The following is a 43,817-nucleotide window of genomic DNA, read 5'->3' as shown; positions in this document are numbered from 1 at the left end:
TCACTGGTACATGGCAACAGTGGCAATGGTTAAGCACTCCCCAATCTCACATACGTTAAAACAAAAATAAAAAAAGGAAACACAATGTCAGTATCTGGAAGTTTTGATATCAACCTAGAACCGCAACAAGATGCTCAGGCACCTGCTGGACGAATGTTAATCGATAAAAAATACAGCGGTGAATTGGAAGGCACTGGTGTTGGTCAAATGATCAGTAAACGTACTGAAGGTGGCGCTTCTGTTTACTCTGCGATTGAAGAGTTTTCTGGCACATTAGAAGGCAAAAAAGGCTCTTTCACTTTGTTTCATATTGGCACTATGTCAGCTTCAACACATGAGCTAAAAGTTAGTGTTGTCGAAGGCTCAGGAAGTGGCGAGTTAGAAGGCATAACAGGCGACTTATCAATTACCCAACAAGATGGCGGTCATTTTTATACGTTCAATTACCAACTGGACTAACAGGAATTTTGACTAATAAATAAACTCAAGTATGTTAGTAAGTTAAGAACTGAAAAAGGAATTCTTATGAAACAATTGATACTTCTTTCACTTGCCTTGTTTTTTGCCTCTACGGCAATGGCGAACGACAAAAAAATTGACCTAAAAGCCTTTGCGCAACTCTACTTTGACAAAATGACCGCGACTCAACAGCCAGGTGCAACGGAAAAAGAACTAGAAGAATATCTATCTCTGTTAACTGACGATATTGGCCACTCTCACCTTCCTTGGGTTACTGACGACTCACGTGTTCCGACTGGCAAAGCCGACATGAGAGAAGGCATGACCTTTTATCTTGGAGCGCACGACAAATATGAAGCAGAATTATTGGATGTTTTTGCATTTAATCACTCGGCCGTGGCGATTCGATATAAAAACTACGCGAAAGGAATTCATCCGCAAAGCAAACAAGAAATCGAGTACGCCAATACCATGATGGAAGTGCTTGAAATGGAAGGCGGTAAAGTCGCCGTTATTCGAAAGTACCACGAATAGCCCTGGCTACTTAGCTTTTGGAACGAATTATGACAGATAATAAGCACCCTCAACTTGATGAACTCCTTGCTGAACTTCATGCTGACAACATCAAAATGGGTGACATCAAAAAACGTGCAGCGTTGATAAAAAAAGATCATTCACTAGCACAATCCCTTTGGGCCTCTGGCTCTTATTATCCTCGCCTTTTAGCCGTGCTTATTTTTGATAAAAAACAATTAACCTCTGCCGACATTGACCGTATCGCTAACGACATAAACGAACATGATGAAGCAGAGGCAAATCAACTAGCTGACTGGCTGTTAGCTAATCAACTGATGAAAGATAAAACCCTCACCGCGCTTATATCGACCTGGCAACAACACAGCGCTCCCGTGCTTCAACGTTTGTTTTGGTACCATCAGGCTCGGCTTCGCTGGACAGGTAAAACGCCTCCGAATAATAGTGTGGATCTATTACAGTATTTGGAAAAACACATGGAGAATGCTGAGCCTAAAATTCAATGGGCGATGAACTTTTGTGCAGGTCAAATTGGTATCAACGAGCCCGAGTTTCGTCAGCAGTGCATAGATTTAGGCCAGAGGCTTGGGTTGTATAAAGACGAAGTCGTTCCAAAAAACTGTACTCCTTCCTATTTACCAGAATTTATTCGAATTGAAGTCGCGAAGCGATAAAGGAGTAAGTAGATGACAAGGTTAGTAATATTTGGCAACTCAGGATCAGGTAAATCTACTTTAGCCAAGTATCAAGCAGAACAGCTCCAGCTCGCCCACCTAGACCTAGATACAATTGCCTGGTTACCCACCTCACCACCGACCCGAAAAAGCTTGGCCGATTCTAAACAGATTCTTGATGAGTTTATTAACTGCAATGACAATTGGGTTATTGAGGGTTGTTATTCTGATTTAATTGAGTTGGTATTGCCCATTACGAGTCAGCTTGTATTTCTAGATTTATCAGTTAATCAATGTGTTCAAAACGCTCAAAACCGGAAATGGGAGCCACATAAATACGAGACTCCAGAGGCGCAAGATGCCAATTTGGCCATGCTTATTGATTGGATTAAGCAATACGATTCTCGTACCGACACCTTTTCCAAACAAGCACATACACGATTATTCGACCAGTTTTCTGGATCAAAACAACGCTTTACACAAAACCCACCACTTTCCCGATAAAGTAGCAAAGGTTAAATTTAAAAACGTATTCCCAGCACTTTTACTATCGGTATATAATCCCGTTTATAATAATTAAGCAAAACGGATTGTCACTTTGACTTTTATCAGTAAAGCATCATGGATAGACCCGACAGTAAAGCTTGGCGAGCCAGTTCGGACATGGGGAAGTGTGACCATTAAAAAGGGCTCGAGTGTCGGCCGATTTTCCTTTTTAAATTCTGGCACAATGGTATTTCCCGATACTCAAATCGGTAAATTTTGTTCGATTGGCCGAAAGTGCGAGATTGGTGCATTTTCACACCCCGTTGACTGGATAAGCTCAAGTCCCGTTTTTTATAACTGTAAACATCACTTCCCTGGTTATGAAGACCGCATTACCCAAGAAGCATTTGAGCGCCCTTCTAAAACCATCATTGGCCACGACGTGTGGATAGGCTCACTATCAATTATCTTAAAAGGTGTGAAGATTGGTAATGGCGCTATTGTCGCAGGAGGTTCAGTAGTCACTAAAGACGTTGAGCCTTACACAATAGTTGGTGGTGTACCTGCTAAAGTTATTCGCAAACGCTTTAGTGATGAACAAATTGCTAATTTGAAAAAATCGAAATGGTGGCACCGTCCACTCGAAGAAATCAACGCTGAGAGTTGGAGTGACATTGATAAGGTCATCGAGGGGCTATTACCTGAAGAAGAGCGACTGAATATGGAAAGTGGCTCTGAATCAAAAACCAAGCGTTCCCTCAGGTCCAGACTTGGCGCAGCCTGGCGTAGTTTTATTAAATAAAATTTTTAGTGTTGGAGTTTTTCAATGAGTTTACCTGATTGCCCTTCTTGTCAGTCTAGCTACGTTTATGAAGATCAAACAATGTTGATCTGCCCAGAGTGTGGCTACGAGTGGAATCCAGCAGAAGTGGATGAAGACCAACTTAAAGTAAAAGACGCAAACGGAACTTTACTCGCTGAGGGTGACAAAGTAACGGTTGCTAAAGACCTTAAAGTAAAAGGTAGCTCTATGGTCATTAAAATTGGTACTAAAGCAGTTATCCGTCGCATAAAAGACTGTAAAGATCACCAACTAGACTGCAAAGTAGACGGCATTGGTGAAATGATGGTTACCGCTCAATTTGTTAAAAAGGCATAGTAATTACTTAGGTTTTAAGTCGCGCTTAAATGGCCTTTATATAACCGCGACATCCAAAACATCAGCTAACTCAATTCTCAAGCGGTGTAACTCGCCATATGGCGCAAGGTTCGCTATCAAAGCTCTGAGTAATGTAGAGTTAGGTGTTTCGCTATTTAACTCTTGTTCGATTAATTGACAGGTTGAATCTACTTCACTTTTTTGGGTTGCTGAAAGTGATTCAGCTTTTAATTGAATGTGAGTCAGCAGTCTTAATGCTTTGTGTTGTCGAGATTGAGTTTGATCAGTCTCAATCATGCCAATACTAATCTCGGTCAGTGCCGGCTGTAAGTTGGCTTTTTGAAATGCCGTTAAACTTGCTTTTAGGCTCGTTGCGATAATTTTGGCGCAGTTATCGACATCAATATCGGCGTTGTCGAGAGTCATGAACAAGCCGTATTCATGAAAGGCTCCATTTAGAATCGTCAACAAGTCCATTTGCCAAGGGGTAACGTCCTTACCAAACACGATTTGCAAGAGTTGTAGCTGCCTTTGGTAATATTCTTGCCGATAAGATTGAATGAGCTGAACCATATCCTCATTCATCATCAAAGAGTCATCCATTGCAATTGCTTGATTTAAGGCTCGTTCTTGTGTCATTAACGTCAGTTCTTGACGAATGTAATCTTCGATTAGCGCCTCGTTATTATCACCCGATGTGCTAATTAAGTTTTCAAGCTGTTGTTGACCTCGCTCAATCAATTGATTCATCAGCGCAATCACAATGTCCTGCTTGGATTTGAAGTAAGAGTATACCGAACCTTTTGCTATACCAGCTTGTTTAGCGATTTCGGCAATGGTCGTGCCATTGATACCTAATTCTATAAACAGTGATTTTGCGACGGCTAAAATCTTTTCTCTTTTATCGCTCATTCTTACTCTCAAATTCATTTTTTAATGTTTGACCAGTCGGTCAAATTATTTGCAAAGATTGCAGGTGAAATCACGAATCATTGATGCGTGTTGCAGCCTTCCCTACTCGTTTTTACTCTTTTTTAATCGCTTTAGAAGTAACAGAAAACGAGTGATTAGGATGTTAGCACAGAATAACCACTTTTGACCACGCGGTCATTTTATTGACCAAAAATATTGACAATGACCGGAATGCCAACTAAATTGACCATGTGGTCAACACTTTGACCAACCAGTCACCAATTGGCATTTATCGAAAATCCGCTGTCGTATAGGAGAAACTATGAGTACGCAAAGTCAAATAGTGCAGCCCTCGCAAGAGGAATCTGTCGCAACAAATCCAAAGGAAAGCTCGGCCCAGCCAGGCCTAATGTCGTTATTAAAACCACACCGTCCATCACAAAAGCAGTTTGCGTTGATGGCCTTATTGGTTCTTGTTGCTACTGGGCTCGAATTATTCATACCTCTATTTAGCAAATACATGATTGATACTATTAGCACAACAGGTGTTGATTACACATTGGTCGCAACATTAGTCATTATCGTATTGGCGGCTGCCATTGCTGAAGGCTTATTAGCTTGGTATGGCAGTTATTTAGGTGAAAAGACCAATTTTAGATTGCGCTTTTCTGTCTTTAGGCATTTATTACACAGCCGTCAAACTGATCTAAACCAGGAACACAGTGCCGAGTTAAGTGCCCGAGTGGTCAATGACTCGATGGCGGTAAAATCAATTTTGGCAGAGGACTTAATTGGTTTTGTGACAGGCTTAGTCAGTATTGTTTCGGTTGTTGCCATCATGTTTTATTTGGACTGGCGCCTAACCTTAGTTCTGGTTAGTTGTATTTTAATCGGTGTCCTTTTGATCACGCCACTGGCTGTCTCCATGCGTGGAATCGGTATGGCAATGCAGGAAGCAGAGGCACAACTTATCGCCAATGTGACCGAATGGTTGCGAAGCTCAACCACGATAAAGGTCCACAATGCCAGTGATGAAGTGTTAGAAAACGGTAAAACACTACTCGACAATGCCTACTTTCATGCCATGCGCCAGGCAAGAGTAATGGCGCTCATTGGCCCTATTTCTAACCTGATATTAATGGTCAGTATGATTGCTATTTTGGCCAGTTCAGCGGTTTGGTTGGCGGAAGGGTCTTTGACTTTAGGCACAGTCACCGCGTTTATGATTTATTTGTTTGGATTGGCCTTTCCTATCATGGCCATTGGTATGTTTTTGAGTAATTTACATCGGGCGTCTGGCGCAGCGACGCGATTAAACGAGTTATTACAATTGCGTATTGAGCAACTTGAAACCGGCGAACCTTTACAAAGTATTGATGAGCTTGAAGTCTCAAACCTGCATTATAAAGTCGATGAAAAATCGATTTTAAAAGACATCAATTGGACCTTTAAACCAAATAAATTAACGGTATTGAGCGGTGAAAGTGGCAGCGGCAAATCATCATTGATCCAGCAACTGGTAGGTTTATACAGTGATACGTTTGAATCCATTTTAATTAATGGCAAGCCACTATCTAGCGTTAGCCTATCTTCTTTGAGACACCACGTTGCTTGGTTAGAACAATCTCCGAGTTTGTTCTTAGGTAGTGTCAGAGACAACTTAACGCTCGGTTTAGAAACAGAGAAGTGTGAGACGACAGATAAGTTAAAGCTGAACGAAGAGACAGGTTCAGATGGAAATTCTGTTGCGTCTATTTCTGGAACCTTCACTGACTCTGTAAAGGTTGACGACGAAACACTAAAACAGGCATTAATACGTGTCGGCCTTGGTAAGTGGCTAGAAAAAAACGACTTTAACCTTGATATGCAAATAAATGAAAATACCCAGCAGTTTTCAGGTGGTGAAAAACAGCGTTTTGCATTGGCTAGAGCCATTATTCGCAAGCCGCAAGTGTTGATTTTGGACGAACCAACCTCCGCCCTAGACAAACAAACAGAAGCGGAATTGATGGGTTATATTCGTGAACTGACTAATGAAATGCGGGTCATCATGGTGACTCACAACAAATCACTTATCCAGGTAGAAGATGATGTGATTGAGTTGGAAGAAGGGAGCATTAAAGCTCCTCTGTAATATTCTAAATAAAAAGGCCTATTTAAACGATAGGCCTGTCTGAGTAAAGAATAACTAAGCTTTTAAAGATTACAGCTCTAAATGTTTATCCAAGAAATTAAGAATTTGGTTAAACTGTTTTACGCGATTATCTGCTTTGTAAAAGTTATGACCTTCATTCTCCAATAGCTCATAAGTGTAAGGGTGATTTTCCTTTTTCAAAGCTTTGATCAATGACTCAGCCTGCTCGATTGGGGCGCGCTGATCGTCACCACCATGCACAATAAGAACAGGTGCTTTTAACTTGTCGATATTGTAAGACGGAGAATAAGCTTTTAGCATTTCGTCGTCTTTACCAATTACCGTGCTTAAGTAACGCTGACCACTGCGACGTCCTGCGACATCACCTTCACTGTATAACAATGGCAAGTCATAAACCCCAACAATACCGATGGCACACTTAAACATATCCGGTTCCAATATTGCACTTTGTAATGCAGAATAGCCACCGAAACTCGCGCCCATGATGCACATGTTTTTACTATCAGCGATGCCTTGCTCAACGACGTGTTTTACACCGTCAATGATGTCGTATTGAATTTTGCGGCCCCACTCTAAATAACCCGCTTCTTCAAAGTCTTTACCAAAGCCACCAGAACCTCGGAAGTTTACAGTCAGTACCGCTATTCCACGACTCGCTAATACCTGTGTGTTAGTGTCATAACCCCAATAATCGCGTGGACCATGAGGACCACCGTGTGGCATAACCACAAGTGGCAAATCTTTGGCTTCTTTGCCCTTTGGAACGGTTAGGTAACCAGTGATCTTTAAGCCATCTCGTGCTTCAAACTCGATAGGCTTCATTGGCGACATCAGTTCAGGTTTAATAGCTTGAATGCCATTAAACAAGAAGACAACGTTATTGTCCTCCGCGCGGTATAAGTAATAAGTGCCTGGATTAGTATCACTGAACGCACGAACAATAGACATGCTGTTGTCACGAGTTGTACTGACTAACTGCACTTGTTGGCCGCCAAGTGCTTGGATAAGCGACTTAAGACGAAGCGCTAAACTGTGGTTTGGTTGAATGAAAGCATAAGTTGGGTAGCCGTCTTCAATTTCAACCGCATATAGATCACGAGAGTTGCTATCTACCCAAAATTGAGTTGGCGAAACTCTAGGATCTTTAAAAATTTCTTTTGTTTCCTTAGTTTCTAAATTGTGCAGATAAATACCTTCTGGCTCACCTGATTTACTTGCTAACAAATATAGCTCGTTTGGTGAGTCTCCAAACGCAAGAGGTGACGCACTTTTAAATATATCTGTCAGCGGAGATTTTTCCCACTCAATACTATCGGGAGCACGCGTATACATTTGTAAGTTAATTGAATCTTTAGAGGAAACTGTGACGCGAACGTTGCCTTGTTTGTCCGCTAAAAATCCTGCTTGACCGATAGGAGAAGCGGCAACTTTACGACGGAGTCCTGTTAAAACGTGCATCTTGTACACAACCGTCGTGGCATCTTTTGCTCCAACCCATGGTTGAGTTCTAACTAAGATATAGTTCGGATCATCAGGCAGAAGGTCTAATACGCTAGAAAAGCCTCTTAAATCCTTTTGTTTCCTTATTCTTGTATGTTTTGCCTCGCCACTTAAATAACCAGCAAGGTATTTACCTTTAGAGCCGTCCGCGTTAATTGCATATAGTTCACCCATGGAGGTAGGTACCTCAGTCCAAGGCTTGCGGTAAATTTTGCTCAATACAATTCGTTCATCGTTCACCCAGTAATAGTTGCCGACTTCAGCACCTTCTGGAAAACGAAGCATATTGATAATTTTGTAGTCCGATAAAGTTAGAACGAAGAGGTTTCGCTGCCCTTCGACTTCTTTTACGACACTTAAATACTTTCCAGATGGCGATATTTTTACTTGACCAAAATCGACACCACCAGCAAAGGCCTCAATTGGAGTGAGGTCTTTCGCTGATTTACTAAATGCGGAAAATGAGATGGAAAAGAGTAAAATAGAAATGACATAGCAAAATTTAGACAATTTCATTTTAAGTCCTTTTAATACGTGAATGTTGTTTAATTTGACAGCAGTATAACGAGGTTAAAAAAAGATTACCGCTCAATTTTTGTTATAAACGAATAATATATCAATTGTTTGTAACAAAGTTTGTAAACCTACGTACGATACGTTACAAAAATAAGGTAAGTTACTAACCCAAACCTGACAAATAAAAAGAAGACTATGCGCCTAAATAACCTAACCAACTTGTTTTCTCCTAAGTTAATTCATTTGTTGAGCGGTTCGATATTAATGAGTAGCTGTTTAGCCTTTGCTCATAGCGATACGCCGGACCCAAAAGTTTTAGACCTAAAAAAAGCGTCAACTGAAATGGCTCACAGCCAAACTTGGCAAGATTTCTTGATGCTGGCCGATTACATAGAAGATAAAGGCAAGCGCACCGCAGGTGCCCCTCAAGAAAAGCAGATGGCTGACTGGATTGTTGAACAGTGGCAAGCGCAAGGGTTAGAAGTAACGCGCATTCCTTTTGATTTTGAGCTAAAGAACCAGGCTCTAAGCTCTGAGAACTTGCAGGTCACTTTTAAAGGCGCGTCAGACAAAACGATCGTCATCGGTGCCCACTACGACTCGGTTGGGGATAAAAATGGCTCATTGGGATTAATTGATAACGGTTCAGGTGTGTCTGCACTTTTAACCTTAGCCAAAAAGCTATCAACACAAGACTTACCTTATACCGTAAAACTCGTCGCCTTTGGAGCGGAAGAACGCGGACTTAAAGGCTCTAAGGCCTATGTTCAACAAGCTCTTAAAGATCCAAAACAACCCGCGCTTGATAAGTCAATTCATCAAAAAATCGCCTTTGACAATACCATTGCCATGATCAATCTAGACACGATCATAGGTGGCGATTATTTGTATGTGCACAGTGCCCATTCGGTCCCATATGACTGTAAGTTTTTGACTAACTCCAATTACAATAATGACAGCCATGTTCGCGAGGCAATCCGCAGCGTATCGATCGATTTATACAACGATGATGCACATCGATTACACAAACCTTTTAAAGGTTATCCAGAGGGCGAAACCGGCTCTTGGTCTGATCACTCTCCGTTTGCCTGCGCCGGTATTCCTATTGCTTATATTGAAGCGACTAACTTTACGATTAAAGGAAAACGCGGCAACGACGGTTATTCGCAAGTCGCTGACAAAGCCTATTGGACTTGTTTAAATGAAGAAAAATTAACGGCCTGTAATCAGTTCAAGGAAAGATACTGGGGTGAAATTTGGCACACTAAATTTGATCGCGCCGATGCACTGTTTCCGGTCATGAAAGAGCGACTACAAAGCCAGCTAGAACAAAACATCGACGTTTTATATCAGTTTTTGTTAAAGCCGGGAATATAAATACGGCCCGGCCTAGCCCTTTTATACATTAATATTTAATACTTACGGCAAGCCCAAATGGCTTGCCGCCTTTATTTTTATAGCTGCTATTTGTAGCATTTAATGTCAGGAACTTTCCTTTGTCATACAAAAAACCCAGTTAGTGACTTTTAATAGTAACGCAAAGGCTCTGACTTACCTGAGAATATCCGATAAACCATCACGGTATAGGCCAAAATACATGGCACAACAAAGATAACTCCGACTAATAAAAATCGCAGCGACTCTGGCGCACTCAATGACTCATAAATGGTTAGTTGGCCAGGGACCGCAAACGGAAAATAGCTCATCGCTAAGGCCGCAAAACTCAAGACAAATACACAAACGGCAATAAGCATTGGTAGCCACTCACCTTGTTTGACATTATCAGTTTGAACATCGCTGCTTTCCTGCTGTTCTTCCGAGCTTGTTTGGCTTGCCTGGCTTGTCGAGGGGCTTTTTATCTCTTTCGACATACGCTTGAGCACAACGCCGCAAATTAATAACAGCGCAAAACAAAGCAATGGAATCATTCCTAATACATAACCCAAAGGGGCAGATAGCCATAATTTATTGACAAAGTCATGCAAGCCTAAATTAGCGATACTCACCGCAATAATCCCACCAGCTAACACCCAAATAAGCGTTCTTGCCCATTTTATTGCGCGCTGTTGCAATTCACCTTCTGCCTTCACTATCAACCAACAAGCACCGATAAACGCATAAGCAGCAGTCACGCCAAATGCTGATAAAACTGCAAATAAATGTGCCCACCAGTCGGTTTGTAGGCCCGTCACATACAAACCCAACATATAACCCTGCGCCAATGTCGTAATGAATGAACCTACTTTAAAAGACACATCCCACCTGGCTTTTTGGCCTTGTTTTACCTTGGCTCTAAAATCAAACGACACACCACGTAATATCAGTCCAATCAACATGATGGTGGCAGGAATATACAAGGCTTGTAAGATCACACTGTGTGCGCTTGGAAAAGCAATCAACATGAGGCCAACCGCAAGTACTAGCCAGGTCTCATTGGCATCCCAATAAGGACCAATGGAAGAAATCATTTGATCACGCTGATCTTGGTTGTCACTCGGTAACAGCACGCCGACACCTAAATCATAGCCATCCAAAATCGCGTACAGGAGCACAGCCAAACCAAGTAGGCCAATGTAAATCACTGCCAATGTAGACTCAGATATTGTTTCTAATCCCATGATTTACTCCTTTTACGCCGACGCTACGCGCGCTTTGTATTTTCGTGCTTGCTCTCGCTCTTCTTCGCTGATCTCTTCTATTTCAACAGAGCGCTGACACATCAAAAATAGTGTTTTTATGTAGGCGACTAACAAGACCACATAAACAATGGCATACAGCGTAAGTGAAAAGCCAACATTACTAGCCGGTAACTGGGTCACAGCGTCCGACGTTTTTAATACACCAGAAACTAAATATGGTTGTCGGCCGACTTCAGTTACATACCACCCTGCTAAGGTCGCAACCCAACCACTAAATGTCATGGCTAATAGACCCTTTTGCATCCACGTTGTGGTATTGCCATTTTTGGCCAATTGAATACTACTCACCCAAGCAAAGATAAGCATTAACAAGCCTAATCCCACCATAATGCGAAAGCTGTAAAATACAGGACCTACGGGAGGGTGTTCTCCAACAAACTCATTTAAGCCTTTGATTTCACCATCCAGATCATGGGTCAAAATTAAACTCGCTCCTTTAGGAATACCAATTTCAAAGTGATTGGTCCGAGCCTCTTCATCCACCAGAGCGAACAGTAACAATGGCGCGCCTTTTTCCGTTTCCCATACGCCTTCCATCGCAGCGACTTTTTGAGGCTGGTGCTTTAAGGTATTAAGCCCGTGTAAATCGCCTGCAAATATTTGTAATGGCACTAATATAGCAGCCGTATACATCGCCGTTTTTAGGGCTAATTTTGGCGCCAATTTGTCATCACCTTTGAGCAGTCGATAGGCTGATAGACCGGCAATTAGGAAACAAGCGGTTAACCCTGAAGCTAACAACATGTGGGCTAATCGGTAAGGAAAAGACGGATTAAAAATTATCGCAGACCAATCGACCGCATGGACAATACCATCAATAATCTCATGGCCTTGTGGTGTGTGCATCCAACTGTTTAATGACAAAATCCAAAATGCTGAAATGGTGGTGCCGATGGCGACAATCAATGCCGATACCGTGTGGAGCCAAGCGGGAACTCGGTTTATACCAAATAGCATGATGCCCAAAAAAGTCGCCTCTAAAAAGAACGCAGTTAAGACTTCATAACCTAATAACGGTCCCGCGACGTTTCCTACTTTCTCCATAAAACCTGGCCAATTAGTGCCAAATTGAAATGACATAGTGACACCACTGACAACACCTAATGCAAAAGTCAATGCGAACACTTTTACCCAAAATCGATAGATTCGCATCCACACAGGATGACCACTTAAGTCATGACGTAATTTGAAATAAAACAAAAACCAGCCAAGCGCGATGGTGATCGTCGGGAACAAAATATGAAAACTGATGTTCAATGCGAATTGAATACGAGAGAGAATAAAAACGTCCATACAAACCTCTTTTTAAAGTTCGGCTTTCTTTTTAGCTGGAGTAAGTTTGTCTTTTAAGTCGAGGACCTTGCCGACACCTGAACCGAGTTTCATTAACGTATTGAGTTTATCCGGCCCTAGATTCTGCAATTCTTGTGACCAAGTCGTAACGTTTTCAAGTAGGTCATGAATTTCGGTGAGAGTTTGTTGTGCTTTGATTTCTTGTTGGTTGTCCGCCTTATCGAGTAATAAGTCTCGTAATAGGCTCATCGTTGGGTCAATTTCACGCTTGCGACGTTCTTCAAACACGCGATTGGCTAACTGCCAAATCGTTCCAGCCGGCACAAAGAACTCTTTTCGCTCTCCAACAATGGTATGTAATCGAATCAAACGCCAAGATTGAAGCTCTTTCAAGCCCATACTGACATTGCCTCGAGAGATATTTAACGCATCGGCAATATCTTGTGCCGACACAGGCTCATCATGTAAAACAATAAGTGCCAACATTTGACCGACAGTTCTATTGAACCCCCATCGAGAGCCCATTTCACCAAAATGCATAACCGCTGAAGTAACCATTGAAGACATTTGCATCGCTTTACCTTTCAAACTTTCAGTATTTTCTGAAAGTTTAGACCTGAATTAAAACAAAGACAATCACTTTCGTATTTTCTTACAAAAATAAGGTGGTAAGTTCGAAGCCATCAAAGTAACATCAGGCTCGGTTATTTAAATCTAAGGATGGATTATGAAAAAACTAACCCTCTCATTTGTATGTCTTTCTTGTGTGAATCTTACAGCTTGTAATATTACTCCTTCTAGCGAACACAACGCTTTGCAAGGCCTTGCTCAACACAGTGTCAAATCTTACATAAACGAAAACAATGGATGTTCTCAAGTTGAACACTCTAAATTAATAAAGCTTCTTCCCGCCAAAGGCGATGCCGATGAGGCGCTAACACCGAGCACTCAACACAGAGAGCACTGGCGCGTAAATGCCTGCGGTAAGACCCATGAACTCGAGCTATCCATCGACCAGACCTTAAATAAAGTATCAATACAAACCATGTAATTTGGCAAACAGTCGACTTCTTATCCAACTGCTGTCTCTTGGTTAAACAAAACAGTTGCATATGTACAACACAACCGTTTTCAACTGCATATTTTGGTATAAATTAGTTAATTAGGATCTTTTAGCTAGACTGAATCGTTAGGTAATATCCGCGCCCTAATTTTTTGGAAAAGCTAAAAGGTCAATTGAATGCTAACACTTCGTCCTTCATCTATATTCAGTTCAAAGCCACTTTTGGTCACGACTGCGGTTATGGCCGCATTAGGTTTCTCGGTACCAAGTTTGGCAGCCGAGCAGGACAACACTGCTGACAACGCTAAGCTAGAGAATGTTGAGGTTATTTCGATTACAGGTACTCGTCGTAGCTTACGCACCGTTGCAGAAAGCACTGTGCCAGTCGATGTCATCACCAGCGAAAACATGACCAGTACAGGCCAACTCGAGATCAGTCAGGTCCTTAACGCCTTAGTACCAAGTTTCAATTATCCGAGTGCAACCCTTGCAGATGGCACGGATCACGCACGTCCAGCAGTACTTAGAGGTCTAGCACCAGATCACACACTAGTTTTAATTAACGGTAAGCGCCGTCATTCAGGTGCCCTTTTAAACTTAGGCGGTACCGTTGGGCGTGGCTCATCGGCTGTTGACTTAAACATGATCCCAGCATCAGCAATTAAGCGTGTCGAAGTCCTTCGCGACGGTGCCGCTGCACAGTATGGTTCTGATGCTATTGCCGGCGTGATCAATATTGTTCTTAAAGATACAAGTGATGGCGGAAGTATCAATGTGACCTATGGTCAATACGACACCCAAATGGCAGGTTCTGCCCAGCTACTTAACACGTCAATCGAAAACGACGGTAACTTAGCCTTTGACAAAGGCAGTGATCGCACGTTAACAGACGGTCAAACACGTACTATTAGTGCTAACTCTGGGTTTAACCTTTCGGACCGTGGTTTTGTTAATGTCTCTTTAGAAATGCGTAACAACGAACCAACCAACCGTTCTGGTATTGATGAGCGTGAACAGTTTGAACGTGACGAGAACGGCAATTTAGACCCGAGAGAACTCACGTTTGACCGCTATAACCACAGATTTGGTAAAGCGGACATAGAAGACTTCGCCTTGTTTTATAACCTGGGTTACGAGCTTGAAAACAATATGCAATTGTACTCGTTTGGTAGCTATTCTGAGCGTGAAGGCAATTCTGGCGGTTTTTACCGTCGTGCGAAAGACTCTCGTAACGTTCCGAGTATTTATCCAAATGGCTTTTTGCCACAAATTGCTACTGACGTAAAAGATTACTCTTTTGCTATTGGTGTAGAAGGTGAAATCGACACTTGGGCATTTGATGTAAGTACTAACTATGGCCAAAACGACTTTGGTTTTGGCGTTGTAAATAGTCTTAACACGTCATTAGGTGCAAACAGTCCGACAGAGTTCGACAATGGAGCCTTAGTTTACGAGCAATGGCTTTTTAATGCCGATGCCAGCAACGTCTTCGACTTTGGTTTACCTGAAGATGTTTATGTAACGATTGGTCTAGAATACCGTTCAGAAAATTACCAAATTAAAGCAGGTGAAGAAGCGTCTTACATTACGGTACTTGATGACACAGGCAATCCTATAGCCGCCGGTGGAGCCCAAGTTTTATCCGGTTTTTCACCTGACAGTGCAACTGATCAATCGCGTCACAATACGGCTCTTTTTGCCGAGTTTGATACTTACTTAACGGACGAGTGGAATGTTGTGCTGGCCGGACGCTTTGAAGATTACAGTGACTTTGGAAGCACCTTTACCAGCAAACTTGCCACGCGTTACATCATCAATGATGACTTTAGTTTACGCGGCGCAATCAGCACTGGCTTTAGAGCACCATCATTAGCGCAGACCTCTTACAAATCGATCAGCACCGTATTTGAAAATGGTATTCCGAGTGAAGTTGGCCTGTTCCCAGTAAGTGAGCCGGCTGCACAAGCACTTGGCGCACGCCAATTAGAGGCAGAAGAGTCGGTTAATATGACCGCTGGTTTTATCTATACGTCGGGTGATTTCAGTTTAACGTTTGACGCTTATCAAATTGAAATCGACGATCGCATCGTATTATCAGAAAACTTGAGCGGTGATGCCGTTGAAGCGATTCTACAACAAGCTGGAGAGTTTAATACTCAACGCGTTCGCTACTTTACCAATGCCATTGACTCTGAAACCAAAGGCATGGATATCGTCGCGACATATCGCTTAGACCTTGCCGACTTTGGTGAAATGAACTTAAGCGCCGCGGCCAATATTAATGAAACGAAAGTAACGCACGTTAAAGAAAATCCAGCTGAATTAGCGGTCTTAGGTGAAAGCTATCAATATTTTGCCCGTCGTGAAATTGCTCGATTTGAAGAAGGTACACCTGACAACAAGCTAAACTTATCTGCGACTTGGCGCTTGGACGAGTGGACTACAACACTTAGAGCGACACGCTACGGTGATGTGGTTGACGTTTCGAGTAACCCAGACAATGACGAAGTCATTGCCGCTAAATGGATTACTGACGTTGAAGTTGCTTATCAGCTTAATGAAAGTTGGAAGTTTGCATTAGGTGCAAACAATATCTTTGACCAATATCCACAAGATACTGTAAGCAATATTGGTTTTAGTAACTTTAATCAAATCTTCACTTACAGTGCATTTACGCCATACAGCTTAGATGGCCGATTCATCTATGCAAATGCGCGCTACCAGTTCTGATCACTAACTCATCAGATTTATAATTTTCATTAAATCTGTCGTTAATATCACAACCAAAACTTCGAGGCCTGGCATCTGCTAGGCCTTTTAATTGTTATAATTTGTAACTTCACCTTTTGCCATTCAAAAAACATTGATAGATTAGATTCAACTCACTTTTGAATTCTAATTTATGTTCCGTTATTTTATATTAATCATTGGCTTAGCTTTGGTTTTTACAAGTCATTTTGCCACTAGCCAAACGACTCAAATAACCAATAAGGACCTAGAACAAAAAGAAACGCCTCTTTCAGATAAGTTGTCTGAATACATCGCCGTTGGTGATTGGCAAATTTCTTTATCTTTAGGTTTTGGTAAACGAACAAGTACGTTAACCGGAAGCCAAGACCAAACCTTGTTACTTGTACCAACATTCAGCTTTTATGGCGAACGCTTCTACTTTGACAATGGCAGCTTGGGCTACACATTCTTGGACACCGACAACCACTCTTTTAGTGCCGTAACCGAAATCCACCCAATTGCTGGCCAGTATTTTGATTTGCACCCTGCCAATCTAATTTTGGGTACCGAAGAGTTCGACAACAAACTGGACACACCTAGCCCACAAGATGATGAAGATGGGATTCGTTTACCACCGAATATCACTATCCAAGATGTGATAAAACGATATGATCTTAATAATCAGGACATGGTTCTTCCAAAGCCCGACTGGTCTTTTGACGCAGGTATTCGTTGGAATTGGTTCATCAACCCTGATCAACTTTTAACAATCGAAGCCTTCACCGATGTGACGAATGTGCATAACGGTCAACGTATTGAAATTGAATGGTCTCGCTCCATGCTGGACCAAAAAAGCAAAGGGGTGCTAAGCTCAGAAAAATGGAAGGGCCAGCTCAACTTGGGTTTGACATATTACGACCAAGAAACAACCCAATACTTTTTTGGCGTTGATGAAAGACACAACTCCAACCCGGTTTTTTATTATGATACCTCCCATAGCATAAACCCTCACGCATCTGTATATCTAACTCGCCCTGCTTTTGAAGACTGGCGTATGGTGCTGTTTTTGAAAACGGAGCGATTGGCTAATCCAATTTACTTTAGCCCGAGAACGGAACACCGATATGCGGTCACTTTTTTCATGGGACTAACCTATGATTTTTAGTCGAGTGTTCGTACAAGGATTTCATTACTCTCTCGAGAGTAAAGCAGCAAGGATGTTGGCACTCAAGCCAAGCTTTTTTCGTGTTTGGCTTTTGGCTTCTTTTATTGCCTTCTCGCCGTTATCTTTTGCCGACCACTCAAAGGTGGAGGACGAGGTTGCCATTATCGACCCCAATGCATCTTCTATTACACCGACTCATTGCATCACGACTTACCCGGATCAGCCCTGCGACTTAATTGTGACCATTACCTGGCCGGACGATTTATCAAATAAGCTTTGTTTGTATCAAGGTAATGAACGACTTGATTGCTGGAATAGCGATAATTACGCTTTTTATGTAACGAATATCACGTTGGCGTCGCCAACACCGTTCACCCTAAAAACCGACACCAACCAAACGTTGGTGTCTACTGAAATCCGAGTCAGCGCCGTCAAAAACAAACGTCGAAGACTACGTCCAAGGTGGAGTATTTTCTAATGAAAAAAATTGTATTAGTAGAAGATGATGCAAGACTTGCACATTTAGTGAAAAGCTTTTTACAACAACACGGCTTCGACGTCACCTTATTACAGTCAGGTGAAATGGCCGTGCAGACCATTAAAAGTGTGAACCCTGACTTGGTTATATTAGATATAATGCTGCCAAACAAAGACGGTTACACGATATGCCGTGAAATCAAGTCATTTTACAATAACCCTATTATGTTTTTAACGGCGAAAGACAGTCCAATCGACCACGTAATGGGACTCGAAATTGGTGCCGATGACTACATCATTAAGCCGGTTGATCCTCATGTACTATTAGCCCGCATCCATGCAGTACAACGCCGCACAGCAGAAGCAAATGCCGCCAATATTGAGGCTAACTCAGCACTTGAATTTGGCTTGTTTAGTATTGACCATCAAAGTCGTGTCGTCGTCATTGACGATGAAAGTATAGAGTTAACCTCACACGAATTTGAATTACTGTGGTTACTCGCAAGCAATGCTGGTCAACCATTAAGTCGCGAACACATTCATCAAGTGATGATTGGGCGTGAATACGATGGCTTAGATCGCACTGTTGATGTTCGTGTTTCTCGCTTGCGCAAAAAGCTGCTGGATGACACAAAAAACCCAGCGCGCATCGTGACGGTCTGGGGTAAAGGCTATATGCTCAGCCCAACGGCTTGGCAGCAAAAATACGTCACCCCAAAAGCGAGTTAGTATCAGTGACCCGATTATTTATTAGTTTGTATTTCGCAATCACATTTGGCTTGGTTATCATCAATTTAAGTGGCGAATGGTTGTGGCAACTCTTGAGTGAATCGGAGTCACAAGCACCTTCAAAAGTTGAGCAGTCCATCACCAATATGGTCAGCGTTTACCAACATGTATATAAGTCCACATATCAAGCTCAAGGTGTCACACAAGCTCAGCAAACCTTACGTGAATTGTTAGAGGCTCAACCCCTGACTTATTCAATCGAGCCGAGTGTCAACTTTGCGTTTCTTACCGAGCAGCAAATCGCACTCAACGCAATGCAGCCTTTATTTTTGTATGTCTCCGAAACGACTGCGGAAGTATATATTCCCCTTGATGAACAACAGATATTAGTCCTCGGACCCATTGCGATTGCAGAACCAATTGCTCAGGCTTCTTGGTTAGCTATGACCCTCAAGCTTCTTGCCTATGGCTTGTTGGCACTTCTAATATTAGCGTGGAGTTATCCTTTGTGGCGTGACCTAAACACGTTGAAGGGTTATACCCATCGTATTTCTTCTGGTGACTTAGACATAAAAAATAAGCTCAAACCACATTCTATTGTCTTTCCACTTGGCCTTGCTTTTGAGAATATGGCTAGGCGAATTAGGGAGTTATTAGACTTTCAAAAACAAATGATGCAAGCCGTCAGTCATGACATTAGAACGCCACTGGCAAGACTCAAGTTTTCTTTGGCTATTGATGCACACTCTGAAAGCTCTAAGGCAAATATGCTTACGGACATTTCTGAAATAGAACAACTCGTAGAGGGAATGCTGACTTACGGTCGATTGGAAAGTGCGGAGCCTGACCTAAATATCGAGCGAGTCAATATGTACGAACTCGCGTCCAACCTAATCGAAAAGCTCAATCGAAACACTCACAAAATTTACGACGATAATTTAGCCGATAATGAAGTCATCAAAATCAACTTAAATTGCCCCGAATCACTCACTTGGGAATGCGATGGCTATTTAATTGAACGAGCATTACAAAACTTACTGACCAATGCTCAACGTCATGCCACTTCCACAGTCTTACTCACCTTGGAAGTTAAGAATAAGTCACTCGTTATGACCGTTGCAGATGACGGCTGTGGTATTCCAGAAGATCAAATGGAAAGAATATTTACTCCTTTTGCTCGTATCGATTCGAGTCGAAATAAAAACAGTGGCGGCTTTGGGTTGGGGCTTGCCATCGTTAATAAAATCACTCACTGGCACGATGGCCATATTACCGTCAAAAACAGTACCTGTTTTGAGTCGGGAGAAAGTAAAACCACTGGCGCAACGTTTATTATTTCATTATAGTTCCTTGATAAGGAAAAATATTCATCAAGGAAGTGCTAAGATGTTTGAGCAACTCAATGAATGGCAGTCGACCCTGATTGTGTTATTGCTAGTATTTATACTTTTAAATATCTGGTTTGAGCGCCACCGTCGTGCTAACAAGCCAGAGTACGCATTTACTGACAAAGGTGCGTTCGTTAAATTAAAATTCTCACCTAGCTATCAAGTTTTTACGACTCACGTCACAAAAATCCCCAAAAACAAAGTCAGTAAAATTCAACGAAATAGTGACTCGCTGTCACTGTGTTACGAGAGCGGCCATTCAGTTGACCTGTGGGTTACGGGAACGTGGCTACAAGACTTGTTTGATGAGGCATGTTTTTTGTTTCCAGAAGCGGATATTGAAGAGCATCAACGCCGGACTCCAAATCAGAATCTAAAGCCCGGTAGCCAGGTTGTGGTGAATTCTTAACTATCACTCACAAGCGCAATAACGAAGTCGATGTCATTTTGAACGGATGCCGTTACAAAATGAGCAGACGCCAACGCCTGTGTTATTCGACTTCAATGCCTATGTTACTCGCGCCATCTTCGAAGGCTTTTTCCAAGGCTTGTCGCTTAACCTCTGATGCAGACAGTTTTTTAAAGTTAATTGTCTCTACGTAATCGATATAGTCAGTTAAAAGAGCAACCTCACGTTGCATGAGTTCATGCTCACGTATTGCTGTATTATCAAGTTCTTGTTCACCCGCTTGATATTCAATCAAATGAACAATGCTACCTTGTGACACTTTAGCAATCGCAACGGCGTCGTATTCTTCTTCGTTTTGCTCACCAGCAATGTAAGTAAGTAACCCGGTACAAAAATAAATAGCTGGATAAACACCATACATGTCGTAAGCGTTTTCATCTGGGGTCAGGGTTTCGACTTTTTCTTCCAGTGCAGCAAAGTTAAGTTTGGCACCATGTACAAGTAATCGCTCCCACAAGTTACTCATAATGTTGTCAATTTGATATGGCTGTGGAAACTCAGTTACGGCCACAAATAATTGGTAGTTAGGAAGCATTCTATGAAGCAGCATTAAAGACAATACTGCTTGTTGTTTTTTGGATAATGCGCGAATTCGTTGAAAGTTGTTAGCCTTAGTTTGGCTCATATCACACCGCTTTTTCTTGAATTAAATCGTTAAAATCTGACTTTAGCAGTGTAGTACAACTTGCTGAATTAGTTTTGTTGTTCTGCCAGCTGCTGTTGGGCAAAATTGAATTTTAACCGATACTCAGTGACCTGGCTCTCTAATTCTGAAACTTTTTCATCTAAATCAGCTTTTAATTGATTATTTTCCATTCTCAATTGCTGAATCACGGTTCGGGCATGGTTAATTTCGGCTTCAGCCACCAGCTCAGTCTCTTCAATATGACCTTGTTTAAAGCCTTCCAATTCATCCCGGAACTGCTCTTCCATTTCTTTAGTCAGGTTGAGTTCGTGAGTCAGCTGCGCATTTTCATCTTTGAGCTTACGAAGCTCGTCTTGCGTGACATGTAAGTTTTGTTGGCATTCTACCAAGTCTTCATCAACCGCATTAAGTTGCTCAGACGTATCTTTCAATCGAACCTTCATTTGTTCGTATTCGACTCTAAATGACGCTGTTTGAAGCTGAATTTCTTCAATTCGCTCGGTCAGCTCTCGGTTTGTCTGATAGAGCTGATCGTTTTGCTCGCTACCCGATTGTTGCGCGGCACTGAGTTGTTCCTGCAGTGACTCAGCTTTGTGCTCCGCATACATCAAACGCTCTTCTAAATCGGCTTTTTGAGTGCGCAATACTTTGAGCTCGGCGTTAATTCGCTCGATCTGTCCTTCTACAGCAGAACTTTCTGATTGTTCTTTTTGCTTTTTAGCGAGTTGAGCAGCAAGCTTTTCTATCTCTTGTTGCGCCAACGTCAACTCAGACTGTGATTTTTCCAGTAGTTGTTGTGCCTCGACTTCTGTTACTTCGCTTAGTTTTACTTGTTCTTTTAAGTGCTCATTTGTCTTTTGTAGACTTTGCTCTTGCTCTTTGACCCCTTCTAACTGCGCAGTTAAATTATTAATACTTAGTAATAATTCACTATTTTCGTTAGATTGTTGCTCCAAGTCGGCAAGTAATTTTTCGACCTGCTCTGATTCAGTTTTCGACTGTCGTTCAATCGATGCTTCGAGCGCTCGAACCTGCGTTTCGTGCTGTGACTTAGCCTCAGCCAATTGCTGTTCCAATGATTGAACTTGTGTATCGTGCTGCGACTTAGCCTCAGCCAATTGCTGTTCTAGCTCTGACTGAGTGGACTCTAATTGGCGGTTTAGGTTTTCATTTTGTTTGGTTAAAGAGGCATTAACGTCATTAACATCTTGAAGCTGACTCTTAACTCTCTCAATTTCAGCGCTTGAGGCCTTAGATGTCGCCTGATTATTAGACCGACTTTCTTCTAATTCTCGCGACATCGTTTCATTTTCAGCAGTTAAGGATGCTAGGCGTTCTTCTAGTTTTGCAATTACGTTCGCTTGTTGCTCTTTATCTGATAGTAAAGAAGCGTTGCTCGAAGTTAGTGTAGCGTTTGCTTGTTCAAGCGTGTCAACCTTAGAGGTTAACTCTGTGTTAGTTTGTGTTAACTGCTCAACGTTAGACGATAGCTCAGCAGTTACTTGCTCGAGCGTGTCGACCTTTGAGGTTAACTCTGAGTTAGTTTGTGTTAACTGCTCGACGTTAGAGGATAGCTCCGTGTTTTCCTGTTCGAGTTTCTTAATGTTTGAAACTAGTTCTGTGTTAGCTTCTTCTTGTGTTTCCACCTTGAAAGCTAGTTCTGAATTAGTACTTTCCTGCGCAGACACTTGCGCTTCTAATTCAGCTTTGCGGCCTTCAAGCATTTCTACTTTTGATGCAAACCCAGAGTTAGATTGTTCGAGCACTTCTAGCTTTTTAGTTAGCTCATTATTTTCTTTCTCTTTTCGCTCTAATTCTTCCGTATGTTTTGCTTCGGCTTCTTCTAACTTTTGTTCATGCTCAACGATCAATTGCTTAACTTGCTCAGATTGAGAAGCTTTGCCTTGTTCCAATTTTGCTTCTAACGATTCAACTCTCTGTTGTTGCTCTTCAAGAGAGTCGGTAAGCGACGCTATTTGGGCTTCGGCTTCTTCTCGTAGGTTAACCTGTTGAGAAAGTTCGCTTTTGTTTTTCTCTAACTCATCATTGAGTCTGTTCAATTCGTCAGAATGCTGCTCTTGAAGTTGAGACTGTTTTTCATCAGCGGCTTGTTGGTTATCCTGTATCTCTTGCTCTAACTCACTTATTCTAACTTTTGTTGCTTTTAACTCTAAACGGCTTGCATCTAATAAATCTGAGAATTGTTGGCGCTGTTCTGACGCTGCTTCATAATGCTCTTGAATTTCTTTTAATGAGTCATTTAGCGCTGAGGTTTCTTGTTGGTGCGATTCTATTTGTTGATCAATTGTTTGGTTTAATGAAGAGATCTGTTGTTCAAATTCCGCTTTTGTTGATTCTGCTTTTGATTCAATACGGGACATTGACGCTAATAATTCATCGTGGCTGACTTGCAAATGTTGCAATTTGGTTGTCGCACCTTCGGTAGCAATTTTTTGCTCGTCAATATCAAACTGAAGGTTTTTATTTTTCTCTTCTAGCTTTAACAGTTCAACTTCTTTATCTTGCAAAAGGTGATTAATTTCAGAGTTGGCCGTTTCTGCCCCTTGAAACTTTAACTTGTACTCAATTACGTCTTGAGATTTTTCTTCCAGTTTGTGCTCTAAGCTATCGACCTTTTCTGTTAGTGCCTGATTTAATTGCTGTAAATCCGCACATTCAATGGCCATTTTATCAATATCACGCTTAAACCCTTCTAATTGGGCTTGTTGCTCCTTTACGGTTTTCTCCGCTGCACTGGCATCCGCAAGCGCTTGTTCTTTGTCTTTCAGCAATTGCTCCGCATTACTAAGCTCTAATTGTTGGCTTTGGAGTGTTTCTTGGAGCGTTTTTATTTCTGATTGATACTGTTGAGACGAGTCTTTTGAGGCATTTTCGAGTTGTTCGAGCTGCTGGTTTACTTCTAAAAGTTGGCGCTCGGTTGTTTCAAGTTGAGCAAGTTTGCTAGCATCGAGTTGTAAGGCTTCTATTGAGTCTTTTAAATCACTGATTTCAGTCATTAGCTGACTCATTGATAAGTCTTTTGCCAGTAATTGCTCGGACAAATATTCAGCCTCTTGTTCCGAGTCTTTTAATTTGGTTTTGAGATGCTCAATGTCTTCATCTTCAACGGGCAGACCACTTTTTAGCTTGTCCATTTGCTCTTCTTGCCACGTCAAGTGTTGTGACAGGTCGAGCAACGCATCTTCCGCCTCCTGCTTCTCGGCTTCTATCACGGCAAGCTGCTTTTGAAGACGAGCAATTTCGTCCTCTAAGTCCACTTGCTTCTTTTTATCCAATTTGTTTACCGCCAAGGGTCGCTCTCCATAACAGACTCGACATATTTACAAAGAGAATACCAACTTTTCTTATGAAAAATAACTACTTTTTGAGCAAATTAAATTTGATTATCAATTAAAATTAGGAGTATCCTTTTTACCTAATCCAGTAAAACTGAGTGACTATGACACTAACGACACCTGCGTTGCTTTTTCCTGCCATTTCTTTATTACTTTTGGCTTATACCAATCGATTTTTGGTACTAGCCCAACTCATACGTGAATTAAATCAGCGCAATAATTCTGGTTTGGAAGTCGTGGTCAAAAGACAGATAACTAATTTGCGACGTCGTATTCACTTAATTCGTTCGATGCAAACGGCCGGAGTGATTAGCTTTCTGTTATGCACATTAGCCATGCTGTCTTTATTTTTTGAGCTCACAGATCTTGGTTCTGTCATGTTTGGCCTTAGCTTATTAGCGCTAGTAGCCTCACTTTTAATGTCGCTGTACGAAGTGCGGATTAGTTGTAGAGCCATCGAAATTGAACTTGAGTCTATGCAATAGTTAACGGTTCTGGATAAAGGTGATAATGTGAAAGAAGCATCCAACCTAGAGCTTTCAACAAAAGAAACGCAACAAAAGTTTCTTGCCGCTATCTTAAAACCAGATCTCACCGAAGCATTAACTATCTGTCACAACTTTATCGTTTCTCAATCTGATATCAGTATCTTCTGGGAAGACATCATCAAACCAAGCCTATATGAGGTTGGGCTAAAATGGGAACGGGGCGAAATAGTTCATCAACAAGAACACCTGGCGACTTCAATTTGCTCACGCGTTATCAATGAATACGATCCACTGGCAAGCTCAATTGCTAATACTCAGCGACGAATTTTAATCACCTGTAGCACATTTGAAAAGCATACGGTTGGCATACGTATGTTACATCAGCTACTCAAAATCAATGGTATTAATAGCACACTAAAGTTGTGTACACCGGTTGATGCACAGGACATCTGTACAGAACTTGAATACGAAAGATACGATGCTGTTCTGTTCTCTACAACCATGTATGAAAATATCATTCATACAGAACATTTGATCAAGAATGTGCGTGAAAATACTGGACTGGAAAATATACCTTTTTTAATTTCTGGTGGACAAGCATTTAAAAATATTCAAGTTAATACTGCCAAAGTCGTGCAACGTATGTTTGGGCACAGTCATGCTGACCTATATATGTTTACCGCTGCCGAACTCATCACATTTTTGACTGAGGAAAGGGCGTCACGGTAGAGTCCTCTAAATCACGTGGCTTGCAACTGTGGTGTAACTCACACGCACTACGCCCTTCAGACTTCACTTTGTACATAGCTTCATCTGCGAACGCCAATAACTCCTCTTTATTTAATGAGCTATCTGGGAAGACACTAATTCCAATACTGGTGCCTACTTTTACTTTCGCCGGACCGATATCAATTGCCGTTTCAACTTGATGTCGAAGCTTTTGAGCAAGAATAACTAGTTGTTGAGGACTTTGTATGTCTGGTGCAATAATTACAAATTCGTCGCCTCCCACACGTGCCACGGTATCACTTTCGCGCACAGACTCCTTTAACCGTGTAGCGATGACTCGAATCACCAAATCACCAGAGGCGTGACCATATTCATCATTAATTGGTTTAAAGTGATCTAAGTCTACAAACATAACACCCACTTTGTGACGATTACGCTTGGCGTTGTTAATTGCGGACTCGAGTCGGTCGCTAGCTAATAACATCTTCGGTAAATCCGTTAAACTATCGTGCAACGCTAAATGCTCTAGCTTTCTTTGATAGTTTACTTTTTCTGTTACATCGTTGATAACTAACAAATATAGTTGTTCGGTTGCATGGTCAAGTCGAGTGAGTGTCAATGATGCAATAATTTCAGCGTGGTTTTTACGATTTATGGTGACTTGTTTGGGTTGTATTTGCTGTCCAGAGTCTGGTTCATTTAGAAACTTATATACCAAGCCCATAATCAAATATTGGTCGTGCTCGTTTAATAACAGATTAATATTTTTACCAATTAACTCTTTGCTTTCAAAGCCGGCCATTTTTTCCATTGACGGATTTGCTTTTAAAATTACTCCGTGGCTGTCTATGATAAGGACCCCCTCAAGTATTGCCTCTAACACAAACTCTTGGTTGAGGTTGGCGCTATTAAGTGCCACGCGCATCCGATCTGCCAACGCATTGATCGACTGCCCCAAAGTGTCTAATTCGACTAAACCGGTTGTTGTTTCTATTCGTGTCTTATTACTCGTTAAAATCTTATTTGTCGTTGTAACCACTTTGTCAAAAGGGGCCAATATCCTAATACTTAAAAAGTAACTTAGAACCCAGACCAAAATAATCAATAACCCAGCAGACATCCAGGCATAAACTTTTAAATCTTCTACAAGAGTGAAGGCATCACGTTTGTCGTACTTTATAATGTAAGCCAAGCCAAAATCAGACAGCTGTTCGACAAGTCCAACAACTTCAACACCCCGATAATCAATAAACTCTCTTAACTGTCGTTGTTCATTCACGCTTATAATCGAAAACGGATTTAGACCAACGTTAACGTCACGCCTGCCTTCTGAGAAACGAGGCGGCACGAGTACCTTTGCTTTACCTTGGCGATTAGGTAAATACATCAAAACTATCTCTTGGCTTTTTGAAAGCGAAGTCGGAGATTCGATTGTAGAGGTGATAGAGGACAAATGTGACTCAATAATAAGATATGCAACTACAAAACCATCGGGTAGATTGTTTTGATAAATAGGCTCAAAAGTCACTAAGCGAAAACCATCGTCCGCTTCCACAAATTGTACACCTATTGTTTGTTCTCCAAATTCTACCGTTCTAAAATTATTAGGGTTAATTACTGAGCGTAAACCAGCTTTATTTTCAGTCGTAGCTACAAGTTGATGCACATTACTGGTAATCGTAATATTGGCAATTTCATTGGATACAGCTTTAATTTCATTTAGATAATCAATCAATGCCACCCGGGCCTTACTATTTTCTTGCAATGAATCAGGAGTTGGTAACGCTGCCTTTAATAACTTTTTAAAGTTCGGTCTCGATTTAATAATGGAAGAGCGCTCAATATCTCGGTATATCGACTGGGTAATATGGGAATTAACTTGCTCGGAAACTTGCGATAAATGGTAAGAAACAAGCTCATTCAGATTGCTGGACACACGAAAATACTGAACACTGGCCATGACAACAAGTGAACAAAAAGCAGTTACTATCAAGCCGATAAAAAATTGGCCTCTCAGAGAGTTTCTTTGCAACATTGGTCTACCTATGACTGCCACATTCAATCGCAATCTTGTTATCCGGAATGCTCGAGCCACTGGGGCTCTGTACTTTAAGTGTAGACTCGGAGTGAATAAAATGAACGCTGGGGCTAAATTTTTTTATACAAAAAACGCATTAAAAAACCGCCATTAAGGCGGTTTGATATAAAAGCAGAGGTAGAATACTCGTTAGATAACAAAAAACTTATCTTTGTAACGTTTTAGCTCTTCAATACTCTCACGAATATCTTCAAGTGCTAAGTGGACACCCTTCTTCTTGTAGTTGTCTACCAGCTCTGGGTTCCAGCGACGAGCTAACTCTTTGACCGTGCTGACGTCGATGTTGCGATAATGGAAGAACTCTTCTAGGGTCAACATGTGAATGTGCATGAATCGGCGGTCTTGGCAGATACTATTACCACACATTGGTGACTTACCTGCTGGGACATAATCCTTTAGAAAATCAATGGTCATTTCGCATGCTTGCTGCTCAGTCACTGTGCTTTTGCGACAACGTTCCGTAAGACCGGACTTACCGTGTTGTGTGATACACCACTCGTCCATGTTATCCAAAATTTCATCCGGCTGATGAATGGCTATTTCTGGTCCCTCAGCTATGATGTTTAACTCACTGTCGGTAACAATGGTCGCAACTTCAAGCACTTTGTCATGACGAGGCTCCAAGCCAGTCATTTCCAAATCTACCCAAACCAGATTATTTTCGCTAAATGACATATAAAGGTCCTACTGATTCCTTTTTATCAAGGTCGGTTAAGTATACTATAACTGCATTGTTATTCTTTTTAACGACATTCACAAGTTTTAATAACTAAATCATAGAGCAAAAGTGGCAAAACAAAAGAAATTATCCAAATCTCAGACCCGTCGGATCAAAGCGAACCAATCGAAGCGCCTAGCTAAAGCTAAACGCGAAAAGTCGGCGAGCGACACGGTGGAAATTGAAGATCACTTACTTGGTGCACAACAATTTGGCCGAATCATTACTCGTTATGGCATGCATGCCGACGTCGAGATACAAGCCAATCCATCGACGGAAGACGATGAGTTACCTGAAATGAAGGTGGGTGATATCATCCGCTGTAACATTCGCCGTGCTGTCGACTCCTTGGTTTGTGGTGACATCGTCGTTTGGCGACCATACAAAATAAACAACGACGACTTTCAAGGTGTCATTGAAGCGGTTGAACCAAGAAGCAGTGAGTTCGTTCGTCCCGACTTTTATGATGGCCTTAAGCCAGTGGCCGCAAATATTGATCAAATATTAATTGTGTCAGCGTTATTACCTGATTTAACACCTAGTATTATCGACCGCTACTTGGTTGCTGTTGAACAACTTCATATCACCCCAATTATTTTGATCAATAAGATGGACTTGCTCAACGATGACAATGAATCGCTGGTTAATGACACAGTCAAACTCTATGAAAGTATTGGTTATAAAGTCGTTACTCTGTCTGCCAAGCAAGAAGAAGGCATCGAACAAATTCAAGCTTTGTTGGAAGGCCATACAAGTGTATTTGTCGGCCAAAGTGGTGTTGGCAAGTCATCATTGGTGAACGCCATCTTGCCTGAGGTAAACATTGAAACAAAACAGGTATCTGAAAACAGTCGCTTAGGTCAACATACAACCACGGCTTCTCGCTTTTATCGGTTGGAAAATGGCGGCGCGGTCATTGACTCTCCAGGTGTACGAGAATTTGCCATGTGGCACCTTAGTAAAGACGAAATTTTGGCTGGCTTCATAGAATTTACCGAGTTCGTAGGCTTGTGTAAGTTTAGAGATTGCAGCCACAAAAATGATCCAGGCTGTGCACTCAAGCAAGCGGTCAAAGATGGTAAAGTGACGGAGACTCGATATCAGAGCTATCTGCGGATACTGCAAACCGTTGATGATATAACCCTGCGTCATCAGCCAAAAGATTAAAAATAGTCTCATTTGTTAAGTATGTCGGGTACAATACCCGGCTCACAAAAAACTAAAGGTATTTAACGTGAAATTCGACAATTTAAAATTAGCCTTTCAATATGCCCTACCGAAGCACGGTGTTTCAAAATTAGTGGGTTATTTAGCTAAAGCAAAATTAGGCTTTGTTACTACGTTTTTTGTTAAAAGTTTTATTAAAGCTTACGACATCAATATGGCCGAAGCGAAACATTCGGACCCTAAGCACTTTGACACATTTAACGACTTCTTTACCCGTGAACTTGCCGATGGTGTACGTCCTCTCGTTGATGGCGAAAATGACGTTGCTCACCCAGTTGATGGCGCAGTAAGCCAGCTTGGTCCAATCGAAACAGACCGTTTGGTACAGGCCAAAAACCACTATTACACCACGCTAGAGTTATTAGGTGGCTACGAAGACCTAGCAGAACAGTTTGTTGATGGTGACTTTGCCTGTATTTATTTAGCTCCAAGTGATTACCACCGCCTTCATATGCCGCTTGATGGTCAATTGACGGACATGGTTTATGTGCCTGGTGAAGCATTTTCAGTTAACCCATTAACAGCGCAAAACGTACCAAATCTATTTGCTCGCAACGAACGTGTTGTTGCTATGTTTGACACCAAAGTGGGCCCGATGGCCATGGTATTGGTTGGTGCAACGATTGTTCGCAGCATTGAAACTGTTTGGGCAGGAGAAATTACTCCACCGCGCGGCAAAGATGTAACGCGCTGGAACTACCCAAGTGAAGGCGACAAAGCGGTCTTTTTAGAAAAAGGCGCCGAAATGGGTCGCTTCAAACTAGGCTCAACGGTTGTTTGTCTATTTGGTAAAGACGCGATTAAGTTTAAAGAGGACTTAGAAGCTGGTAGCACAACACGTATGGGTGAGCTGTTTGCCACTATCAAAGACCCGGCTGAAAACAACGCAGAAGATAAAGCCGAAGATCAGGCCGTAGAGGAGCCTGTAGAGAAAAATGACGATCAAGAGTCGTCTGAAAAACCTCAGTCTTAGTCCATGTCTGGATTATTACAACTTCACCTAGGAGTATTGCTCCTAGGTGGCGCTGGCCTTTTTGCCAAACTCATCGATTTACCCGCTCTTGATATCATTGGTTATCGCGGCATTCTTTCTGCTGTGTTTTTGGCCTTAGTTTTGTACTTTGGTAAACATTCTCTCAAAATTACTTCACTTCGTGACGCCAAAGTTGCTCTCATTATTGGCCTCTTAGCTGCTGCTCACTGGGTAACCTACTTTTACAGTATTCAAGTTACAACGGTTGCAACAGCGATGCTGGCCTTGTTTACCTATCCGATGATGACAGTATTTCTGGAGCCTATCTTTAGAAAAACCCTTCCCGACTTAAAAGATGTTCTTTTAGGTTTAGCGGTTCTGTTGGGAGTAGCCATGTTATTCCCAGACCTGTGGTTTGGTGATGAGTCATTATCTGATGAATATTTAATAGGTGTCGGAGCTGGCTTAGTGTCAGCGTTTTGTTTTGCGCTTAGAAACGTCTTAGTGCAACACAAATTTGGTCACTACAATGGCGGCCAATCGATGTTCTTCCAGTTTGTAATCACTGGTTTGTTACTGATTCCGTTTATCAATGTTCCAGTGACTGATTTGACCTTTGATAGCATTTGGAAGCTGGTATTGTTTTCTGTGTTCTTCTCTGCCGCAGCACACGCTCTATTTGTCTCTGCAATTGGTCACACCGGTGCTAAAACAGCGTCACTGGTTGCTTGTTTACAACCAGTCTACGGAATTTGTTTTGCGTTACTCATTCTTGATGAAGTGCCAGCTCTTGCTACTATTGGTGGTGGAACCATTATTTTAGCGGCAGCCATTTATGAGACGCGAGCAAGTAAAAAGCGCGCCAATTAAAAAAGCTCTGCTACCTTCTAAATTGAACTTAATGGGGCAGTTTTAAGTACACCAATACTTACCGCCCTTAACGAGTATGGAGTAATCGTCCGTTATGCTCATTTTTGCCCACCGTGGCGAGTCTGCTTTACATCCCGAAAATACCCAAACTGCCATTTCTCATTGTAATGATGAGGGCATGCATGGGTTGGAAATAGACCTATTCGAAACTCCCAATGACTTTGTTATTTTTCACGACCGCTGGTTAACGCGTTTACTCAATATCGATAAACACGTTACAAGTTTGAGCGAGTATGATTTGGATGTCATAAAGGGAAATGACGGTTTATCGATTCCGAACTTAGAATGGTTAATTCGCTATTGTGCGCCCTTTAAATTCATCTTAAACATTGAACTCAAGGGGTTAAAATCTGTAACAAAATTTGAATCTGAGCTATCAAGACTTTGTAAAAAATACGACTTTGATATGAACCGTATCATTGTCTCGTCCTTTAACCATCACTACCTCAAGCAATTATCTACGCTATTACCAAGTCTAAAACTTGGCCTACTACTCGCCATCAACCCGATTGATATCAACAGTTTACTTAATGATTTTCCGATTTATAGTGTGCATTTAGATATGGACTGTATAGAACCGTCTATAATTAACCGCATTCACCAAGAAAACAAAAAAGTATTTGTTTTTACTATAGATCATGCCGATGAGATCGAGTGGCTATTAAACAACGGCGTCGATGGAATTTTTGCAAATCATCCTCGTCAGGCATTTAATATCGTCCAGCAACTCACCTTGCCTTAACGGTATGACGATACATGTAAGGATGGCCAACATGACAATCGACCTAACCGAAAACCTATCAAGCTCAGATAGTTTGTGCTTTCGTTCTGAAACTGCAAAATTGCTCGCCTTAAACGTCGCCCAAATACATTCAGGGCTGCATGAAGGTGACAGTTCTATCGAACAACTCGGTGACTCATTTCAAAATCTAGCCAAGTTTTGTATGCATGTACAAAATAGTGAAAACAGTGATGAAGCCACTAAATCTTATGCTAAAGAAGTATTGGCACAAGTGGATAATGCGATTGTTTCCTTTCAATTTTATGATCGCCTAACCCAGCGCCTCGCTCATGTGCAGGACAATTTAAGTTTATTATCTGAGCTCTTAAGTGATGAAAATCGAATCGACGACAGTGACGACTGGCGAATATTGAGAGATAAAATCAAAGCTAGCTATACCATAGAGACTGAACTAGAAATGCACAATGCAATTATGAATGGCTCAAGTATTGATGATGCTCTAAAGTTATTTAAAGACAAGTTAAAAGAAGCAAACGAAGACGACTCAATTGAGTTTTTCTAATCCATATAGGTGACAGCGCATTAAATGAAAACTGCTCCTCTACACCCTCAAGAAAAACAACGGCTAAAAAAGCTGTACGACTATGACGTACTAGATACCGAAGCAGAACAAGTCTTTGATGATTTGACAAGACTCGCATCTGAGATATGTGGCACCCCAATTTCGTTGATCAGTCTTGTTGACCCCGACCGCCAATGGTTTAAGAGTAAAGTAGGTCTTGATGCTGATGAAACCGATCGTGAAATTGCTTTCTGCTCTCATGCCATATTAGAAGACAAAATCTTTGAGGTTAGTGACGCGAGTAAAGATGAGCGCTTTCATGATAACCCACTCGTCACCGACAATCCTGATATCCGCTTTTATGCTGGTATGCCTCTTAATACACCAGATGGACTTCCAATAGGCACACTTTGTGTTATTGATACTAAACCCAAAACTTTGAATAAACACCAGAGACGCGCGTTGGAAATATTGAGTCGAGAAGTCATTGGTCAACTCGAACTCAGACTCAAAACCAAACGATTAGAAAAAGCGGTTCAATTTAAAACCGAATTTTTATCCAATATGTCACATGAAATACGAACGCCATTGAATGCAATCATTGGTTTTTGTGATGTTTTACTCGCTGACGCTGATAAGTATTTGACCGGTCCTACTGCCAAGCAATATTTAAACAATATTGATTTTAGCGGTAAACACTTGCTGAGTATGATCAACGACGTGTTGGATTTAGGAAAAATCGAAGCTGGCAAAATGGAGCTGAATCCAAAGCTCGTTGATTTAAAAGACACGATGGAAAATTTGGTTGATATGCTTAGAGTGAAGGCACAACAAAGTGGTATTGAGTTAACCTTTGAGTACGATAACCCTTATGATCCAAGGCTATTTCTTGATGCTGGAAAATTTTCTCAAGTTGTCATCAACATTGTTAACAATGCGATTAAATTTTCTCACCTAAAGTCAGAAGTCAAAGTGCAACTGCAGGTTAAAGAGCAAATTTTTACGGTTAAAGTCATTGACCAAGGAATTGGCATAAGCAAAGAAGACTTACCCCATGTATTTGATAAATATTATCAAGTCGGTCGAAAAGACGCTTTGGGAACGGGATTAGGACTAAGCATTACCATGGGGCTCGTTGAGTTAATGGGTGGTGATCTATTTATGGATAGTGAGGAAGGTAAGGGAACAACAGTAGAGGTGCAGTTACCTAGGACTATCAGCCAAAACGGAGAGTCGTGCCAGTCGCTAGATTCGAATCAAAGCTCTCCTGACCTGCCCCTTACAGAATCAGAGCTCAAAGCTAACACTCAAGGTTTACGCATTTTGGTAGTGGAAGACAATAAGATAAACCAAGCGCTGATCAACGCTATGCTCAATAAGTTTGGTTGTGATATTACCATCGTTGAGAATGGCACCGATGGCGTCACGGCTGGTACTTCTAATAAGTTCGACCTTATTCTAATGGACATTAACTTACCTGATATCTCTGGAATTGATGCGGCCAAACAAATCAAACAAAATGCCACCAGCCAAGGTCAGCCTGAACCACTGATTATTTCACTTTCTGCTGACGTATTTATAGATGACTCTGACAAAGTATTTTCAGATTACTTAACTAAACCCGTAACTTTAGTCGCTCTTATGGGCGCACTGAATAGTGCATTAAAGCAAAAGAAAAATTAACGTCACAGTCAGTAATGTTTAAATTAAGGCCAGGAAGCTCTGCTACCTTGCCTTAATTGTATAATTGTAATTACGCATTGTCCGTATTAAAGCTAATCACATCATCAATGTGGGATGCCTGCATCGCACACATGATTAACCGGTCTATGCCTAAGGCAACACCACTGCATTGTGGCAGACCTTTTTTGAGTGCAGCGATAAAGTACTGATCTATCGGCCGACTTGGTTTGTTGAGTTGTTCTCGTTTGTGATTGTCTTGTTCAAATCTTTGTAATTGCTCTTTGTGATCTTGCAACTCAAAAAAGCCGTTGGCTAACTCGACACCTTCGAAGTACAACTCAAAGCGGTGAGCAACAGCCGGATTCGCATTATTTAACTTAGCTAATGATGCCTGTGAGGCTGGAAAGTCATAAACAAAACAAGGGACGTTATTACCGTCTTGCTCAAGCCCCAGAGTTGGCTCAATCTGAGTACTGAACAGCCACTGCAACAAGGTATCGACATCGGTCTCCGCCTTAATCCACTCATCGTCGTGATAATTTAATGCAACGTGTTTTAAAGACTCGAGTGATGCAGTAAGAGGGTCAATATTGAGTTGTTGAATAAATACCTGCTGATAACTGACCCTTTTAACGCGATCTATTGGTAATACTGTTTGCACTAAATCTGCGACTTCATCCATCAGTTGATGATCGTCATAGTCCGGGCGGTACCACTCAAGCATAGTAAACTCTGGATTATGATACCGACCTAACGCTTCGTTTCTAAATGCTTTACTAATTTGGAAAATAGGACCTGAACCCGCAGCTAATAATCGTTTCATGGCAAATTCGGGTGACGTTTGTAAATACAAACTGGTCGATTCATTTGATTTACTGCTGTGCTCAAACTCAGTTACAAATGGGTCTAAATGAACGTCTGTCACCGTGCCATTACTCAATAGCGGCGTTTCGACTTCGAGGACCTCCCGAGACTCAAAAAACTCGCGGATAGTTTTAATGATACTCGCTCTTGTTTTTAAAGCAGCGATAGTTGCGGTTGGTTTCCAGCTCATATTTTTTAACCATTAGATAGAGAAAAGCCGGAGTAAATCACTCCGGCTTCTGAATAAACGTTCGTACAGATTATAGTGTACTTTGTTTATATGCCTGCGGGTCAAAATCAGGCAATGGCACAGTTATTTTTGCGCACGACCTACGTATTCACCAGTACGAGTATCAACACGTACTACCTCACCAATTTGAACAAACAGTGGTACTCGAACAACCGCACCTGTTGTTAATGTTGCAGGTTTACCACCTGTACCAGCTGTATCACCTTTAAGGCCTGGGTCTGTGTCAGTGATTTCTAGCTCAACGAAGTTAGGTGGCGCAACTGAAATTGGGTTACCATTCCACAAAGTAAGAGTACAGACGTCGTTTTCAACTAACCACTTAACGCTATCAGCAACGGCTTTTTCGTCTGCAGCGATTTGCTCAAACGTGTCATTATTCATAAAATGCCAGAATTCGCCGTCTGAGTATAAGTATGCTAAGTCGATATCCATTACGTCAGCGCCTTCAACTGATTCGCCTGACTTAAATGTTTTCTCTAATACTTTACCGCTGACTAGCTTACGAATCTTAACGCGATTGAAGGCTTGGCCTTTACCAGGTTTTACGATTTCGTTTTCTAAAATGTTGCAAGGCTCGCCGTCGATCATTAGTTTTAGGCCAGCTTTAAATTGGTTAGTGCTGAATGAAGCCATGTCATCCTCTGAAATAAATTAATACCAAAATATAAGTGATACGAATGATACAACAAGCAAACGTTTCTGTTGAGTCCCAAAGCCAAAAAGAATGGCAAAAAGAATTGAAACAAAGTTATTCTCGATTGTCTGACTTATATCAGGCGCTTGATTTGATGGACGTTTATCAAGAGGAAGATGAACAGGCACGGCAACTCTTTTCGATGCGAGTACCACGACCATTTGTAAAACTAATGAAAAAAGGCGACCCAAACGACCCATTATTGTTACAGGTAAAGCCGTCTATACAAGAGTTTGCCTCCTTGCCCGGATATGTCTCCGATCCTCTCGAAGAACACGAGGCCGCCCTACCAGGCTTGTTACACAAATACAAAACACGTGTATTAATCATGTTTAAAACCGGCTGTGCAGTCAATTGCCGGTATTGTTTTAGACGTCATTTTCCATATGAAGACAACTCTGTTAATAAAAAGCAGTTGTTGGCCCATATAGATTACATTCGCGCGAATAAAGACATTAACGAAGTAATTTTAAGCGGCGGTGATCCGTTAATGGCTAAAGACGATCATATCGCATGGTTTTTGGAACAACTCAATGACATCGCTCACGTGACTCGACTTCGCATTCACTCAAGGCTGCCAGTTGTTATTCCTTCGCGACTCACCGAGTCACTTATTCACACTCTGGCGTCGAGTCGATTAAACGTCGTTATGGTGTATCACATCAATCACGCCAATGAAATTTCAGTTGAACTACAGGCGGCGAACCAAAAACTCAGAGCGGCCCAAGTCACGGTATTAAACCAAGCCGTTTTACTCAAAGGAGTTAATGACAACCTGAAAGCCCAAGTTGACTTGCACGAGCGTTGTTTTGATGCCGGTATTTTACCTTACTACCTACATGTCTTTGACAAGGTGGATGGCGCAACGCACTTTGATATCGAACCGACCCTAGCCGCCGAACCGCCCCTTGAACAAGGCCCTAAAATAAGAGAGCAGCAAAGCAGCCAACAGCAAACCGGGGAAATCAGTGAAAAAGTGAATGATCGAAAAGCGTGGCTTTTACATCAAGATATGTTGAAGGCGTTACCTGGGTTTTTAGTGCCTAAATTGGTGAGAGAAATAGGTGGAGAGGAGAGTAAAACTCCTATCCACCCATTTTAGTAGATTTGGCTAAACCGTAATATTAATGGTTTGGCCAATAAGACTTCCTGTACTGCCTACTGCCGGTGTCGGTGCAGAGAGTTGCGCGGTTGACGCTAACAACTGTAACGCAGCCTGTCCCTGCAGCTCTTGTGCATTTTTGGCGAGATTAGCCGCAAGTGCTTCTCCGCCTTCCATTGCATTGGTACTAGGGTTAAACCCCGAAGATGAAACGAACACAGACTTCTCCTGGTTGTTTATTTCTAGGTTTGCTTTGTTGGTTTGACTTAATCAGTTAAACTAACACCCATTGTTATCGGCAAGCCTGGAAACTTCTGAAGTGGAAACTTTAATCAATAGTCTAGAAGACAACTTAAAAGAACTGTATCGCAAAGCCATCGATGCAGACTCACAAATCGACGCCCTAAAAGCACAAGGTCATGGCAAGTTTGAAACTATTTTCAAAAACAACTCGCCATTTGACGTCGAAGCCAAAAAATTCATGCCTTACCTTGAAGAAACGGCTGAGCAAATTTTGACAATCAAAAACTCAAACTTAACGCCGTCAGGTCAAAAAGACCAAATTGAAGCTGTCGTTAAGAAGCTACACTTGTTACACACAACATTAGCGGAATTTAAACAAGCCGTTAAATAGTCGTGTGCCGGCTCATCGTTTTTTTATAAAAATGGCTTTAAATAAATAAAACAAAAAGCGCTCATTAGTTATGCTAACGAGCGCTTTTATTTTACCAATAGGATTAATAGTTAAATCTAACCGCTAAATTAAGCTGGGTACGCCGCTTTTAGACCTTGATAAATCTAACCGCTAAATTAAGCTGGGTACGCCGCTTTTAGACCTTGATAAACCAAATCTTTAAACTCTGCTGATGACGCATCAGTTTGACGCAATACATCCATCAGGACTTCATTGTCTTCTTTGCCATTCCATACCTTGATGTATTCACCCGTTTTGTAACCGTGGTCTTGACGGAAAAAGTTAAGCACGTTTTTACCAACGTAGTGACGGAATAACTCATCAAAACTTAACTCTGTTTGCTCCATTAGCGCGGCAAATGTTGCTACATCAAAGCCTTTTGTTGCTAAGGTATTCGCTACCATCTGTTCAATGGTTTCAGCAAAGCTCTCCGCTGCCTTTGGTGATGCTAGCTCAGTTTCAATTTCACTTGCGATTGTCTCAACGCTTTGCCCAGTCACTAATCGAGCGCTTAAGCCGAAGTGAAAAATATCAATCAGCTCTAAATGAACTTGCTCGATATCTGGTTGTTGGTGTTTCCACCATTTCCAACCGTAATGGTCCAGCATTTCTGCCAATTCAACCCAGATTGCTCGGTGCCACTCAAACCCTTGTTCACGCCACTCTGGGTGAACTTTGGTATTCATGTCGTTTTGCATTGTTAGCATGGTAAGAATTTGTTGTTGCATGTTAGCGCTCATCAATATTTATTTTTTGAAATCATATCAGAACTGATTACACTGTTGGCAAAAAATTAAAGGGGATATGTGTGCTAAATTTAAAAACATGGGTGGCGCTTTTTACTGCCGCAGCATTAAGTGCCTGTGGGTCTGGTAGTGATGACTCAAATTCAAATTCTATTGATACTGACCCTGTCGCGGCGATTGATACAAAACGCGGCGGCTATGTTTGTTTCGAGATGACCACCTCAATGGGTAATATCGAGCTTGCACTTGATAGAAGAAACGCGCCGCTTACGACCCAAAACTTTAGAGAGTATGCGGCGGTTGGCTTTTACGACGGATTGATTTTTCATCGAGTCATCGACGGCTTCATGATCCAAGGCGGTGGCTTCGAACCTGGCTTGGGTGTCCGAGAAACTAACCCTTCGATTAAAAACGAATCAACCAATGGATTAAAAAATTACCGTGGCCGAATCGCAATGGCTCGTACTTCCGCACCTGACTCCGCTACGTCTCAATTTTTTATCAATACCGTCGATAACCACTTTCTGAATCAAGAACAAGCCTCTGATGGTGTTGGTTATGCGGTATTTGGCGGCGTTATAAAAGGCATGGACATCGTTGATGCTATCGCAAAAGTCGAAACCGGTGCGGTAGGCGGTATGCAAGATGTACCAGTGGAAGATGTCGTTATAGAGTCAGTAAGAGAAATGAGCTGTCCAAGCTAATCATATAAATAAGCCCTCATCAAAAACCGAGGGCTTATTTTTTTGACCGAGTTATTAGCAAGTATTCACACTAATCACTGGTTAAGGTAAGTATAAAAGAAATTTGCTTGGAGTTATTCTCCTGACATGACATCGTCTTGGCGGTCTTTGTACTGCGCCAGTTTTTCCGACAAGTCATTTCGGAACCATTCTTTTAACATACGCTTTTCATACTTGTAGGCTCGGGTTGTTGAGATAACACCGCCGCGATTCATAAAGCCCATGTCTTTCAATTCGACCGATTCTGAAATGATCTTATCTTGACCTTTTTTAACTACAACATCGAAATTCAGTTGCGGCCAGTGCAAGTTTGAAACCTCACGAATTTCTCTTGTCATATCAAAATCGTATTTAACATCACCCGCTAGGTTTACATCGGTAAAGGTCATTTCGACTCGAATATCTTCAGGTAAGTCTTTGGCTAATTTGGTTATATATTTCTCGAAGTTACTAAAAAGACGTTCGCGAAAGTGCTTTTTGTGCTCATTGGCAGGTTTAATATCGCGAAAATCGTCTGGGTTCTGCCAATCGACTTTGGCCTCACCGGCAAACGTGTGGTTACTAAATGACGCTATCGCTGCGATTAAAGTAATAACTAATGCGTTTTTCATCGCTCTCTCCTAGTGTCTAATTCTTTTTAAGTTTAGTATAACTACTCAATAGTTGGCAGATTTAATATGACACTTTTTAACCAAAATAACTATGCCTACATTGCAACTAACAAAATCGATAGCTAACGATAGTTCTAGGAAATTACATTGAATATACAATTACATAAGAACGTTTGGGTCCTTATGCTTGCGCAAGCGCTAATGGGGTCCGTTGGCCCTGTTATTGTTTTTGTTGGCGGCTTTGTCGGCTTGAAGCTCGCTCCTTCTGCAACGTTAGCAACACTTCCTGTCGCTTGTATGATCGTCGGTATTGCCCTTTGGATTCAGCCGACCGTAAAAGTGATGGCAAAACTGGGCCGCAAGAAAACATTTTTGATAGCCTCGATTTGGGGTTTGTTTAACGCATTGTTTACTGGTTTTGCCATCTATTTAGAAAACTTCTGGTTGTTCTGTGCGGCAATTTTAAATTTTGGTTTTATGATAGCGTCCAACCAACAGTTTCGATTCGCAGCGATGGAGTCGGTAGATAAAGACCTCGCCAGCAAAGCCATTTCGACCATGCTCATTGCGGGTTTAGTCGCGGCCTTTGTTGGACCTGAGATTGCTTATTTAGGTAAAGACTTGTTTGATGTTGAGTTTGTTGGCTCCTTCGTTTTGGTGTCTTTATTATTTATTCCTGCTTTTTTACTTTTGACTCGCTACCAAACTGTTCATTTTGATCAAGCCGAACTTGATGGGCCGGTAAGACCTGTGTCGACTATTGCTAAACAGCCTGTATTTATCGCAGCTATCGCCTGTGCCACCATCGCGTTTAGTGTAATGAGTTTTATTATGACGGCGACACCGATTTCTATGCATGTCCACAGTCATTTCGATATTGCCCAAACGAAGTGGGTAATTCAAAGTCATATTATCGCTATGTATTTACCGTCGTTTTTTACTGGTGCGCTAATTGCCCGATTTGGTCACGCCAAAATCTTAACCAGTGGCATCTTAGTCTTATTAATTTGCTTAATGATCGGATTTATGGGGCAACAGTATGTTCATTACTGGTTCTCATTGGTACTGTTAGGTGTAGGTTGGAATTTTATGTTTGTTGCGGCCACAGCATTACTACCAGCGAGTTATGAACCGAGCGAACGTCTCAAGGTGCAAGGCATTAACGACTTGGTGATGTTTTCTTGTCAGGCTATTGCCTCATTATCAGCTGGTCTGGTAATCAAATCCTTCGGGTGGAATATCATGTTAAGCATGTGTATTCCTCTTTTGTTATTGGCGGCATGGACCATTTTTGTCTGGCGTCAAAACGAAAAACACAATAAAACAGCTGCTAAAGCTGAACAATAAAAACAAAAAGAATAGGTATTAATAATGGAATGGCTCATAGAAGCAACCGCTGCATTTTCTAATTTTGTCTGGGGCATGCCAATGATTGTTTGGCTTGTTGGAGGCGGATTATTTTTCTCTTTTTACTCCAGACTTATCCCGTTTCGTTACTTGTCTCATGGTATTAGCCTATTGACGGGCAAGCACGATAAAGAGTCAGAAAAAGGCGACTTAACCCATGCCCAAGCTTTATCTGCAGCATTAGCTGGTACAGTCGGTATGGGTAACATTGCCGGTGTTGCATTAGCGATTACCGCCGGTGGTCCAGGCGCGGTATTCTGGATGTGGCTTACCGCCCTTTTAGGTGTTTCGACCAAGTTTTTCACGTGTACTTTAGGTGTCATGTTTAGAAAAACCGATAAGGACGGTAACGTTCATGGTGGTCCAATGTACGTCATCATGGAAGGCTTAGGTAAACGCTGGAAACCCCTTGCGTTGCTGTTTGCATTTGCTGGCTTATTCGGCACGATTCCATCTTTTCAAGCCAACCAGTTAACTGCGGCATTTAGAGAAGAATTAGTACCAGATAGCTGGGTTGCCGATCCAATGTTGTTTAATTCTATTGTCGCAGTGATTATTACCGTCATCGTTGCAGCCGTTATTTTAGGTGGCTTAAAACGCGTTGCTTACGTCACAAGTCGACTCGTGCCATTAATGGCCATCAGTTACTTCCTAATGACGCTAGCTGTCCTATTTAACCATGCAAGTGAAGTCCCAGCGCTTATCTCGAGTATTTTCGTTCAAGCGTTCAAAGCCGAAGCTATCTCAGGTGGTTTATTAGGCGTCATCATCATTGGTGTTTCTCGTGGTGTGTTCTCCAACGAAGCCGGTATCGGTACTGAAGTATTGGCTCATGGTGCAGTGAAAACCGATGAACCCATCCGTGAAGGCCTAGTGGGTATGTTAGGGCCAATGGTAGATACATTAATCATTTGTACTTGTACCGCTTTGGTTATTCTTGCTTCTGGTATGTGGCAAGATGTAGAGGGCGTAAAAGGCGTCGAATTAACGATGCAAGTATTTGGTCAAGAGCTTGGGTTGATTGGCCAAGTCCTACTAGCCATTCAGATTTTATTTTTAGCTGCGTCTACTATGTTTACCTATTGGTACTACGGTGAAAAATGTTTTGCATTCATGGTAGGTCAAGAACGTGCTCACCTATACAAGTGGTTCTATTTGTTCTCAATTGTTGCGGGTTGTATCGTGACTTTAGATGTGATCTTTAACTTCATGATTGGCATGTATGGCCTAATGGCGATTCCAACTATGTTGTCAGCATTTATCTTGGCACCTAAAGTAAAAGAAGCGGCTGGAGTTTATTTTGCCAAGTTGGATCAGCAAAAAGGTTAAGCAACTGTGAATAAGGGCTTGTTTGTTATCATTGGCTTGTTTGGGCTCGCGGCGGCAGCGGTATACTTCTGGGAGGTCAACGTGAATGATTTTACTCCTGGAGAGTACGAGCCCAAATACGTTCAATGTGAAAATGTATACGTGCGTAAAAGCCCTCATCCTTGTAATGCCGGAGACTTGATTTACATTGATAAAGACGTGGCCGATAAATACTGTTCAGATAATATTATTGCAACGTTTGAGGACAGTGTGTATTGCCAATACAACGGCTTTAGAGATGACTTAGCGGAAATAACCAAGCGCAATAAATAGTGCGCTTGGTTTTTAATTGGCTGTTGTTTTAAAGTTTGCCAACCAACTTAAACAGCTTTTTCTTAAGTGATGTATAAGGTGCATATCGAATCGGAGCATCCGCAAAAAAGCTACGGTGCATGATTGGCTTAAGGTGACTGAATGTCTCAAAGCCCCACTTACCGTGATAAGCCCCCATTCCTGAGTTACCGACACCACCAAATGGCAATTCTGGGTTCACCATAAAGATGACCGCATCATTAATACATAAGGTACCCGCGCTGGTTTGTTGGCTCACAGCGTCAATATTCCTCTGGTTTTTACTAAACATGTACATGGCCAGTGGCTTTTCTCGCTCTTTGATAAATCGAATCGCTTCGCTCATGGTATCGACTTCAATGATTGGCAATACTGGCCCAAAGATTTCATCTTGCATGACACCACTGTCTAATTGTGGATTGAGTAATAACGTTGGCTCAATGAATTTTTGGTTTTCGTCACTTTTACCACCGTGAATAACGTAATC

At 41.7% G+C, this 43,817-nt stretch carries 44 protein-coding genes; 29 read left to right on the top strand and 15 right to left on the bottom strand.

From position 1 onward, the window contains the following. Window positions 1–84: 84 nt before the first annotated feature. The 6 genes from AC4E96_RS00690 to AC4E96_RS00665 all read left to right on the top strand — a co-directional run bounded on the left by AC4E96_RS00690 (window position 85) and on the right by AC4E96_RS00665 (window position 3,312). The gene (locus AC4E96_RS00690) at window positions 85–459 is read left to right on the top strand and encodes a DUF3224 domain-containing protein (RefSeq protein ID WP_490254596.1); all 375 of its coding nucleotides are present in this window, start codon (window positions 85–87) and stop codon (window positions 457–459) included. A 66-nt stretch (window positions 460–525) separates the two neighbouring features. Beyond that, window positions 526–993, top strand: a complete 468-nt coding sequence (locus AC4E96_RS00685) for a nuclear transport factor 2 family protein (RefSeq protein ID WP_488031973.1) — start codon at window positions 526–528, stop codon at window positions 991–993. 29 nt (window positions 994–1,022) lie between these two features. Then, window positions 1,023–1,667: a DNA alkylation repair protein gene (locus AC4E96_RS00680; RefSeq protein ID WP_490254595.1), complete on the top strand. Its 645-nt coding sequence runs from the start codon at window positions 1,023–1,025 to the stop codon at window positions 1,665–1,667. A gap of 12 nt (window positions 1,668–1,679) precedes the next feature. Then, a complete protein-coding gene (locus AC4E96_RS00675; protein WP_490254594.1) occupies window positions 1,680–2,171 on the top strand; it encodes a P-loop NTPase family protein in 492 nt (163 codons plus the stop codon). Between the two features lie 94 nt (window positions 2,172–2,265). After that, complete coding sequence (locus AC4E96_RS00670; protein WP_488031974.1) at window positions 2,266–2,955, top strand: CatB-related O-acetyltransferase; 690 nt, start codon at window positions 2,266–2,268, stop codon at window positions 2,953–2,955. A 24-nt stretch (window positions 2,956–2,979) separates the two neighbouring features. Beyond that, window positions 2,980–3,312 (top strand): zinc ribbon domain-containing protein YjdM, encoded by a 333-nt coding sequence (locus tag AC4E96_RS00665; protein WP_490254593.1) that lies wholly within the window; start codon window positions 2,980–2,982, stop codon window positions 3,310–3,312. Between the two features lie 36 nt (window positions 3,313–3,348). Here the strand turns inward: AC4E96_RS00665 and AC4E96_RS00660 are convergent, their stop codons facing one another. Then, complete coding sequence (locus AC4E96_RS00660; protein ID WP_488031976.1) at window positions 3,349–4,224, bottom strand: TetR/AcrR family transcriptional regulator; 876 nt, start codon at window positions 4,222–4,224, stop codon at window positions 3,349–3,351. 322 nt (window positions 4,225–4,546) lie between these two features. On the opposite strand from AC4E96_RS00660, the gene AC4E96_RS00655 reads away from it, so the two are divergent. Next, window positions 4,547–6,358 (top strand): ABC transporter ATP-binding protein, encoded by a 1,812-nt coding sequence (locus AC4E96_RS00655; protein ID WP_490254592.1) that lies wholly within the window; start codon window positions 4,547–4,549, stop codon window positions 6,356–6,358. 69 nt (window positions 6,359–6,427) lie between these two features. Here the strand turns inward: AC4E96_RS00655 and AC4E96_RS00650 are convergent, their stop codons facing one another. Then, window positions 6,428–8,395: an alpha/beta hydrolase family protein gene (locus AC4E96_RS00650; RefSeq protein WP_490254591.1), complete on the bottom strand. Its 1,968-nt coding sequence runs from the start codon at window positions 8,393–8,395 to the stop codon at window positions 6,428–6,430. Window positions 8,396–8,590: 195 nt separating this feature from the next. On the opposite strand from AC4E96_RS00650, the gene AC4E96_RS00645 reads away from it, so the two are divergent. Beyond that, window positions 8,591–9,772, top strand: coding sequence for a M28 family metallopeptidase (locus AC4E96_RS00645; RefSeq protein ID WP_490254590.1), 1,182 nt, complete (start codon window positions 8,591–8,593; stop codon window positions 9,770–9,772). Between the two features lie 149 nt (window positions 9,773–9,921). Here the strand turns inward: AC4E96_RS00645 and AC4E96_RS00640 are convergent, their stop codons facing one another. Genes AC4E96_RS00640 through AC4E96_RS00630 form a run of 3 tightly spaced genes read right to left on the bottom strand, consistent with a single transcriptional unit; the run spans window position 9,922 to window position 12,954 of the window. Continuing rightward, window positions 9,922–11,013: a cytochrome d ubiquinol oxidase subunit II gene (locus tag AC4E96_RS00640; RefSeq protein WP_490254589.1), complete on the bottom strand. Its 1,092-nt coding sequence runs from the start codon at window positions 11,011–11,013 to the stop codon at window positions 9,922–9,924. 12 nt (window positions 11,014–11,025) lie between these two features. Beyond that, window positions 11,026–12,387: a cytochrome ubiquinol oxidase subunit I gene (locus AC4E96_RS00635; RefSeq protein WP_488031981.1), complete on the bottom strand. Its 1,362-nt coding sequence runs from the start codon at window positions 12,385–12,387 to the stop codon at window positions 11,026–11,028. 12 nt (window positions 12,388–12,399) lie between these two features. Then, window positions 12,400–12,954 carry a GbsR/MarR family transcriptional regulator gene (locus AC4E96_RS00630; RefSeq protein WP_490254601.1) on the bottom strand — a complete coding sequence of 185 codons (555 nt, stop codon included), beginning with the start codon at window positions 12,952–12,954 and terminating at the stop codon, window positions 12,400–12,402. Between the two features lie 160 nt (window positions 12,955–13,114). On the opposite strand from AC4E96_RS00630, the gene AC4E96_RS00625 reads away from it, so the two are divergent. The 7 genes from AC4E96_RS00625 to AC4E96_RS00595 all read left to right on the top strand — a co-directional run bounded on the left by AC4E96_RS00625 (window position 13,115) and on the right by AC4E96_RS00595 (window position 20,348). Beyond that, window positions 13,115–13,438, top strand: coding sequence for a hypothetical protein (locus AC4E96_RS00625; RefSeq protein WP_490254588.1), 324 nt, complete (start codon window positions 13,115–13,117; stop codon window positions 13,436–13,438). A 252-nt stretch (window positions 13,439–13,690) separates the two neighbouring features. Continuing rightward, on the top strand, window positions 13,691–16,180 hold the full coding sequence (locus tag AC4E96_RS00620) for a TonB-dependent receptor plug domain-containing protein (RefSeq protein ID WP_490254600.1): 2,490 nt from the start codon (window positions 13,691–13,693) through the stop codon (window positions 16,178–16,180). Between the two features lie 172 nt (window positions 16,181–16,352). Next, window positions 16,353–17,345 (top strand): MipA/OmpV family protein, encoded by a 993-nt coding sequence (locus AC4E96_RS00615; protein ID WP_490254587.1) that lies wholly within the window; start codon window positions 16,353–16,355, stop codon window positions 17,343–17,345. Beyond that, complete coding sequence (locus AC4E96_RS00610; RefSeq protein ID WP_490254586.1) at window positions 17,335–17,823, top strand: DUF3019 domain-containing protein; 489 nt, start codon at window positions 17,335–17,337, stop codon at window positions 17,821–17,823. Before AC4E96_RS00615 ends, AC4E96_RS00610 begins: the two co-directional genes overlap by 11 nt. Beyond that, the gene (locus AC4E96_RS00605) at window positions 17,823–18,551 is read left to right on the top strand and encodes a response regulator (RefSeq protein WP_488031987.1); all 729 of its coding nucleotides are present in this window, start codon (window positions 17,823–17,825) and stop codon (window positions 18,549–18,551) included. Before AC4E96_RS00610 ends, AC4E96_RS00605 begins: the two co-directional genes overlap by 1 nt. A 5-nt stretch (window positions 18,552–18,556) precedes the next feature. Continuing rightward, on the top strand, window positions 18,557–19,897 hold the full coding sequence (locus AC4E96_RS00600) for an ATP-binding protein (RefSeq protein WP_490254585.1): 1,341 nt from the start codon (window positions 18,557–18,559) through the stop codon (window positions 19,895–19,897). A 40-nt stretch (window positions 19,898–19,937) separates the two neighbouring features. Then, window positions 19,938–20,348: a hypothetical protein gene (locus AC4E96_RS00595; protein ID WP_488031989.1), complete on the top strand. Its 411-nt coding sequence runs from the start codon at window positions 19,938–19,940 to the stop codon at window positions 20,346–20,348. Window positions 20,349–20,430: 82 nt separating this feature from the next. On the opposite strand, the gene AC4E96_RS00590 is transcribed toward AC4E96_RS00595, so the two are convergent. Together AC4E96_RS00590 and AC4E96_RS00585 are read right to left on the bottom strand one after the other, a co-directional pair. Continuing rightward, entirely contained in the window at window positions 20,431–21,033 is a 603-nt protein-coding gene (locus tag AC4E96_RS00590; protein WP_488031990.1) for a DUF416 family protein, read from the bottom strand. A 68-nt stretch (window positions 21,034–21,101) separates the two neighbouring features. Further along, on the bottom strand, window positions 21,102–24,365 hold the full coding sequence (locus tag AC4E96_RS00585) for a hypothetical protein (protein ID WP_490254584.1): 3,264 nt from the start codon (window positions 24,363–24,365) through the stop codon (window positions 21,102–21,104). A 149-nt stretch (window positions 24,366–24,514) separates the two neighbouring features. Here AC4E96_RS00585 and AC4E96_RS00580 point away from each other — a divergent pair, with 149 nt between their 5' ends. After that, a complete protein-coding gene (locus tag AC4E96_RS00580) occupies window positions 24,515–24,895 on the top strand; it encodes a DUF2721 domain-containing protein (RefSeq protein ID WP_488031992.1) in 381 nt (126 codons plus the stop codon). 27 nt (window positions 24,896–24,922) lie between these two features. Further along, window positions 24,923–25,627 carry a cobalamin B12-binding domain-containing protein gene (locus AC4E96_RS00575; protein ID WP_490254583.1) on the top strand — a complete coding sequence of 235 codons (705 nt, stop codon included), beginning with the start codon at window positions 24,923–24,925 and terminating at the stop codon, window positions 25,625–25,627. Here AC4E96_RS00575 and AC4E96_RS00570 read toward each other — a convergent pair. Further along, window positions 25,593–27,662 carry a diguanylate cyclase domain-containing protein gene (locus tag AC4E96_RS00570; RefSeq protein WP_490254582.1) on the bottom strand — a complete coding sequence of 690 codons (2,070 nt, stop codon included), beginning with the start codon at window positions 27,660–27,662 and terminating at the stop codon, window positions 25,593–25,595. The genes AC4E96_RS00575 and AC4E96_RS00570 overlap by 35 nt on opposite strands. Before the next feature lie 192 nt (window positions 27,663–27,854). Then, window positions 27,855–28,400 (bottom strand): oligoribonuclease, encoded by a 546-nt coding sequence (gene orn / locus AC4E96_RS00565; RefSeq protein WP_488031995.1) that lies wholly within the window; start codon window positions 28,398–28,400, stop codon window positions 27,855–27,857. A 112-nt stretch (window positions 28,401–28,512) separates the two neighbouring features. Here orn and rsgA point away from each other — a divergent pair, with 112 nt between their 5' ends. The 6 genes from rsgA to AC4E96_RS00535 all read left to right on the top strand — a co-directional run bounded on the left by rsgA (window position 28,513) and on the right by AC4E96_RS00535 (window position 34,560). Further along, window positions 28,513–29,610 (top strand): small ribosomal subunit biogenesis GTPase RsgA, encoded by a 1,098-nt coding sequence (gene rsgA, locus AC4E96_RS00560; RefSeq protein WP_488031996.1) that lies wholly within the window; start codon window positions 28,513–28,515, stop codon window positions 29,608–29,610. A 67-nt stretch (window positions 29,611–29,677) separates the two neighbouring features. Beyond that, window positions 29,678–30,643 (top strand): archaetidylserine decarboxylase, encoded by a 966-nt coding sequence (gene asd / locus AC4E96_RS00555; protein WP_490254581.1) that lies wholly within the window; start codon window positions 29,678–29,680, stop codon window positions 30,641–30,643. A 3-nt stretch (window positions 30,644–30,646) separates the two neighbouring features. Then, window positions 30,647–31,513: a DMT family transporter gene (locus AC4E96_RS00550; protein ID WP_490254580.1), complete on the top strand. Its 867-nt coding sequence runs from the start codon at window positions 30,647–30,649 to the stop codon at window positions 31,511–31,513. Between the two features lie 94 nt (window positions 31,514–31,607). After that, the gene (locus tag AC4E96_RS00545) at window positions 31,608–32,315 is read left to right on the top strand and encodes a glycerophosphodiester phosphodiesterase (RefSeq protein ID WP_490254579.1); all 708 of its coding nucleotides are present in this window, start codon (window positions 31,608–31,610) and stop codon (window positions 32,313–32,315) included. A gap of 31 nt (window positions 32,316–32,346) precedes the next feature. Then, window positions 32,347–32,877 (top strand): hypothetical protein, encoded by a 531-nt coding sequence (locus AC4E96_RS00540; RefSeq protein WP_490254578.1) that lies wholly within the window; start codon window positions 32,347–32,349, stop codon window positions 32,875–32,877. A 24-nt stretch (window positions 32,878–32,901) separates the two neighbouring features. Next, window positions 32,902–34,560: a hybrid sensor histidine kinase/response regulator gene (locus tag AC4E96_RS00535; RefSeq protein ID WP_490254577.1), complete on the top strand. Its 1,659-nt coding sequence runs from the start codon at window positions 32,902–32,904 to the stop codon at window positions 34,558–34,560. Between the two features lie 70 nt (window positions 34,561–34,630). On the opposite strand, the gene epmA is transcribed toward AC4E96_RS00535, so the two are convergent. After that, on the bottom strand, window positions 34,631–35,614 hold the full coding sequence (gene epmA / locus AC4E96_RS00530) for an elongation factor P--(R)-beta-lysine ligase (protein ID WP_490254576.1): 984 nt from the start codon (window positions 35,612–35,614) through the stop codon (window positions 34,631–34,633). Window positions 35,615–35,737: 123 nt separating this feature from the next. Next, entirely contained in the window at window positions 35,738–36,307 is a 570-nt protein-coding gene (efp, locus tag AC4E96_RS00525) for an elongation factor P (protein ID WP_490254575.1), read from the bottom strand. A gap of 44 nt (window positions 36,308–36,351) precedes the next feature. Between efp and epmB the strand changes: the two genes are divergently transcribed. Next, on the top strand, window positions 36,352–37,470 hold the full coding sequence (gene epmB, locus AC4E96_RS00520) for an EF-P beta-lysylation protein EpmB (protein WP_490254574.1): 1,119 nt from the start codon (window positions 36,352–36,354) through the stop codon (window positions 37,468–37,470). A 9-nt stretch (window positions 37,471–37,479) separates the two neighbouring features. Here epmB and AC4E96_RS00515 read toward each other — a convergent pair whose 3' ends face one another. After that, on the bottom strand, window positions 37,480–37,689 hold the full coding sequence (locus AC4E96_RS00515; protein ID WP_488032005.1) for a hypothetical protein: 210 nt from the start codon (window positions 37,687–37,689) through the stop codon (window positions 37,480–37,482). Between the two features lie 100 nt (window positions 37,690–37,789). On the opposite strand from AC4E96_RS00515, the gene AC4E96_RS00510 reads away from it, so the two are divergent. Then, entirely contained in the window at window positions 37,790–38,104 is a 315-nt protein-coding gene (locus AC4E96_RS00510) for a prephenate dehydrogenase (RefSeq protein ID WP_488032006.1), read from the top strand. Between the two features lie 176 nt (window positions 38,105–38,280). Here the strand turns inward: AC4E96_RS00510 and AC4E96_RS00505 are convergent, their stop codons facing one another. Continuing rightward, on the bottom strand, window positions 38,281–38,904 hold the full coding sequence (locus tag AC4E96_RS00505) for a dUTP diphosphatase (protein ID WP_490254573.1): 624 nt from the start codon (window positions 38,902–38,904) through the stop codon (window positions 38,281–38,283). A gap of 68 nt (window positions 38,905–38,972) precedes the next feature. On the opposite strand from AC4E96_RS00505, the gene AC4E96_RS00500 reads away from it, so the two are divergent. Then, window positions 38,973–39,614, top strand: coding sequence for a peptidylprolyl isomerase (locus tag AC4E96_RS00500; protein WP_490254572.1), 642 nt, complete (start codon window positions 38,973–38,975; stop codon window positions 39,612–39,614). Window positions 39,615–39,727: 113 nt separating this feature from the next. Here the strand turns inward: AC4E96_RS00500 and AC4E96_RS00495 are convergent, their stop codons facing one another. Next, window positions 39,728–40,264: a DUF3016 domain-containing protein gene (locus tag AC4E96_RS00495; RefSeq protein ID WP_488032009.1), complete on the bottom strand. Its 537-nt coding sequence runs from the start codon at window positions 40,262–40,264 to the stop codon at window positions 39,728–39,730. A 147-nt stretch (window positions 40,265–40,411) separates the two neighbouring features. Here AC4E96_RS00495 and AC4E96_RS00490 point away from each other — a divergent pair, with 147 nt between their 5' ends. Genes AC4E96_RS00490 through AC4E96_RS00480 form a run of 3 tightly spaced genes read left to right on the top strand, consistent with a single transcriptional unit; the run spans window position 40,412 to window position 43,312 of the window. After that, entirely contained in the window at window positions 40,412–41,611 is a 1,200-nt protein-coding gene (locus AC4E96_RS00490; protein ID WP_490254571.1) for an MFS transporter, read from the top strand. Window positions 41,612–41,635: 24 nt separating this feature from the next. Next, complete coding sequence (locus AC4E96_RS00485) at window positions 41,636–43,000, top strand: alanine/glycine:cation symporter family protein (protein ID WP_490254570.1); 1,365 nt, start codon at window positions 41,636–41,638, stop codon at window positions 42,998–43,000. Between the two features lie 6 nt (window positions 43,001–43,006). After that, a complete protein-coding gene (locus tag AC4E96_RS00480) occupies window positions 43,007–43,312 on the top strand; it encodes a hypothetical protein (RefSeq protein WP_488032012.1) in 306 nt (101 codons plus the stop codon). 28 nt (window positions 43,313–43,340) lie between these two features. Here the strand turns inward: AC4E96_RS00480 and AC4E96_RS00475 are convergent. Continuing rightward, window positions 43,341–43,817 (bottom strand): aldehyde dehydrogenase family protein (locus AC4E96_RS00475; protein WP_490254569.1); only part of this gene is annotated, 477 nt, incomplete at its 5' end.

It is taken from the genome of Psychrosphaera sp. (assembly GCF_982872775.1).
The sequence above is the reverse complement of the archived record's forward strand: the minus strand, read 5'-3'. Positions and strand labels throughout refer to the sequence as shown.

What these genes read in the sequence shown, in the direction of transcription:
- AC4E96_RS00690 (WP_490254596.1), top strand. Translation starts at nt 85, where the DNA reads ATGTCAGTATCTGGAAGTTTTGATATCAACCTAGAACCGCAACAAGAT.
- AC4E96_RS00685 (WP_488031973.1), top strand. Translation starts at nt 526, where the DNA reads ATGAAACAATTGATACTTCTTTCACTTGCCTTGTTTTTTGCCTCTACG.
- AC4E96_RS00680 (WP_490254595.1), top strand. Translation starts at nt 1,023, where the DNA reads ATGACAGATAATAAGCACCCTCAACTTGATGAACTCCTTGCTGAACTT.
- AC4E96_RS00675 (WP_490254594.1), top strand. Translation starts at nt 1,680, where the DNA reads ATGACAAGGTTAGTAATATTTGGCAACTCAGGATCAGGTAAATCTACT.
- AC4E96_RS00665 (WP_490254593.1), top strand. Translation starts at nt 2,980, where the DNA reads ATGAGTTTACCTGATTGCCCTTCTTGTCAGTCTAGCTACGTTTATGAA.
- AC4E96_RS00660 (WP_488031976.1), bottom strand. Translation starts at nt 4,224, where the DNA reads ATGAGCGATAAAAGAGAAAAGATTTTAGCCGTCGCAAAATCACTGTTT.
- AC4E96_RS00655 (WP_490254592.1), top strand. Translation starts at nt 4,547, where the DNA reads ATGAGTACGCAAAGTCAAATAGTGCAGCCCTCGCAAGAGGAATCTGTC.
- AC4E96_RS00650 (WP_490254591.1), bottom strand. Translation starts at nt 8,395, where the DNA reads ATGAAATTGTCTAAATTTTGCTATGTCATTTCTATTTTACTCTTTTCC.
- AC4E96_RS00645 (WP_490254590.1), top strand. Translation starts at nt 8,591, where the DNA reads ATGCGCCTAAATAACCTAACCAACTTGTTTTCTCCTAAGTTAATTCAT.
- AC4E96_RS00640 (WP_490254589.1), bottom strand. Translation starts at nt 11,013, where the DNA reads ATGGGATTAGAAACAATATCTGAGTCTACATTGGCAGTGATTTACATT.
- AC4E96_RS00635 (WP_488031981.1), bottom strand. Translation starts at nt 12,387, where the DNA reads ATGGACGTTTTTATTCTCTCTCGTATTCAATTCGCATTGAACATCAGT.
- AC4E96_RS00630 (WP_490254601.1), bottom strand. Translation starts at nt 12,954, where the DNA reads ATGTCTTCAATGGTTACTTCAGCGGTTATGCATTTTGGTGAAATGGGC.
- AC4E96_RS00625 (WP_490254588.1), top strand. Translation starts at nt 13,115, where the DNA reads ATGAAAAAACTAACCCTCTCATTTGTATGTCTTTCTTGTGTGAATCTT.
- AC4E96_RS00620 (WP_490254600.1), top strand. Translation starts at nt 13,691, where the DNA reads ATGGCCGCATTAGGTTTCTCGGTACCAAGTTTGGCAGCCGAGCAGGAC.
- AC4E96_RS00615 (WP_490254587.1), top strand. Translation starts at nt 16,353, where the DNA reads ATGTTCCGTTATTTTATATTAATCATTGGCTTAGCTTTGGTTTTTACA.
- AC4E96_RS00610 (WP_490254586.1), top strand. Translation starts at nt 17,335, where the DNA reads ATGATTTTTAGTCGAGTGTTCGTACAAGGATTTCATTACTCTCTCGAG.
- AC4E96_RS00605 (WP_488031987.1), top strand. Translation starts at nt 17,823, where the DNA reads ATGAAAAAAATTGTATTAGTAGAAGATGATGCAAGACTTGCACATTTA.
- AC4E96_RS00595 (WP_488031989.1), top strand. Translation starts at nt 19,938, where the DNA reads ATGTTTGAGCAACTCAATGAATGGCAGTCGACCCTGATTGTGTTATTG.
- AC4E96_RS00590 (WP_488031990.1), bottom strand. Translation starts at nt 21,033, where the DNA reads ATGAGCCAAACTAAGGCTAACAACTTTCAACGAATTCGCGCATTATCC.
- AC4E96_RS00580 (WP_488031992.1), top strand. Translation starts at nt 24,515, where the DNA reads ATGACACTAACGACACCTGCGTTGCTTTTTCCTGCCATTTCTTTATTA.
- AC4E96_RS00570 (WP_490254582.1), bottom strand. Translation starts at nt 27,662, where the DNA reads ATGTTGCAAAGAAACTCTCTGAGAGGCCAATTTTTTATCGGCTTGATA.
- orn (WP_488031995.1), bottom strand. Translation starts at nt 28,400, where the DNA reads ATGTCATTTAGCGAAAATAATCTGGTTTGGGTAGATTTGGAAATGACT.
- AC4E96_RS00550 (WP_490254580.1), top strand. Translation starts at nt 30,647, where the DNA reads ATGTCTGGATTATTACAACTTCACCTAGGAGTATTGCTCCTAGGTGGC.
- AC4E96_RS00545 (WP_490254579.1), top strand. Translation starts at nt 31,608, where the DNA reads ATGCTCATTTTTGCCCACCGTGGCGAGTCTGCTTTACATCCCGAAAAT.
- AC4E96_RS00540 (WP_490254578.1), top strand. Translation starts at nt 32,347, where the DNA reads ATGACAATCGACCTAACCGAAAACCTATCAAGCTCAGATAGTTTGTGC.
- AC4E96_RS00535 (WP_490254577.1), top strand. Translation starts at nt 32,902, where the DNA reads ATGAAAACTGCTCCTCTACACCCTCAAGAAAAACAACGGCTAAAAAAG.
- epmA (WP_490254576.1), bottom strand. Translation starts at nt 35,614, where the DNA reads ATGAGCTGGAAACCAACCGCAACTATCGCTGCTTTAAAAACAAGAGCG.
- efp (WP_490254575.1), bottom strand. Translation starts at nt 36,307, where the DNA reads ATGGCTTCATTCAGCACTAACCAATTTAAAGCTGGCCTAAAACTAATG.
- epmB (WP_490254574.1), top strand. Translation starts at nt 36,352, where the DNA reads ATGATACAACAAGCAAACGTTTCTGTTGAGTCCCAAAGCCAAAAAGAA.
- AC4E96_RS00505 (WP_490254573.1), bottom strand. Translation starts at nt 38,904, where the DNA reads ATGAGCGCTAACATGCAACAACAAATTCTTACCATGCTAACAATGCAA.
- AC4E96_RS00495 (WP_488032009.1), bottom strand. Translation starts at nt 40,264, where the DNA reads ATGAAAAACGCATTAGTTATTACTTTAATCGCAGCGATAGCGTCATTT.
- AC4E96_RS00485 (WP_490254570.1), top strand. Translation starts at nt 41,636, where the DNA reads ATGGAATGGCTCATAGAAGCAACCGCTGCATTTTCTAATTTTGTCTGG.